Below are 56,222 nucleotides of genomic sequence, written 5' to 3' on the forward strand. Positions count from 1 at the left end.
CATGCCCGCCGGCCTCGACGCCCTGGGCGATGATCGCGACCGCGCCGGCCGCTTCCGCGGCGCGGGCCTGGCTGACTGAGCCTACCTGGTAGATGACCTGCATGCCAAGGTCGTTGCCGTGCGCGACGGCCTCGGGCATGACATCCCAGAAGAAGACCAGAGTTTCGATGCCTTCGTCCTTGCAGGTCTTCAGCTGTTCGGTGAAGAGGTCGGGGGCGGTCGCAGCCGGAATGAGGTTCACCCCGAATGCGCGGTCGGTTCGGTGTCGCACCTCCGCGATTTCCCGCTTTATCAGGTCGCAAGGCTCGCGCACCATGCCGAGGCATCCGAACCCGCCCGCACCGGAGACCGCCGCCGCCAGTTCGGCGCGTGCGACGCCGCCCATGCCCGCCTGAAGGACGGGGTAATCGCAGCCAAGAATGTCGCAGATTGGTTGGTGCAGTATGCCGCGCATCAGGTAACGGATCTTCGTTCGAGATAGTCCTTGAGCGCGACGGCGTTGTTGTGACGCTCGTCCTTTGCGCCATAGATCAGCGTGACCCGGCCTTCGCGCACCTGACCGGCAATCCGTTCGACCGCGTCGCGCCGTTTGTCGAGTTCCGCGAAATACGCGTCGCGGAACTCATCCCATTTGCCGGGGTCGTGGTCGAACCACTGGCGCAGGTCCTTGCTCGGTGCGACGTCCTTTTCGCATGCCGCGATATCCAGGGCCGCCTTGGACACGCCGCGCGGCCAGACCCGGTCGACCAGAATGCGCGTGCCGTCATTCGCATGCGCCTCGGCATAGGCGCGCTTGGTCCAGATCTGCGTCATTGCGCTTGGTCCCGGGCCGGGTCGACGAGGATCATGTCGTCCATCGCGATGTCGTGGGGTTGCGGATAGATCGTGCGGAGTGTCGAGACAACGTGCCCGACACCAATTGCGCGGACCCTCGGTGAGAGACTGGCCAACGTCCGGTCGTAGAAGCCGCCACCGTATCCCAGCCGGAACCCTGCCGCATCGGCGCCGACCACTGGCGAGATCACGATGTCCGGCAGAAGGCACGTGTTATTGTCCGGAACCGGGATTTTCCAGACACCGCGCCGCATGGAACAGCCCGGGATCCATTCCCGGAACACGAGGGGCTTTGCCTTGTCGACGACTTCGGGCAGCCCGATCCGACCGCCGCGCTCGGTCACACTGCGCATCCAGTCGCGCAGGTCGGGTTCGCCGCGAAACGGCCAGTAGATGCCGATGACGGGTTTCGACGCGAGATCCACCGTCGAGTCCAGGGTCGCGGCGATGCGGCGCGATGTTGCCTGTCTGGTGCGGACCGAAAGTTCGAGGCGTTTCTCGATCAGGTCTTCACGCTGAAGCTTGCGCCAGCGTGCGATTTCCGACCAGTTCCCGGGGTCGGGCGGCGACACGGCACGCGCACTGTCGTCGAACTCGTGCATGTAACAAGGGGAGGATGCGTATCCTCTGTCGGTCATTTCGGTCTCCGTCTGATGTGGGGCGTGAAAAAGCCCCTTCGAGCGGGTCGTGTGCCGCACGAGGCGAACCTTGCAGCGTCAACGCCACTATCGGCCACATTGTGAAATCGCGAAAACGAATTTAATCAATATTTCAAATCGCGATTCGCGATACTATGGTTAGGTATGAACATTGAACATGCACGCACGTTCCTTGCGGTGTCCGACAGCGGCAGCTTCGTAGCCGCGGCCGACCTGCTGCACATCACGCAATCGACGGTCAGTGCCCGGATCCACGCGCTGGAGCAGTTGCTGGGCCGGCGGCTGTTCAACCGCAGCAAGGCGGGCGCGGTTCTGACGCATGACGGTGAACGGTTCCTGATCCACGCGGGGCAGATGGTGCGCGCGCTGGAGCAAGCGCAGCGAGAGATCGGCTTGCCCCGGAGATTTTCCGCCCGCATCAACATAGGTGCCCGGATAGGTCTGTGGGAAGCATTCCTGACTCCATGGCTTGCGGACATCAGCGTGGCCCGACCCGATCTGTCATTGCGCGCGGAGATCGGATTCGAGCCGGAACTGATGCAGGGCATCGTGGATGGCCGTTTGGATATCGCGGCTATGTATACACCGCAGCGGCGGCCAAACCTGGACCTGCTGCCATTGTTCACCGAACGCCTTGTCATGGTGACCTCTGACCCCGAGGGCGCGATGACCCCCGACGCCTATATCCATGTCGATTGGGGGCCGGAATTCTCGGATCAGTTTAGTGCGGGGTTCCCGGGTTTTCCCAGCCCGGTTCTGTCCGTCAATATCGGCTGGCTGGGGTTGCAGCATCTGCTGGTGCGCCGTGGCTGCGGCTATTTCCCGGAGAGGCTGGTCGAGCGACACCTCCGGAAAGGCAACTTGCAAACGGTGGCGCGCGCGCCGGTTTTCGACCTTCCCGCCTGGGTGCTGATCCGCGAGGAGCGGGACTTTGACGTGATCGATCCGATCCTCGCGGAGGTTCGAGCCTTCCGATGATGGGACGGCCGGATTTCCGGTTCGGTCATTTGCTCTGTTGAACCTTTCGCCAAGCGATGAAAGTTTGTGCGCAACTTGCCGGGAGGCGGTTCTTTGCACATTTTGAAATCACTTGGCCCTGCGGTTGCGCGTGTTTCCGGCGTCGAGGCCTTGCGGGCAGGGCTTGGTGCCCTGATCGGGCTGGGGCTGACCGGACTGCTCGTGCTGTCGCCGACTGTCGACCTGGAACTGGGGCTGTACCTTGTCGCCCCCTTCAGCGCCACGTCCGTTCTGTTGTTCGCGATCCCGAACAGCCCGCTCGCGCAACCTTGGTCCGCGATTGTCGGCAATACGATAGCAGCACTGGTCGGAGTCGCCGTTTGCCTATGGGTCGACGACCCCGCCTTGAGGGTCGGCCTTGCCGTGGGACTGGCCGTAACCGCGACGATGCTGTGTCGCGCCGTCCACCCGCCGGCGGGTGCGGTGGCCATGACGGCGGCCCTGTCGCCCGATGCCATCGCGCATCTGGGGTTCTGGTTCGCGATTGCGCCGATTGGCGTGGGTACCGTGGCGCTTGTGGTTTTTGCGACGATCTATGCGCGATTGACGGGGCGGCACTACCCGTTTCGGCAGTTCGATGACCCAAGCCAGCACGGGACTGGCGACCGAAATCCGACCGAACGGCTAGGGCTGTCCGAGGAAGAACTGACAAACATCCTGGAGCGCTACAGCCAGTCCTTCAACCTTGGGGTCGAGGACCTGGCGCGCCTGATCGGGGCAGCGGAGATGCAGGCCGCGGCACATCACTCCGTTCCGATGACGGCGCAGGACATCATGTCTCGGGACCTTGTCACGACCCACCCCGAAACGCCGCTGAGCGATGTCGCGGACCTGTTCCGGCAGCATCGTTTCACGTCCCTTCCTGTCGTCGAGCAGGGCGAGAAGTTCCTTGGAGTCATCTTCCAGATCCACTTGATCCGCCAGGCAAGAGAGGATGCCTTGCGTCTTGACCGCGGATACGCAGCCGCCTTGCGACGCCTGCTGGACCGAAGCCGAGAAAATCCGTCAAGGGCCGGAGACATCATGAGTGTCGCCGGTCCCCGTGCGATGGCCGATACGCCCATCGGGGCGTTGCTGCCGATGATGGCCGACGGGGGACGGATGCGGTTCCTGTTCTGGAAAAAGACAAGATCATTGGCATCGTTACACGAACGGACCTTGTCGCGGCGCTGGCGAGAAACGTCGTGCGAACAAACCCGAATTAGGTAGATGTGTGGCTACGGAGTTCGGTTGCGGTAAAAGTACTTGATCAACTCAATGGATCGGGCGATGGCGGAGGCCGCGTCAGTGGAACGCGACTATGGAGAATTGGCCCCAACTTGCAGTCAAATCGGGAGCGAAATGACTAAAACGCACGACGTAACCGAAGCCAAGCGACCGTGGCCGAGTCCTTATGTTCAGGTTGGAGGGCTCGTCGCCGGAATGGCGTTAATTGCGCTTGGTAACGGACTGATGGCAACTTACGTGCCGGTACGCCTCGATCAGGCGGGACTCGGGCAGCGCAATGTTGGGCTCGTTGTGACGGCGTATGCTGCGGGCATGTTGCTTGGATGCCTTCTGTCGGGGCATATGGTGCGTCGCAGCGGTCACGTGCGTGCATTCACATCGCTGGCGGCCATCGGCACGATTTCGGCGCTTTTGCTGGCCCTCGACGTAGGTTTATATTCCTGGGGCGGACTGCGGGTATTGGGCGGGTTCTGCACGACCGGAATGTTCATGGTGGCTCAAAGCTGGCTGAACGCCGTGACCATCTCGAATTGGCGCGGGCGGGTCATGGCACTGTTTTACATAAGCTACACGCTTGGACTCGCCGGCGGCGCACTTCTTATGCGGGCGGTGGATATCGAAGGAACGGCGGCCCTGATGCTGCTTGCGGGTCTTTACGCAGCGGCCGTGATCCCGGTCGGGCTTACGCGGTTGCAGCAGCCAGCGCCGCCCGAGCGCATAGCGGTCCGACCGATTGCAGTTTACCGAATTTCTCCCGTCGGCCTGATAGGGGCGTTCGTTTCGGGCGGGCTTGGCATGACGATGATGGGCGTTGGCCCAATGTATGGCACCGAGGTCGGACTGGAGCCGGGCGACATCGCTCTTCTGATTGCAGCCCTTCAGGGGGGTAACATGGTTATACAATGGCCACTGGGCTGGCTCAGCGACAGTATGGATCGACGGAAAGTCATTCTTGGCGCAGGGCTTGGCGTCTCAGCAGTGTCGATTGTGATTGCGGGTGGCGGCGCAGCACTCAGCGGCGATGGTTTTTGGGCACTTCTCGTGCTGTTCGCAATTTGGGGTGGGCTCGCGGAGTCGCTCTACACGATCTCAACCGCTCACACCAATGACCACACGGATCCGGCCGATCACGTGATGGTTTCATCCACGATTCTAATTATGTGGGCGAGCGGAGCAACAATTGGTCCGGCGGTGGCGACCGCGGCTCTTGAGTTTGCCGGTACGTCAGGGCTTTGGGCGTTCTTCCTGGCGGAAGCAAGCTTCTTCGCCGCTTTCGTTCTCTGGCGCTTGGCCCAGCGAGGGCGTCCGGATGCCGAAAGCCAGGAAAGCTTCCAAAGTTGGCCGGCCTCCGCGCCACCTATTCCCGAGTGGAATCCCAATGCTCCAGAAACGAAGTGAACCGCAGGTTTGCACCACCAAGAGGATAGGGCAGCAGTCAAATAAGGATCGGTCCTGCTAATCGCCTAGGCGTCGCGCAACCACAGAACATTCGATGCGTCCTCTGCCTCGAGCACTGAAACATCGAAACTGAGCATACCCGTGCACGTTGTTTCGTCATCGCGTAGCGCGTCCAGAAGAGTTAAAGCGTACGAAGCCTGAGCTTCCGAATTCAGTACTAGGCTGCTTGAAAATTGAGTAAAGTGGCAGGCCATTTGCGTCTCCATTGTTGTTATGGAAAGCACTTGGGTCCGAAATCTTAAAGAGTTGTAAAATTCTGAGATAAGCCCAGTATATTACCTAAATATCAAGGTCTTACGTGGTTTCGCGTTGACTTTCGGTTTCACACGGCGCCCTTAGAAAAGGCGACACCGGCGATGCCGGTGTCGCTACAGGATCGCCCAACGGGAGACGGAAGGGCGATCAATTCGGTTGTGAGCGATACCTGAACCGCGACTCCTATTGCTTCTGAGGGTAGGGGGATCGTCCCATCTCTTCCATCATCTTTTCCCGGAAGACCTCTGCGGGTGTCTTCCACCCGAGGCACTTTCGAGGTGTCGCGTTGAGGCGGTCGCAGATCATTTTCAATTCATGATCTGAGACCGCCGTGATGTCGCGCTTCCTTGGTAGCCATCTTCGGGCGCGGCGATTGGTGTTTTCCACGGTGCCTTTCTGCCACGGGCTAGATGGATCGCAGAACCAGGTTTGCGTCCCGATCTCGGCCTGAAGGTGGGGCCAGCTGACGAACTCGGTGCCGCGGTCGAAGGTGATGGAACGACGCGCGACGTAGGGCAGATCCCGCACGGCTTTCATGATCTTGCCCATGACTGGTTTCGTGCGCTTGTTCGGGTTCTTCAGCAGAACTGTGAAGCGGCTCATGCGCTCCACGAGGGAGGTCACGTTTGACTGACCGAAGCGTTGTTTGAACAAGACAAGATCGGCCTCCCAGTGCCCGAACTGACGCCGATGCGCCACATCGTCCGGGCGGAACAGGATACCGACATCACGGTCGAACTTGGGTTTCTGGCGCTTTCTGGCACGGCGCGGCCGACGGGCTTTCCGGTGCTCGGGCAGGTACCACCAGAGTTCCTGCGCCATGCCTTCTTTGGAATAGATATAGCGATAGATCGTCTCCTGACAGACGCGCAGTTTTGCGCCTTCATAGATCATACGGTTGCCAATCTGCTCGGGCGTCCAACCTTGTTTGATCCGCTGCACAACCGTCTTGCACAGCTCAGGATGCCGGATCAGCTTGCGCTCCACAGATCGACGCTTGTTCGTCTGCAATTGCGCCGCGTGGCCGAAGTAGCCCGCGTACTTCTTCGGGAAGGCATCATCGGCCCAGAAGTTGCGTTTGATCTCGCGAAAGATCGTCGATTTGTGGCGTTTCAGAACGCGTGCCATCTCTCTGACGGGCACCTTTGCATGCCACCAGCTCTCAATCTTACGGCGTTCTTGTAGTGATAGTTGCGTGTAAACGGCTCCCATGCCATGATCTCCCATTAGATAACTCATTGTTTTCTAATAGGAGTCGCACTTCAGGGTAGCGCGCTCCCGGGTACAACTCCGTGGCGCATAATTTATCTTATGTTAATTTCAGAGATGCAAGTTAGATTATTTTTACCTGCGTGCCGACTTTGGCTAAATCAAACAATTCCACGATATGTTCGTTATAGAGACCAATGCATCCGCTGGAGGACCTCCTGCCAATTTTTCGTGTGTCCTGGGTGCCATGGATTCTATAGTATTGCCAACTAAGACGCAGCGCCCTGATACCTAGCGGGTTCTCTGGCCCTGGCGCCACATATTTTGGTAAGGTTGGGTCGCGCTCAAGCATTGAAGGTGTTGGTCGCCAATCGGGCGCAGGATCCTTGTAGACTACGCGAGTATACCCGCGGCGTGTGAGCTCTTCGCTCATGGGTACGCTCGTTGGATAAAGTTTGTAAATGCTTTCGTCTTCAGACCAGAACTGCAGCGCTCTGGAAACCGTATCGCACAATATCGCTCCGTTCTGAAGATTGTCGAAGTGATCTTGCCACTCGTCTATCGAAAATGAAGAGATATTCCGTTTAACTGTATCCGGCTCTGCATTGTTCTGAGACAAGCCGGGGCCGGCCGAAATTGATAATCCAGCTCCCATGATCGAGCGCAAAGCCATTCTTCTATTGAGGAATTGTACCATTTCTTGAGCGTTCCTTTGCCGCTTCCATAAGACAGTTTTGCATGCTCTAGTTGCTTTAGGTTCAACTCAAGAAAACGTGAGTTTGAGCACGAAAAAAGCCGGATAGGCCGCCTCCAAACCCATATTTTTGGGAGTATGCTTGCTCGCATGGTACGCTTTAGCCATGCCAGATGCCGCCACCGAGATCGCCAGGCTGTACGCCGCGCTTGCCGCTTCGGAGCCCCGCGCCGAGGCTGCCGGGAGCGAGCTGGCGTAGACCTGGGCCGTGGTCTCGACCTCGAAAGCGATGATCAAGCATCTGAAGCTGGACTCGCCAAACTCAGGAGAGAGCAATTTGGCCACAGCTCGGAACGCCGAGCCCGGCTGATCGACCAGTTGGAGCTGCAGCTCGAAGAGCTCGAGGCGGCCACCACCGAAGACGAGATTGAAGCCCTGAATGTGGCGAAAACCTCGACCGTCGACGGCCTCGAACGCCGACGCCCGACGCGCAAGCATTTACTGGACCATCTACCGCGCGAGCGCATGGTCATCGAAGCGCCTACCACCTGCTCCTTCTGCGGGTCGGACCGCATCGTGAAATTGGACGAAGGCATCACCGAGACGCTTGAGGTCATCCCCCGGCAATGGAAGGTGGCCCAGACCGTCCGCGAGAAGATCAATCAGCTACCCGCCCCATTCCATCCGACGCCATGGGTATGGGCTGAGCCGAACTTGCCGACGATGGTTCTGTTCGAGAAGTTCCGACCGGACCAACCGCCCATCCGCTAGGCCGAGCGCTACGCCAGGCAGGGTGTAGATCTCAGTCTATCGACCCTGGATGATAAGGTCGGGGCCTGTGCTGCCGCGCTCGAGCCGATCCACGCCCTGATCCGGACCCATTCTCTGGCGCCCGAGCGCCTGCACGGCGACGCCACCACGATCTCCCTCAGTCCTTTCACCTGCCTGCCCCCGTCGCTTTCTGTTCGGAGCATCAGGCCTGTGTCCCGCGCCAGCGCCAATTCCGAATATATGAGGTTCGGATTTGGCCCTGACCCTTACGTCCGGGGAAAATTCAAACGGCGGTTTGGGCAAATTACGTCCGGCGGTTACAGAGATGCGCCGGTTGAAGGCACTTGAGCACGAAAACACTCGCCTGAAGAAGATCGTGACGGACCTGACACTGGATCGAAAAAGCTTCAGGATGTCATTGTCCGAAAGCTTTGCAGGCTCGCTGTTTACGCGAGGTTGTTACCAGGATGTACGTAGTTTGAAGTGTGTCGATCCTGAAGTCTGAAGGGTCCATCTGCTTTGACACGTGCCCGTCGAACGGATTTGGATGCCGTCGAGAGGCGGATCAAGGGTCTCACAGAGACGCGGGAGAGTCGGGTCTGAAGTCACAAGAACCGGCACAATTCGTTTTTGACCCGCGTGCCAACTTCGGCGGAAACTAAGAAATCCGTCCCAGTTACGTGCGTTTCGGTGACTCTTAATCTACTCTGCTTCTGCGATGTTGCCGTGGCCATAAAGGGCGGCGTTTTTATGTGCGCGATCCACATGCTCGAACTCCAGGCTAGAATGACGAATGCCAAAATCACCTCTCAGAAGGCTTTTGAGTGTGGCCTTGACATTTTCTGTCTTGCTCCATCCATCTGCCGTCAAAACGATGTGACAATCGAGTGCCACTTCGTGCTCTTGCATCTGCCATAAATGAACATGGTGCACGTCCTCGACACCTTCCGCACTCCGCAAAGCCTCGAGGACAGCGTCGTTGTCGATGCTGGGTGGGCTACCGAGCATCAATGTCCGGATAGGTTCGCCTATCTCGATAATAGCCAGATAGAGGATATAAAAAGCGATGCCGATGGTGATCGCCGGATCGACCCATCGCATGTCGTAAATAATGATTAAAGAGCCGCCAATGACTACCGCTACAGAAGCCAAGGCGTCGGACAGGTTGTGCAAAAAGAGCGCACGAATGTTCACGCTGCCCTTTTGCATCGAATAGGTGAGCAGCGCTGTCAAAGTGTCGACCACCAGTGCCACACCACCCAGAACTACCACTGTCCAGCCTTGGACTTCTGTAGGATCAATCAAACGTATGCCACCTTCATAGATGAGATACAATCCAATCAAGATAAGGGTTGTATAGTTGATTAAAGCCGCGACGATCTCGACTCTTCCGTAGCCGAATGTCATGCGATCGTCCGCGGGCCGACGAGCAATCTTTCGCGCGGCGAAGGCAATAACCAACGATGCCATGTCTGAGAAATTGTGCAGCGCATCCGCGATCAACGCGAGGCTTCCGGATAGTATCCCACCGATAATCTGCGCGAATGTCAGAAGGCCATTAGCCCAGATGGCAATAAATACGCGTCGGTCGCCTGTTGCTGGGTCAGTTTGCGCGTGGCCGTGATCATGCGGCACGGTCTGCCTCCTCGTGACTGTGATTTCGTCGACTGGACTGGGAGTCTCTTGGTAGTTTTCCGCTCCGAATCGCACGTACTCGCGCGTTCATCCAGTGCCGTATGAAGCGGCGAAAGAGCCAGTTGCGCAAAAAACCGAAGTCTTGACGATACTCTGAGAAAAACTCGTCTGGCTCATCGAACGTGCCTAGATCACGGACAATACCATTGTCCTGGATGTAAGTGTCGGTACCGTTCCAACCGATAGGCGGTGCACTCAGGCATTCCGTCGCAACACCGAAACCGCATAGCACCTCCTCATCGCCGAATTTCCGTTGAAGCGTTTGCAAAAAAGAAGTGTCTAGAATGAAACCCTCAAGATTCACCCAACCCTCAACTGTTTCGACCTCGACCCAAGAATGTAAAATTTCAGAAGGTGCGAGCGGGTAGACAAGTTCTGGCACGATGCCCCTCTGAAGTGCCTTGTGAATGGTAAACCCATGAAGCCTGCAACGTATGCCGACACTGCGAAGCAAAGCCATGAGGAGTGTACCCTTGGTGTTGCACTGACCGTAGCCATCCTCCAGCACCTCGGAGGCTTGAATGTCGTCAGAACGGTTATAACCAAAGGCAATTTCGTCCCTAACGAAGTTGTAGGCAGCGCCAATGCGATCATGTTCTGCAAGAGCTTTCCAGTGGCGGCCGTTGGTCAACTGCCGAATTGAAGTTGCGTCATAATTCAGCAATCGCGTTTTTTTTAGATAAGGCTCGACCTTCGTCATAGAATCTCTCCAAGACTAGCATGTCCGGAACAATAGTTGCTACAGTGGCTATAGCTTCAACCCCAAACCTATGCGCACCTCGTGGATCGCATCCGCACGCGGCATCCTTTTTCCGACAAGAACGTCAACCTGCCGCAACAGCTGAACTATTTCGTCGGGCTTGTGTCACTTGTTTGCCATTCTCTGTCCTCCGTTTCCTAAACATAACGGTGGACCAATTTAGAGGGGGAGGTTCAGGACCGTTCGACTTTTTCAACTATTGATGCTGGCCTGTGCAGCTGCAAAGTCTTCCACTTCTCGGCCCCACACAAGGGCTGGACAGTATACCCCCCTGCAGGCCTTTTTCGCGTCAGCCGCATGCTAAATAACGGTCAACAAGTCGCGGAGCAGTTCTTCCAGATGCCGTGGGTGTCAGCGGTTCCTGCACCAGCAGATCGAGCGTCAAATAGCTCCTCGCCGAACACCATCTTTGCTAGCTGCCATCCAACTAGCGTGTTGCACGCGCTCAGTAAAATTTTCAAGTATCGAACCCCCAAGTAGCACTCAAGCGCACGTCGTAAAACAACCTTAAATTCAGGCCAAAATCGTTAGCGGATGGGCTTTTGCGGCGGGAATATCAAGCGCCAATTTCTTGGTGATCGGTTAAGCACTCGGAATGGTCTCGAAGCACCTCCAGCACGCGACAATCCGACATTTGCCCGCCGCTGCATTCGCGCACCATTCTTTTTAATTCAGTACGAAGAGCCTCTAGACGGGCTAATCTTTGCTCGACTTGCTTTAGCTGCCGGCGGGCGATTGCATCGGCTTCCGCGCAGGACTTTTCCGGATGATCGCTGAGATCGAGGAGTTCACGGATCGCGTCCAGAGAAAATCCTAGTTGCCGTGCGTGCCGGACGAAAGATAGACGGTCGAGTTCGTCGAGGCCATAGCGCCGTTGGCCGCCTTGGGACCTGCCGGGTTCAGGCATAAGGCCGATCTGCTCGTAGTATCTGATGGTCTGCACTTTCGTTCCAGTCTTCTTCGCGAGCGTCCCTATTGTCAGCATTGCAGGTTCCCCATGTTACCTACAGTCAGTGTAGATTTACGCGGCGCGTATCGCAAGCTCCAACTGGGTCTCGCAGACCGGTGAGTGACCAATCGAGAAGTGCCAATGATGCTTGCACCTACAGCGGCTAGAGGATGTACGCATGTTAGATATCAAGAATCGGAACTCAAGGAGTAGCGCTAGATTTTCAAGTCTTCAGAGTTTATTTTGGGGTCTTGGCGCGTGGTGAGGATCCGGAACAGGATCAATTTTTGCAAGGCACTAGCCAATAACTGCGGCATCATGGGACGCGGGCCAAATCTGTATTCGAAAGAACTGCTGTTTTGCACGAAGCCCGAACAGGCATCGCTGTTGACCAGTCGGTTGGACAATTGGCTATGCTCCCTGCTTGACAGGTTGAAGGCATCGCAAGGCGTCAGGACATTGCACAGTGCGTCATCTTGCCCAGACAGAACGCTTAGATAAAGAGGTCAGAGAATGCGTATAGCCTTGGCTTGGTATCGCGGGTTGCTTGTGAGTTTTGCAATCTTTCTGGTTTTAGTGGCAAGTCCTGTTCGCGCCTTGGAGTCCAATGCATATCGGTCCGAAGCACTGACGGCGCGCTTGATCGTCGCGGAAGCGGGAATCGCCCCGGGATCGCTGTTTCTTTCGGCGGGTTTGAAGATTGAATTGGAGGAAGGATGGAAAGCGTACTGGCGGTCACCCGGCGAGGTTGGCCTGCCGCCGGAGATCGACTGGGAAGGGTCCACAAACCTTGAATCCGTCGACATGCTTTGGCCCGCACCCACGCGTTTTCGCGCCTTCGGAATTGAAAACTTTGGCTACGGCAAGAAAGTTACATTTCCGTTACAATTGCAGCTTATGGATTCTGATAAGTCAGCCGAGCTGAAGGCAATCGTCAATCTGCTGATCTGCTCCAATGTGTGCGTCCCGGAAAGGTTTGAACTGACTCTCCCTGTTCCATTGGGATCCGGCGTCGACGCTAGAGCCGCGACCGAAATCGCGACATGGGCCGCTCGCGTACCTGTCGTAGGAACAGAAAGCGCAATAGCGATCTCGGGCGCAGCGCTGAAGCAGGGTCAATCTTTGGTTATTCACATGACGCGGCCTTCTGGCTGGAACAATCCCGATATTTTTCCGGAGTCTGATGCAGGCTCTGCATTCGGTGCGCCCGATATCCGCATTACAAATGATCGTACCGGTCTTTGGGCAAGTATTCCGATTCTCGCGTTAAGCGAGGAACAATCCTCCCTTCGAATTACTGTCGTGGACGACGATGTCGCGGTTACATTCGATGATGTGAACACCACCGACATTGTACCTGCTCCACCTTACGCATCCGAAACCGGCCAGGATAGCGGTCAGTTTTTCCCGATTCTCTTCCTGTCCTTCCTGGGAGGGTTGATACTGAACGTAATGCCATGCGTCTTGCCGGTTCTATCGATCAAATTCGGATCGGCGCTTCGAATGAAGAATCGCTCCGTTTCACAATTGCGCGCGGGGTTTGTCGCTACGGCTGGGGGAACTGTTGCTTTCATGTGGGTACTGGCCTTAGCGGTCATAGCGCTGCAGATGCTCGGATATGCCGTTGGATGGGGTATGCAATTTCAGAATGCATATTTCTTGACAGCACTCATTCTCGTTGTCGGACTCTTCGCGACTAATTTGTTTGGAGTTTTTGAAATTTCTTTGCCCAGCAGTTGGATGGCGAGGCTATCTGGCCGCTTTGGGCGGGGGTATGCCGAAGACTTCTCCACCGGCGCTCTGGCTGCGATACTTGCAACGCCTTGTTCCGCCCCGTTGCTGGGGACAGCCATTGCCTTCGCGCTTTCCGGCACGACAGGCGATATACTTGCGGTTTTCACAGCGATGGGGATTGGGCTTGCACTGCCATATATTCTGGTTGCCGCTTGGCCTGGTTTTCTGTCCCGACTGCCCAAACCGGGACCTTGGATGATAAGATTGAAAATTGTTCTCGGATTGCTGCTTGCCGGAACCGTTGCATGGCTATGCTGGGTCTTGATCGGTGTGACGTCGCCAACCCTCACAGGCTTGGTGCTGCTGGGTCTTGGGTTCATCGTACTGGCTACGAGAGCCTATCAGGCCCAGCCCAATAACGGTTTGCTGTGGGGAATGACTGCGGTTTTGGGCATGACATTGGCGGCCCCTGCACTGCTGCCAAAAGGCTCCGATGATGTAACAGACTCGATCAATTCTTACTGGGTCGAGTTCGACCGGTCCCGGATCGCGCGTGAAGTGTCGCAAGGCAAAACCGTATTCGTGGACGTCACTGCGGATTGGTGTATCACTTGTAAAGCAAACAAAACCCTGGTCCTAGATCGTGAACCAGTTTTGGGAGCACTTGGCGAGGAAGGGGTGATTGCGATGCGCGCGGATTGGACGCGACCGGACGCGAGAATCCAATCCTATCTCGAGGCACACGGCAGATACGCAATTCCGTTCAACATCGTCTACGGTCCAGATGCGCCTGAAGGTATCATTCTATCTGAATTGCTATCCGTGGATGCGGTTCTCGAAGCGCTGTCGGCTGCCGATCTCAGCGCTGTCCGAAAACGATGAAATAGTGCCGTTGCATCGCTCAAGAGAGGCAGAACCTGCAATGGTTCAGTTTCAGGTGAAGGGAAGCTGTTATGTATCTGAGAATTCGCAGCCTCAATTTATTTTTTGATCCGATCCAATCGGGCCGTGGCGGCGGCACGCGTCGGGTCGGTTTCCGGAAGGCTTTCGGCCAAGCTGCGCGCTTTGTCGGCGGCTTTCTGGGCAGCATCAAAGTCACCCAACACACTGTACGCCTCCGCTAGCCGAAGCCATCCTTCAAGATTGGCTGGGTCATTCAACAATCGCGCCGCCAAGCGGTCAACCATGGAGCGGACAAAAGTGCTGCGCTCCTCGACTGACATATCTTGGGCGGCCTCGATATCGACCGCACGGGGGCCCCGTGCGTCCTGTGGATCCGGAATTAAATCAGCTAGAGTGACAGGGGTCTCTCCGACCTGTTCCCCCAATCGGTTGGCGACAGACAGAAAAAGTTCCATCCACGGATAGGCGCGATCCGCTCTCTTGAGACGCTCGATCAAAAGCGCCCTCGCTTCCTCTGGAACCCCGTCCTGTTCGAGGATCCGGGCCCTATAGAAAATTGGGCCTGGATCATCAGGGTCCATCTCTGATGCACGTTCGATCACGCTTTTCGCTTGCGGCGTCACGATCCCGTTCTCGGCTGCGATCAAGGCCTCGGCAAATAGCAGTAGGGTTGAGATATCTACATTGTCGCGAACTGTGACGCGTTCGAATGCATCGGCGGCATCATCGTAACGAGCTGTACGCATATAGGTCTGACCGAGCAGAACCCAACCATCACTTGGTCCACCCGACTGGTCAGCTTCAAGCCGGGTTTTTAATCTCTGGGTTAACTCTGAGAGGTTTGCGGCTTTCTGGATTTCAGATGCGCGAGACGCCAGAGGCTGGCTGTCGATCTTTGGCGAGCCGATTTGAGAATACAAAGCAAAGGCTACCAATGGCGTAGCAATGGCGGACGCGAAGATGGTGCTTCGCCCACTTGCGCGCGACGACTCAAGTGTCGCAAGCCGACCGGCAGCCAGAATGCGGCGTTTGATTTCAACCCTGGCCGCGTCCCCCTCGGTAACGGATATCAGATTCCGCTCTTGATCAATATCAATTTCGGAAAGCTGATCCTTGAGGATAACCAACGCTCCATCCTTTCTATTCAGGACTTCACCCGTTCGATAGAGACAGGACAAGAACAGGAGGGCGGTGATGGATGCCATTGCGCCTAACACCAACCAAATCATGGGCCTCTCCGTCCTTCATTCTCCTTAAAAATGGCCTCGAACTCACGCTCTTCATCGGGGCTCAGTGGATCAGCAGTGCCATCAAGAACCGCCCTGCTTCGGCGCCTGATTGTGACAAAGACAACGCTAATCCCAACGGCAAGAAGAACCGCAGGTCCGAACCACAACAAATATGTGGCGGGTTTCAGTCGCGGCTTGAAAAGGACGAAGTCACCGTAGCGATCCACGAAAAACGCAATGATCTCGTCATCTGTTTCACCTGCAATCAGACGTTCGCGCAGCAAGGTGCGCATCGTTCGGGCAACACCAGCATTCGAGCTATCGATATCCTGATTTTGGCAGACAACGCAGCGTAACTGCTTTGAAAGCTGCCGGGCGCGCGACTCAAGCACCGGATCATCCAGCAACTCATCTGGCTCCACAGCCCAGGCCGCGGTTGTCGCGGCAAGCACCAGCACCAGTGAATAGAGCCAACCCTTCATGATTGACCACCTGCTGCGGCCAACGCAGCACGAATTTCATCCTGTGCCTCTGGCGTCACAATGGGACCAACATAGCGATAGACTACGATCCCCGTTCCATCGATCACGAAAGTCTCCGGTACGCCGGAGATACCCCACTCAATCCCGACGCGGCCTTCGCTGTCTGATCCGATCCTCTCATAGGGGTTGCCAAGCTCCTCCAGCCAATTGGCTGCATCTGCTGATTTGTCCATGTAGTTGATCCCCATCAGCCGAACACCGTCCTGTTCGACAAACCTTGTGAGCACCACATGCTCAGCACGACAGGGCACGCACCATGAAGCGAATACATTGACCAAAACCGGCTCGCCAACGCTACGAAGGGCTGCGGACGACAGTCCGGGTGTCTGAGTACCCTCTACCGGTGGGAGTTCAAAATCCGGAACTGGTTCGGAGACCAAAGCGGAAGGGATTGCGTTAGGATCACGGTCTGGGTTGAGCCCCCAGAACAAAAATCCACCCAAGACTACTGCGATCAGCGCTGGCAGCGCGAGAATGATTTTCTTCATCGTATCATTCCGCCGGTTGAAGCGCTGACGACCGGCTCTTTGGCGACGGCGCACCCACCCGCAATCTCCGGTCCGATAGCGAGAGGGACCCGCCAAGCACCAGCATCGTCGCTCCGATCCATATCCAATTAACCAGTGGTTCGTAGAGGATGCGCAAATTCCACTGGCCCGACGCCGTTTCGGCCGCAGGTTCACTGATGGTGACGTAGAGATCACCGCTTAGCGTTGATCGGATTGCAGATTCGGTTGTGGACGTCCCCGCAACTGGATAGCTTCTGCGCTCCGGACGAAGAAGCGTAATCTCCCGTCCATCTTTCAAGACGCGAAGCTGGCCTTGTTGTGCGATGTAGTTTGGACCACGGAACCGTTCGACGCCGTCGAATATTACCTCAAAACCTGCGATGTCCACGGTCGACCCCGGTTCTGCGAAAAGAACACGTTCTTCCTTCCAGGCTGTTGAACCTACGAATCCAAGCACAAGCATTGCAACGCCAAGATGCGCGAGCGTCATACCGTGCGCGGAGCGCGGCAGGTTCCGCGCGCGACGCAGCGACTGAGAAAGCGGTAGATCAAAGAGCTTGATACGCAGCGCCCATTCGCGCAAAGTCGCAAAAAAAACCCAGGCTGCAATCCCTATTGAGACCACAGCGAGCAGGGGCCCGTTTGTCTGAAGGTACCAAACGATCCCCGCGACACCAATCGCGATACCAAAAATCAAACGCAGCCGTTGCCAGATACCGGGAAGATCGGCCCGTTTCCAAGACAGGAATGGGCCAACTCCCATTATTATGACGAGCGGCAGCATGAAAGGGATAAAAGTCGCGTTGAAATACGGTGGTCCTACAGAGATCTTTTCTTCAGTCACCGCTTCCACAAACAATGGATAGAGTGTTCCAAAAAGGACGGTCGCCGTTGCGGTCGCGAGCAGAAGATTATTGAGCAAAAGCCCAGCCTCGCGGCTGATTGGCCGAAAGACGCCAACCGATCCAAGCTGAGGCGCGCGCCATGCGTAAAGTGTCAGTGAGCCGACAATTGTCACACCAAGAAGGCCGAGAATGTACACGCCGCGCGCTGGGTCGACCGCGAACGCGTGAACGGATGTCAAAATGCCGGATCTGACGATAAATGTCCCAAGAAGTGACAGAGAAAAGGTCAGGATGGCTAAAAGAATGGTCCAGCTTTTGAACGTATCCCGCTTTTCCGTGACAATAGCCGAGTGCAGGAGTGCCGTGCCGAGAAGCCAAGGCATGAAGGATGCGTTTTCAACCGGGTCCCAAAACCACCAGCCGCCCCAGCCAAGTTCGTAATAGGCCCACCAAGAGCCGAGTGCGATCCCCGCAGTGAGGCTGATCCAGGCCGTCAGAGTCCATGGCCGCACCCAACGCGCCCATGCGGGATCCACCCGGCCCTCTATCAGAGCCGCGACCGCGAAGGAGAAGACGATCGAGAAGCCGACATACCCAAAATACAAGAGCGGGGGGTGCATCGCCAACCCGATGTCCTGCAGAAGCGGGTTAAGATCCGTGCCATCCAGAGGCGGCGGGAAAACCCGCTCGAACGGATTGGATGTAAAGAGCATGAAGCTCAGGAAACCGACACTAATCCAGGCTTGAACCGATAACGTTCGCGCTTTGAGACCAACCGGAATGTTTCTGCCCAGCAGCGCGACCCCAGCCCCGAAAAGTACGAGAATAAGGGTCCAGAGAAGCAGGGACCCTTCGTGGCTGCCCCAAGTGCCCGCAACCTTGAAGATCATCGGCTTTAGCGAGTGGGAATTTTCCACTACGTTTTGAACAGTGAAATCACTGACAACAAATGAGCGCATGAGTGCGCCAAACGCAATTGCAACCAATGTCACCTGAATCGCGGCTGTCGTCTTCGCACTTTCCATCCAGAGCACGCGCCCCGTGTTCGCCCCTACAATTGGCAGGACACTTTGAACAATTGCGACTGCAAGCGCCAAGACTAGCGCAAACTGTCCAATCTCAGGCGTCATGTTGCATGTTCCCGACGAGCGCTCTCGGATCACGGAGAACGACTTCTCCACTATGGCATTGGTCAACGAGATTTCTTATCATTTCGATCTACTTCGGCCAGTCGAGAACGGTTTCGCGAATTATTGACATCGACCCAACCGGAAACTTTCTGTGTCCAAGTCGCGATTGGAGCCACTGTGTTGATTCGACTTCATCGTAGTTCCTGAAGCAGCTGTAGGTTCAAACGTTTTAATTTTTGCTTTGGCTCTCAGATCCGCTGATTGCTATCTTTTAATATTTAAAACGCTTTGCACGGACCTTGGCACCGTGGATGCTTGCAGATCGTCACCAGCGTGACGTCGATCGCGAACCTAACCAATACGACAAATGACAATCTGGGCAGTCATTCAAAACGGATGGCAACTTCCCATTCACAGTCGCGTGACGTCCCGTCTCAGAAGGATAAAAGAGCTTGAACCTACAGCTGCTGCAGGATGTACGAGAAAGAAAAAATCGGAGCAGAAATTGTGCAAAGCTGCGTGGTGCTTTCAGGTCTTCAGAAGATATTGTGGATGCTGGCGGGTGCGGCATCGTTCGCCTTTATCGGGTTTTTGTTATCGGCTGACTACCGTGCCGCCAGCTGGCGAGATGTAAGTGAACCGCCGTTTTTTGCGGAGTTCGAACTAACAGGGCACAATGGAATGGTTTTTACAGAAGAGGACTTCGAAGGCCAGTGGATGCTGGTTTTCTTCGGCTTCACAAATTGTCCTGACATCTGTCCAACGACGCTCTCAGAGGTCGCAGCGGTGATGGAGGGTTTGGGAGATGACGCGTCAAAAGTCCAACCAATCTTCATCACGATAGATCCCCAACGAGACAACCCGACCGCACTGGCGCAGTATGTGCCAAAGTTCGACGCGGGCATCATCGGGCTCACAGGCACACCGGAACAGATCGATGAGACATCCGAAACCTTTCCAATCTTCTACGAGCGGATCGAGGAAGCTGCAGCACCAGACGGCTATACAATGGGGCATACATCACATCTTTTCCTTTTCGACACGCAAGCAGGCTTCGCAAAATCTTGGCCCTATGGCACCCCCGCTCAAGATATCCTCGCCGACCTAAGAGAGAGGCTCTGATTTTATGACCCGACTTTCCGGAGAGACTGCTCTCGGCCTGGCTTGGTTCATCGCGCTAAACGCATCTCTCGCCGTACTCTTCATCGGGGAGGTGCTGGGGCAGACTCCTTGCTTACTCTGCTGGGTTCAACGCACTTTCATGTTCCCCTTGGCCATAATTCTCGGGCTTGGGCTGTGGTGGCAGGACCGGCGCGTCGGTCGCTACGCGATCGCGCTGGCTATCGGTGGCGCCGCCATAGCACTTTGGCACCTCGGCCTCTATTTCGGGCTGATTCCCGAACGCATCCAGCCCTGCACTGCGAGCGGCCCATCCTGTACCGACGACAATCAATTGTTCTTCGGCATTCCTATCCCACTGATGGCGCTCGTCGCCTTCGCGATGATCGGTCTGCTGTCGGCTGTCTCACTGAAGGAAACACAAAAATGAAACGACGCGGCCTCATCCTGTCCGTTCTCGCTCTCGGTGCCGCCGGTTTCGGCGGTGCCGCATGGTACGCAACCCGCCCCGAGGCGATTGCCGAGGCCGCCCCCGTCGACCCGCAATTGGCCGATGGGCTGATCCGGCCCTATTCCCCGATCCTCGGCCCCGAGACGGCGCCTGTCACGATTGTCGAGTTTTTCGATCCAGCTTGCGAGGCGTGCCGCGCATTCTATCCCGTGGTCAAGGATATCATGGCTGGGCACGGTAATGCGGTACGTGTCGTAATTAGATACACTGCCTTTCACGGGGACGCTTCGGTGGAAGCGATCCGTGTTCTTGAAGCTGCGCGGATGCAGGACGTGTTCGAACCGGTGCTCGAAGCGGTCTTGCAAGAGCAGCCCCGATGGGCGTCCCATGGTGCGCCGGAGCCGGGTTTGCTCCTTGAGATTGCCGCAAGCGGAGGTCTGGATGTCGAAGCTGCCCAGACGCAGATGCTGGCCCCCGATGTTGTAGCGGTGCTGAACCAAGACCGTGCCGATGTCAAAACGTTTCGCGTGCGACAAACGCCCACGTTTTACGTAAATGCCAAACCGCTAGACCCGTTCGGTGAGGCGGAACTACGGCGGCTGGTGGCGACGGAAGTTGCGGCCAGCCAAAGTTGATACGCGGTCAGATGCAGGAGAAATTGTCGTGAAAAAACTTCCACACATCAAGGGATTGGCCTTTCTCTTGCTGCTCACGGGCCTGTCGGCCCCGGGATTTGCCGGCTCGGAGGATGTCGTCGTCGAGAGCGCGTGGTCCCGCGCCTCGATCGGCACGAGCCGTCCGGGGGCTGCCTACATGACCGTGCGCAACAGGGGTGACGACGTCGTTACCCTGACCAAAATTGCGACACCGCTGGCAATGATGCCCCAGATCCATGAGACGAAAACCGACTCCGCTGGCCTCAGTTCCATGGCGCCTGCAGGCGAGATCACGATTGAGCCCGGCCAAAGCGTGGCATTGGAGCCGGGCGGGCTGCACGCCATGCTCATGAAGCTGCAAGAGCCGATGGCCGAAGGCGAGACTTTCCCGCTGACACTGACCTTCTCGGATGGCGGCAAGGTGACGGTCGAGGTCCCAATCCTCGGGATCGCCGCGCGTGGACCAGAGGGCTGATGCAACGTCGGCAGCTCCTTCTATACGGCGCAGCCGGTGCCGGCGTCCTTGGCATGACGCTCTTCGTGGGCTGGTGGCGGGTGGACGGGCTTGGTGCGCCTGAACCAAAAGGGCAGCGGCCCCTGCCCCTATCGGCGATGGAGTTTCGGCTGACCGACCACGAGGGAAATGAGGTAGGGCCTGGCACCCTGATCGGTCGTCCGACAATGGTATTCTTCGGGTTCACCTACTGCCCGGACATCTGCCCGACGACCCTATCGGATATTTCCGGCTGGCTTGAGGAACTGGGCGACGAAGCATCAGAGATGAACGTTGTCTTCATCACGGTCGATCCGGAGCGGGACACGGTTGAGGCCATGGCCGAATATGTCGGCTATTTTCATCCGGTCATTCGTGGCTGGACGGGGCCGGAAGACCAGATTGCCCGCGTCACAGAAGGGTTTCGTGCCTCATTTGAGCGCGTCCCGACTGAGGGCGGCGGCTATACGATGAACCATACGGCAAGCGTATTCCTGTTCGATGCCGAGGGTGAGCTCGTCACGATGATCGACTATCACGAACCAAGAGAATTCGCGGTGCCAAAGATCCGGCGCGCACTGACAGAAAACGTAGAGGGGGCAAAATGAAGATAGGAACTGTCTTGGCGGCCGTGGCGGTCGCAGGCGCGATTTCGGTTGCCGGCATCGCCATCTCTGGCGTTCTGTCCAAAGAACCGGTGCCCCCTTCGATTGCTGAAGCGACCCTCTGGACTCCCGATCCGCTCACGCCGCCCCGGATTGCCGAAATCAATTCGGTCCGCCCTACACTCGCCCAGGCGGATATCGCATTCGAGTTCAGACCCGTGCCCCTCCTGACCGTTTCCCCCACAGATACCTCCTTGCCATCTATCGAGCCCTCGCTGGTCACCTGGTCGCGCGAGATTGCGTCGGGCGAGACGCTTGATGCGGTCCTCTCCGATGCGGGGCTGGATGCTTCGGATCGCGCCGAAATCGCCTTGGCGATTGGCGCGGAATACGATTTGCGCCGTCTGCGTCCGGGTCACATCGTTACCGTGGTTTCCACAACGGACGACAACCCGCGTCGTGTAGAACTCGCCGTCGAAGACGGTGTCCGGATAGAGGCGGTCTTCGGCGAACTGCTTGCCGCTCGCGTGTTGGAGCCGGACCCCGAATTGGTGACTTTCGCCGGCAAGGCGGTGATCGAGAGCTCGATTTTCGCTGCCCTGGACACGGCAGACATCCCCGCCCGTTTTGCGGTGGACCTGGCGCAGATGCTGGGCGGCACCGTGGATTTCCGTCGTGATCTCGCGGGTGGCGAGACGATGCGCCTCCTTTGGCGCGAGGCCCGAGACGGGAACAAGAGGATTGGTCAGCCTGAGCTTGCCTTCGCTGAGCTGGATCTTGGTGGATCGGTCTACGAGATCGTCTGGCCGGACGACGGCAGCGGTCAAGCGACGATCTATGTCGACGGAGAAGTGCTGCGCGTGTTTGCGCAACCGGTGGAAGGAGCGCGGCTGAGTTCCGTCTTTGGCCGTCGCACACACCCAGTCTATGGGAATGTGCGCATGCACACCGGCGTCGACTTTGCCGCGGCAAGCGGTACGCCGGTAAAAGCAACGGCGCCCGGACGCGTGAGCTTTATCGGACGTCGTGGTGGATATGGCCGGGTGGTGGAGATAGCGCATGGATCCGACACCTTGACACGATACGCACATCTCAGCGAGGTGCCGGACACACTCGAACAAGGGCAGCGAGTGATGGCCGGAGATTTGATCGGCCGCGTCGGTGCAACTGGCACCGCAACCGGCCCAAATCTGCATTATGAGGTTCTGGTCGACGGTCGCCCGACCGATCCTCTCTCTGACGACCGACTAGCAGAGGCGGCCGAGCGTGAAGCGGACGACACGGCCGCGCTTGAGCGACTGAGTGAGGCGCGTTCACTTCTGGCTGAGAGGCTCGCCAGCGAATTTGCCGAAACGACAACCGAAAGGCTTTGATCCATGAAACGATTGGCTCCCGCCCTTGCAGTCACGCTGGCCTTGTTTCCCGCGGGGCAAGCTGTCGCCGTTGCGATCCAGATTGACGTCCGAAAGACAAACGGCTGCGGCTGTTGTCACTCCTGGATGAAGCATCTGGAGGAAAGCGGATTCGCGCCGACAGGCGAGGACATGTTCGGCGGATCTCTTGTGCGCTTCAAACTCGACAATGGCGTGCCTCAGCGCATGGTGTCCTGCCATACGGCTTTGGTCGACGCCTACGTGATCGAAGGTCATGTGCCGGCATCAGACATTCAGCGTTTTCTGGATGAGCGTCCTGATGCAGTGGGGCTGGCGTTGCCGGGAATGCCCTATGGCTCGCCGGGCATGGGACCGGAAGACGATCGTGAGGCTTATGACGTCTTCCTGATCCGCGGCGATGGATCGACCGAGATCTTTAGCAGCTATTCGGCCGCTGACTGACGTATCGCCGAGACTTCAGCGCTTGGAACCCTTCTCTCCAATTACCCTTGGCTTTCTTGGAAGCCTGGCCGCCGGATCGCTGACTGCGGTCGGGGCGGTCCCAGTTCTTTTTGGGCGCATCCCGTCCCGGGCTACGCGCGATCTGCTGCTTGGCTTCGCAGCGGGTGTCATGCTCGCTGCTTCGTTTTTTTCGCTGATCATTCCGGCTCTCGACGCAGCCGAAGGACAGTTCGACAACGGTGCTCTCCCGGCGGCCATCGTTTGCGTTGCGATTCTGCTTGGCATGGGCGCCGTTGCTCTGATGAACGAACGGCTACCGCATGAGCATTTCAAGTCGGGGCGGGAAGGCCCAGACGCCGCATCGCTGCGCCGCGTCTGGCTTTTCATCATCGCGATCACGATCCACAATTTTCCCGAAGGGCTTGCCGTCGGCGTCGGGTTCGGGGCTGACGGTTTGTCGGGCGGGTTGCCACTTGCTATCGGTATTGGATTACAGAATGCCCCCGAAGGTCTGGCGGTGGCGGTTTCGTTGCTCGGCGAGGGCTATTCCAGGTTTCGCGCCTGGGGCATCGCCGCTCTGACCGGTCTCGTCGAGCCTTTCGGTGGGCTTCTCGGCGCGGGCATTATCAGTCTTTCGCAACCGCTGCTGCCTTGGGGTCTCGCCTTCGCAGCAGGTGCGATGCTCTACGTCATCAGCCACGAGATCATTCCGGAAACCCACCGGTCCGGCCATCAGAACAGGGCGACGCTCGGCCTCGCGGTTGGTCTTGTGATCATGTTGTTCCTCGACGTCTGGCTGGGATAAGCGTATGAGAACTTGCCTCTTCGTCGGTCTGCTTGCTGCTCTAATCGCCTTTCTTGTCGATCAGGCAACGAAGGCAATCGTTGTTTCCAATGCGACTGTACTTAGTTCCGGTGTATCGGTCTTTCCCGGCTTCAATCTCATCTACCTGCGCAATGACGGGGTGACCTTCGGGCTTCTCGGCGGTGCGCCATGGTGGAGCCTTGTCGTATTGGCGCTTGGCATCTGCGTCTGGTTGGCGGCCATGCTGATCCGTTCCAGCAGCCGGGTCGAGGCCATTGCCTATGGTGCGATCATCGGCGGTGCTCTTGGCAATATTCTGGACCGCCTGCGCTTTCGTGCAGTGACGGATTTCTTCGATTTCTACATCGGGACGGCGCATTGGCCTGCCTTCAACATGGCCGATATTTTTGTGGTTGGCGGCGTGGTGCTGCTCAGTGCGCCGTGGGTTGGCGCTCGACTTCAGACCGATTCATGAAGCCAGGTTTGCCGCAGTTCGTTAGTGAGGACCCAAACCTCTTCCCGCGCATAGGTCTTGCCCTTGTTGCCGGCGGATTGACGGTTTTGACCCTTCCGCCGTTTTCTTGGCTCATCGCGGTCCCTGTCTCCTTCTCCGTGCTCTTTATTGTTCTCCGGAACATCTCAACCTCGCGCGCTTTCCTTGTCGGTTGGGCTTTCGGACTGGGCCAATTCGGGATTGGAATTTCCTGGATCGCCGAGAGCTTTTACGTCGATGCCGAACGTTTCGGCGCACTGGCGATCCCAGCAGTAGTGGGACTGTCCGCCGGGCTAGCGATTTTCCCGGCCAGCGCAGCTATGCTTTTTGCCGCCATAATGCAGCATCGAGTTCTCCATGGTATTAAGGCGGGCCTTTTGCTTGCGACCTGCTGGATGGCCACGGAATGGCTGCGGGGTCATGTTCTGACAGGATTTCCGTGGAACCTTGCTGCATATGCTTTGGTCGATCACGCCGCGCTGCGACAGCCAGCGGCCTGGGTTGGAAGCTACGGCATGAGCTTTCTCACGGTCTTCATCGGCACCTTGCCAAGTGTTTTGATTGCGGTAGCGCCAAAGAGACGTCTGTCCGTTTTCGCGCTCTTTTCCGTTGCGATGACGGGTCTCTGGGGTGGCGGTACACTTTGGTCAAGTCAAGACGTTCCGCCGACAGACATTACATTGCGCATTGTTCAAGGCAATGTGCCGCAAGTCGAGAAGTGGGCACCGGGCAGCCGCAAGCGAACCTTGGAAAAATACCTGAGATTGTCTGTGCGACCCGGCCGTTTCGATCTGCTGCTTTGGCCGGAAACGGCTTTCCCCGGTTTTCTGGACGAGGACGCCATTGCGCGCACGCAAATATCTGCGGCTTTGCCAGACGGCAGGGTCCTTTTGACAGGTGCGCCGGACCGCGTAGAGGGAGATGGGGCAACCAGATATTTCAACACTGTACAAGCCTATGACGGCAGCGGTGAGATTCTGGCGGGATATGCAAAACATCATCTCGTTCCGTTCGGGGAATATGTGCCCCTGAAAGGCTTGCTGCCCTTTGAGCGGCTGACAGAAGGGTTAGGCGATTTTACGCCAGGACCAGGGCCACACACACTGGCGATCCCTGGGGCACCTCTGGTCGGGGTGGCGATCTGTTACGAGATCATTTTTCCGGGCCAGGTGGTCGATGAGCTTCTCCGTCCTGACTGGATATTCAACGGTACAAATGATGCATGGTTCGGAACCAGCATTGGACCTGAGCAACACCTCGCTTCCGCGCGCATGCGCGCGGTCGAGGAAGGGCTTCCCGTGGTCCGCGCGGCCAACACTGGGATATCCGCGATTATCGATGCCAGCGGAGAGATCGTCGCCCGTCTCGACATCGGGCAAACTGGTGTCATAGATGCCAGGCTTCCGGCAGCGCATGCGCCCACGCCTTACGCACGTTTCGGTGATTGGACGTCGCTAGCGCTCATCTGTGCGGCCTGGGGCATAGCCTTTGCCGTCGGATTCATATGTCAACGTTTCAATCGCGAAAATACAAGATCGGAGGAATTGTGATGCTGGTGCTCGCGGGATTTGTCGGAGGTACGATTTGGGGTGGCTATCTGGCGCGGCGACGGAAAGGGGACCGCCTGGATATGCTTCAATATGCGACAAGCTCCGGCATTGTCTTCGGCTTGCTCGCCTATTTCGCCTCGTTGATCTTCTTGCGCATCATATCCTGAAACTAGTTTTGTACGGGCGACGAATTGAGACGGCTGATCCTCATTTCACTATATTTGTTCCTGTCGATTTTTGCATCAGGCTTGTTCGTTTGGGGTGCTGGCTACTTTCTGCTCAGTGCCTCCGTTCCTGACTATGAAGAGAACTTTAGCGTTGCGGGTATAGAAGGCCCGGTTAACGTCCTGAGAGATGCTTCAGCTATACCACACATTTCCGCCGGCTCCGCTGCAGACAGCTATTTCGCGCTCGGGTTCGTTCACGCGCAAGACCGGCTGGGGCAATTATTGAGGGCAAGGCGGACAGCGCAAGGTTTATTGCCACTTGAGCAGATAGCTGAACTTGAACCGTCGACATCGGATGCACTCGAAGCATATGCCGCAGGTGTTAACGCCTGGCTTGGGCTGGTGTCCGAAGGCGGGCGCGGCAGAGGCGCACCTGAACTGTTGATCGCGGATGAGAGAACGATCGCGGCGTGGAGGCCCGTTGATAGCATCAATGTCGCAAACGCATTTCTGAACGATCTTCGCCCCGATAAACTTCAGAACGAACTGTCTGGATTCCCAGATAACCAGATTCCGTCAGATCGACCCGCGACACCCGAGTTGTTTGCCGCTTCTCCAAGGGTCAAACTGACTGCGTGGGCGTTGCCCGAAGATCGGACTACTACCGGAGCACCGATGCTTGCGGCGGATATCAGTGGTCCTTTGTCACTGCCGTCCGAATGGTACTTGGCAGACCTTCAAACGCCGGAAGGGGTCGCGATTGGCGCTACGATGCCAGGCGTGCCTTTCATTGTCGTTGGTCACAACGAGCGCGTCGCCTGGGCGTTCAGATCTTTTTCGCCAAATGAAATAGAAGAACCAGAAGTTTCCAAAGCTGCGCAGACAAGTGATTTCTTGATGATGCTCGACCGTCTGGCCAAGTCCGCCGGTGTGAACTATGCTCTGAACGCAACCATGAACAAGGTGCCAGATGGATTGGAGGTCCTAGCGGTCGACCGGACAACTCTGGCGGTTTGGCCTGAAAGCGAGGTCAAGCGTCCTGGATCATTTCAAGACGCCAGACTTGCAGTTCTCGATGATCGCCGGCCCGTATTCACTGTCGAGAGCGCGATTGCGGTTCAACGCGACACGGTCAGCGCTGTCGCGCGTACCCTTCTTCCGCTGATGGCAAAAGAGCTCTGGTTCGTGAGTTCCGCAAGCGACATCAATGAGAACAAAGTCGGAAAGCTTCGCGAAGAAGTTTTGGACGAGCTTTCTCAATGGAATGGCGAGATGGGTCGCTACTCACTGGAACCGCTCGTGTTCTGGACATGGGTACGTGCTTTGCAAAGACGCATACTTCAAGATGAGTTTCCATCTGCAACTGCGGTCTGGACCAGACCGAATCCTGATTTCCTATCCGCGGTCCTTTCAGATCGAAGAGGGAGCGCAATCTGGTGCGACATCCGCCCGTCCGCCCGCATTGAGACCTGCCAGGATCAGGCTCGTGCAGCTCTGGATGATGCCATTGCCAAGCTTGTTGACCGGTACGGAAGCGATCCTTCAGTCTGGTTCTGGGGCGCGGAACACACACTGAATATGCAGTGGTCGCCAATCCAGTCGAACGGGATTATCAGCGATTTGTTGTCTCTCGAAGCGCCATACTCGGGTGACCCTTATACACTGATCGCTTCTGACAATGACCGCCCGGTCGCCTCCAGCGTCGGCACTAATTTTCAGGCAGTCATGTCGTTTTCGGATGAAAGCCTCTCCTATTTCATCACGCCTGCCGGTCAGTCCGGCCATCCGCTGTCACGTTTCTACGACAACCTGTTTCCTAGGTGGATGCAGAGCAAATACCTCGTGATGTCAACCGATCTATCTTTGGCCCGGGGTGGCGCAGTAGGAACTTCGCGACTTTCACCCTTATCCGCCTACAGCCGGGCAGTAAAACAAGGGAGGAGCCGATAATCACATATTTCCTCCTTTTCGACCCGTTTGGATATGCGATTTCGCCAGTGTCCCTTGTTTCCGTCAGCTTGGCCGCATGGTACTACATGCGCGGCCTCGCGCGATCCGCTCGTATTCGCGGGACGGTTTCTCTTTGGCGGCAGGCTATGTTCTTCGCTGGCTTGACCTGCATTTTCGTGGCCACGAATGCGTCTCTGGCTTCATTGGGGCACAGCCTCTTTTCGGTGCACCAGGTGGAACATCTTCTCCTTCGCCTTGCAGGACCACTGCTCATCGCTGTTTCGCAGCCGTGGCGCATCCTGCAAGCCGGTTTGGAAAGTCGGTGGCGTCGATACCTCGGCGCGCTGGCGAACGCCTGGTTCGTGCGGTTCATGGCGCATCCGGCAACCGCCACTGCCTTGCTCATCGCTTCGCTCTTCGTCTGGCAGATACCGGTCCTTTACGGACTTGCGCAGCGCATCGCGGCGGTCGAGCTGCTCGCACATCTGGCGATGGTGCTGGCAGGGATCTGGTATTTCGGCATGCTTTTCGACTGGAGGGATCCCCCTGCCGGTGCGCGACGCGGAGCGAGGCTGATCTCCGGTTTTGTGGTGATTGTTTCAAACATTTTTCTGGGTTCCCTCACGACACTTAAGGAGGTGGCCCTTTATGCCTCCTACCAAACGACAGGCACCGGCTTATCTGCAACTTTATCCGATGAAACGATTGGTGGCTACGTGATCTGGGTCCCATCCTCGATGGTGATGATCGCCGCGATCATTCTGGTCATGAACGGCTGGAACGCTGCGGAAGTGCGTCGCTGGGATGCGCGATACGAACTGACGCGCGCCTCGAACTCCGCCGCGCTCGAATTTCCGGAAACGGCCGAAGAGTTGCGTCTGAAGGTTGCAAAGCCAAATCGTGACATGGGCCGGACGCTCGCCCTGGGCGCGTTGGTCATGTTCTTGATCGTCATGATAACGGTGGTGACGATTGTGTATGCACTGTGATCGTTGCCATCCCGCCAGCACGCAATGCGCAGGCATGACGAGAACTGTTCACGAGGCACCTTGTCGCATCCCGCTTGCGGCTTGGCACGTTGTGATACGCGCCGAAATGATATAGCAAACCGGTATGGATGAGGGGACCGAAGCAACCGAGACGTCGGACCCTACGGCGAGCGATGTCAAGCGAACGACCAGATCGAGCAATCGAATGGTGCTCTGGATTTTGCTGTGCGTTGCCGGTCTCTTTTTCGCAACGGCCTTTGGCGTGGCGATATTGGTAAAATATGGCCCGTACTGACGCGACGATGACCCGCCGAGCGCTGCTCCGGCGCATGGGGTCCGCAGGACTGGTCGTGCCGCTGGCCGCCTGTAACGAGGCTGGATGGTATGGCGAGGATGTAAGCGGGCTTTTACCCGACCTGTCTTTCACCATGACCCGGGCTCAGGACGGGACGCGCGTGACACAGGCCGATTATGAAGGACAGGTCGTCGCGCTGTTCTTTGGCTTTAGCTTCTGCCCCGATATCTGCCCGATGACACTCTCCAACCTGTCCGCTGTGGTCGATCAGCTGGGCGAGGACGCCGCGAAACTGTCGATACTCTTCGTTACAGTGGACCCCGAGCGCGATACGCCCGAGGTGATGACGGAATACGCCGCCGCCTTCACGCCGTGCGTTGACGGGCTGATCGGCACGCCCAACCAACTGGCCCGTCTTGCCCGGCGCCTCAAAGTCACCTACAAGATCGAATCACATCAGCCGGACGACTTGACCTATGATGTATCGCACGGCAAGTCTGTCTATGTTTTCGATGCGCAAGGCGACGCGCGCGTCATATGGCCCGGTTTCGATACGCTACAGGCCGACATCGCTGGGGCCACCGGCGACATCCGTCGCGTGATGAGCGCCTGAAGGCTAAAGGTCTGCGTTGGCGGCGCGCATGTTGCGCACCACCACCAAGAGGCCCAGAACGCTCATCATCGCGGGAGGAATCCAGATGACGATGCCGCCGATCTGCTGGTCGGTCACTGCCGAGATCGAAGGGAAATACCGTCCACAGAAGGCGTAATAGGGAAACAGGTCCACCGTGGCGAAAGAGATCAGTGCGCCCAGAATGATCTGCGGGAACATCACGCCCACGGCCAGCGCCGCGCGCCAGCCGAAGCGCAGCCGCGCGGGCGGCGCGGGACGGGTGTCCAGCACCAGCGCCCAGAACAGGATACCATCCACCGCCATCGACCAGTTCATCATCTGGTACAGAACCGGGTCAAGCATGGCGGCGAAATGCACCGGCGGGATCAGCCAGAACCAGAACAGACCGACGAAGAGTATCACCGCTATGACGGGCTGCTGGATCGTGCGATAGATAACAATCACCAAGCGGCTGGCACAGAGCGCGCGCGACCATTCCGGCGCCCCCGCCAGCAGCACCGGGCCACCCGCGCTGAGCGCCAGCAGGACCGGGCCTACATGATGCATGGCGACGTGCTGCAACCGATTGGTGAAGAACATGCGTTGTGCGAGATATTCGAACCCGGTCTGCGTAGCGCCCCACAGCAACACCAACCCCGTCCAGAAGGCCGCCTGCCGCAATCGGCTCGGGCGGTCTCCCGGCGCGGTCCGCCGGAGCCCGCGCGCGAACCAGAGCCCCGACAGCGTCACCGCGAGATAGATCAGCCAAGAGAATTGATAGGGCAGGATCGCCGGCATCTGCGCCGGAAAGTAGGTGGTTAGCGCCCAGAGAGCCGCGCCAAGCAGCACGATACTGCCATAGGCCAAAGTGTCGCTTGGCAAGGCATTGGCTTCGAGTTTCTGAATGGTCATGGTCGCGATGGTCTTTTGATCGATTGGAAGACGCAACGCAAGAAACAAGTATGTGGCAATTTGTGTGCCCGCCCTGTCAGAGCCTGAGGTGATGATCGGCCAATGATCAGCCGCAGGCCAAGCCTCCGCATAGCTCTGTCGCTATCGCACCGTCCCAGTTGCAGATCACTGTAATATGAGTTGGTCGTAAGTTTTCGCTTGCAGCGATCGTAACTCGATCTTTGGTGTAATATTTTTGAGGCTGTTGTTTCATTTTCGCGCAGAACCTATTGCGGCGTTAAGTATCACTCTGGGAAAGCACGAGCGCTTGTTCGAATGCTTTCAGCGTTATCTCGCTGACGTGGTGTTCAATACCCTCCGCATCGCGTTCCGCGGTCCCTTCGTCGATCCCAAGGCTCAGGAGAAACGCGACTACGATCCTGTGGCGTCGACGGCAGGCCTCGGCCAACTCCCGCCCGGCATCGGTGAGGAAAATCGCGCGGTAAGGTTCCCGCCGCACCAAGCCAGCAGCCTTGAGCCGCGAGATGTTCTTGGTCACGGTTGGCGGCTTCACGCCAAGCCGCTCGGCGATCTCGACCGGTCTGGCCTCCCCGCGCGTCTCGATCAGTTCCGCGATCAGTTCGACGTAATCCTCCGCCATCTCGCTTTCATGTGCCTGACGCACGGTCGCAAAGCCATCGGCCTGCGCCTCGGGAGCCCGGTCGACCGCTTCGAATGGCTCACGCCCTTGTGATTGTAGCTTCGTCATGTCCGGACTTTGCAGCGAAACAGCGGGATTGACAACTTGTTTGCTTCGGGTAGATAAATTAGCCATGTCTAACTTTTGCCTTGGAGACCGTGGTCATGCGAAATATTATGAGAGTGCTGCTGGCCACACTCGCAATTGCGCTCCTCCTGTCTGGACCTGTCGCCGCGACGCCGGCCAAGGAGGCGCCTTGGCTTCCCGAGGCAGCGGCCTACCGTCTGACGCTCTTTCTTTTAAATCTCGAGCCTCGGCCCTGGGACATCACCGATACCGCCTGGACGGAACCCTACCGGGGTTCAGAATTCTCTGTCGGCGCGCTGGCGTGGCTGGACCGCGAAAGCGAAATCGAGCCCGCAGGTCTCTTGAAGGCCATGATGCGCGAAGACCGGCAGGCGGTTTTTGCCGAGGCGACGCGGCTCATCGCGCTCAGGATCGAAGAGGAACTGGACCGGGCTCTCGCGGCCGAAGAATCGGCGACGGCACAGCAGGCCGTACGAACGGCACGCGAACTCTACCGCGCGTTCGAGGACGGCGTTGCGGCCGCCGATTCGGAGGCTGCGAGACGGATCGGCCTGGCTTGGCTGGAGCTCAATAGCAGCACCGGGTTCTCTGGCGTACTTGGCGCAGGCTCGACATCTGCGGATCGCGAGACCATGGAAGCGGCGCGCGCAGTGATCTCCAGCTATCTTGCGGAAAACTATCTTTTGGACAGCTTCGCTCCGCGTAGGGCGTTAAGCGCCCTGCCGGAAACCGCCGTGCTCAGCGGTCGCGCCATCGAGGTGCCACCAAGCCTGCCACCGGGCTCCGACATCTTCGATCAGAACCCGTTGCCACTGCTCGTCCTCAATTTCGAGGAGCAGGGCATCGACGAGACCGACCTGCCGCTCGTCGCTTACGGCGACATGCTGTTCGACAGCGCGCAGATCTTCGGAAGCCCCGCGCGCGATCTCGGGATCACCTGCTCGACGTGTCACAACCGCTCGGACATAAACCAGCGGCTTTTCGTTCCGGGCGCAAGCCACCAGCCAGGCGCGATCGATGTCGACGGCGCCTTTTTCAACCCGATCTTCAACGACCGGCGCGACGACCCGCTCGACATTCCCAGCCTGCGCGGGCTGCGCTTCACCGGACCCTATGGCCGCGATGGCCGCTTCGCCTCCCTTCGCGATTTCACCCGCAACGTGATCGTCAACGAGTTCGGCGGGGATGAACCGACGCCCTTCGTGCTGGACGCTCTCGTCGCCTACATGCTCGAGTTCGACTTCCTGCCGAATTCCATGCTGACGAGTGATGGCCGCCTGACCGACGCGGCCCCAGAGGCCGCCCGGCGCGGCGAGGAGATCTTCAACACGCCCTTTGCCGGGCTCGGCGACCGCTCCTGCGCCAGTTGCCACGAGCCAGACGCGAACTTCCTCGACCGGCAGGCCCACGACATAGGCTCCGTTGCGCCGGCCTATGAAGGTGCCCGTGCCGGTGCGCTGGACACGCCCACGCTGCTCGGCACGGCCTATACCGCGCCCTACTTCCATGACGGATCTCTGCCGACGCTGGCCGCTGTCGTGGACTGGTTCGACGAAACGAAAGCGCTCGGGTTGACCGGGGAAGACCGCGCGTCCCTGACCGCCTATCTCAAGACCGTGGGTGCGGCGGACGAACCCTACGAGACGTTCGACACCGAGAATACCGCTTTCCGGCTGGCATTCGCCGAATTGACGACCTTCGCCTCGACACTCGACACGTTACTGCCGCGGCGGGACGCAGAGCACATCCTGCTGCTAACTGACACCGTGGCCGCGGACCTCTCGGCGGACGCCAGCACCATGTCGAACCTTGCTGCGCGGCCCGAGGTCTACGCGTTGGCTGAGCGGCTGGCCGCGGTCGGCGCCGCCGTCCGTGCCGATGACTGGGCGGCCGCCGAAGCAAGCTGGACCGCGTTCAAGTCCGAAGCCGCCGCAATTGAAGAGAGGGCATTCTGATGCCAGTTCAACTGACCCGTAGAGCGATACTGACCTTGGTCGGCGCGGGCGCGGTGTCGTTGGCGACACCTCTCGCCGCGCAGGACACTGCGTTGCGGCTGGCTTTCATCCCGCAGGAGAACCCGGAGAAGCTGCTTGGCGATATCGAGGCTATCACCGGCTGGCTGGCCAGTGAGATCGGCGTCCCGGTCGAGGGGTTCGTTACCATCGACCACGCAGCGGCGGTCGAGGCGCTGCGAAACGGCGACGCGGATGTCTCCTTCATGGGCGCCCTGCCCTTCGTTCTGGCCGAGGCCGAGATCGGTGCCGTGCCACTCCTGTCCGAGGTCTACCGCGACGCGCCGAATTATACGGGCCGCATTTTCGTGCGGCGCGACAGCGGTATCGGCGCGCTCGCAGACCTGCGCGGACGCGACATCGCATTCGCGGATCCGATCTCGGAATCGGGCTATCTCTATCCGCTCGCCGAATTCGTAGAGGCCGGGCTGGTTAAAGGTCCCGGCGCAGCGGAGGAATTTTTCGGCCGCGTCTTTTTCGCGGGGGGCTACCAACAAGCCATGCAGGCAATCGCCGAAGGCTTGGTCGATGCCGCGGGCGCCAGCCAGTATGCCGACCTGCTTCTGACACCGCAGCAACAGGCGGAGGTAACCTGGATCGCGGAAAGCGCACCGATCCCGAGCCATTTGGTGATCGCTCGCCCTGGGCTCGATGCCGCTCTGCGGGACCGTTTTGTCGGCGCAATGCTGCGGCTCAACGAGCCAGAGCACCGCAACAAGCTGCGCTATCTTTATGGACCGGACGGCTACGTCAGGGCCGACGGCGCCGCCTATAACGGCGTGCGCGACATGGCGCGGCGATACGGGCTGTTGGAATGAGCACTGCTATCCAAATCGACGACCTGAGTTTTGCCCATACGGGCGCGGACGTCCCGGCGCTGGAGCGGGTTTCGCTTAAGATTCCGACGGGCGAAAGCGTGGCTCTGCTCGGCCCGTCCGGGGCGGGCAAGACGACCCTGCTGGCACTGCTTGATGGCAGGCTCTTTGGCTGGCGCGGGCAGGTTTCGATCTTGGGCGCACCGCTCGATCCCGATCATCCGCCAATGCGCTCGCGCCGCCCGGATACCGGTTTCGTTTTTCAAGAGTTCGCGTTGGTCGAACGCTCCACTGTTCTGCGTAACGTCCTGAATGGCCGCCTGGGGCGCATGTCGCCGCTGCGGGCCCTGATGGGATCACCGACCAAGCACGATCTGGAGATTGCGCGCACGGCACTTGCCGATTGCGGCATTTCCGATCTTGCCGATCGCAGGGTCGACAGCCTCAGCGGCGGGCAGCGGCAGCGCGTCGCCATCGCGCGGTGTCTGGCGCAGGAACCACGGCTTATTCTGGCCGATGAACCGGTGAGCAACCTCGACCCTGCGCGTGCAGGTGAGATCTTGGCGCTGCTGACCGGGGCGGCGCAAGCGCGCGGCGCGACGGCGCTGTTTGCGTCTCACCAACCCGACCTGGCGCGGCGTTTTGCGCAGCGTATCATTGGCATTCGTGGCGGGCGGATCGCCTTTGATGTGCCGACCTCCGAGTTGAACGAGGATGCGACAGCGGAGCTCTATCGGGAGGTTGAGCCAATCCCCGGAATCGGCCTCAGGGCGGTGTCCTGATGGCGTTCCGCGGGTTTGGCGGCTTTGCGACGAGTGGTCTGATCGCCGCGGCGATCCTGTGGTCCTTCGCGAATACCGATGTCGAGTTGTCGCGTCTCATGTCGGCCGGCCCGCGCATTGCCGATTTCCTCGGTCGGATGTTTCCGCCTGACCCGACGGTGATGGCCGAGATCAAGAAGGGCAGCGCGGAAACGCTGAGAATAGCGATCCTCGGCTCCCTCGGTGCTGTGATCCTGTCCGTTCCCTTCGGCATTCTCGCGTCCGAGACGATGGTATCGCCTGCGGTGTTCCGGTCGATCCGAACGCTGCTTGCCTTCATACGGGCGATTCCGCTGATCCTCGTGGCCATGCTCATGGTGGGCGCTGTCGGGCTCGGGCCGCTGCCCGGCATCATCGCGGTCGCCTTTCATGCAACGGGGATGCTCGCCAAGTTCTATGCCGAGGCGATCGACGGCGTGTCCCGCGCGCCGATCGCCGCGCTGGAAAGCGCGGGCGCCGGGCCGCTCGTGCGGCTCAGATACGCGATCTGGCCGCAGATGGCGCCGGTCGTCGCCCGCGACACGATTTTCCGGTTCGAGTTGAACCTGCGCGAGTCGCTGATCCTCGGCATTGTCGGCGCGGGCGGGATCGGCTTTTACATCCAGACCTACGTGCGCTCTTTCCAGTATGACAAGGCGGCCAGCGTCACGATTGCCGTCGTCGTCATGGTCATCGCCATCGAAGCTATCAACGTCGCGCTGCGCCGTCGTTTTGCCTGACCTTCAGGCATAGATGTCGATCGGTGTCCCGTCCCTGACCATGGCGTAGATATCCTCGATCTGCCGGTCCGTGACGGAGATGCAGCCCGCGGTCCAGTCGCGTTTGTTCATCGGGTCGATCCCCTTGCGGGGCCCCCCGTGGATGAAGATGTCGCCACCCGGCGATTTTCCTTGCGCCTCTGCAAACGCGATGTCGGCTTCATTGGGATATGAGATGCCGATGGAGAGGTGGAAGAGGCTGTTTGGGTTGCGCCGGTCAATCAGGTAGGAGCCCTCCGGCGTGCGGCCGTCCCCCTCAAACTGCTTGTGGCCTTCGGGCGCGAAGCCCAATCCGATGGGATAGGTCCGCAAGACGTCATCCGCGCCGTCAAGAACTAACAGCCGCTGCGCCTTGTACATGCGTAACCGGGTCACTTGTGGTCCGTTGTACGACCGGAACTTGCTGGCACAGCCTGAAAGGAAGGCGGCCAAACCGCCCAACAGCAAGACCCGCCGTGAAATTCTGGTATTCACCACTGCTCGACGCCCCTTTTGCGAGGTCTGGATGATGTCAGACGTTACCCTACCGAAACCGCCGGATCAATGACCGTGCGCGAGTGCTCCCTTCGCCATCCGCTCGCCAATCGGTTCACCGCCCGAGGGCCCCGCTTCGACCCGGTGGCCGTTCAGGAGCCGAAGCGCGTTGGCCACGACAAGCAGAGACACGCCTACATCCGCAGCAATGGCGCCCCACATTGAGGCCATCCCGAACGCGGTCAGCCCGACGAACAGCGCCTTGGTCGCCAGCGATATGCCGATATTCTGGTGGATGATCGTCATGGCCCGGCGCGAATGGCCAATAAGCCAGGGTACCTTGCCGATGTCGTCGGTCATAAGCGCGATGTCGGCCGTCTCGATAGCGGCATCCGATCCGACAGCGCCCATGGCGATGGCATAATGCGCCCGCGCCATGGCCGGTGCGTCGTTCACACCGTCGCCGATCATCGCTACCATGTCGTGGCTTTCGACGAGTTCCTCAATGGCCGTCACCTTGTCTTCCGGCAAAAGTTCGGCGCGCACCTCGTCGATGCCGACTTCGGCTGCCACCGCGCGCGCGGTGCGTTCGTTGTCGCCCGTCAACATCACGATGGTATCCACACCCTGCGCATGCAGGCGCGCAACGATACCCTTTGCATCTGGGCGGATGCGGTCGCGAAGCTCCAGTACGCCGGTCACGCCGGCCTTGTCACCCACGGCAACGAGGGTGCTCCCTGTCTCCCCGATCTGATCCCGCAGATCCGCCGGAATGGCATTGCCGAACCCTTTCTCTTCGGCGAACCGATCCGAGCCGAGCCAGATAGCGCGCCCGTCGGCGCGTCCTTCCAGACCGCGCCCGGGCACGGTGCGGGTGTCCTCTGCGGCAGACACGGAAACACCATCGGCTTTGGCGCGCGAGAGTATGGCGCGTGCCAGCGGGTGTGAAGACCGCACCTCCAGGCTTGCTGCCAGCGCCATGAGATCGCGTGCGGAAACACCGACCAGTGGGTGAACCGCCGCCACCTCAGGCTCTCCCATGGTGATCGTCCCGGTCTTGTCCATCGCCAGTGCCGTGGTCCGCCCCGGCGCTTCGACATAGGCGCCGCCCTTGATGAGCACCCCCGCCCGTGCCGACGCGGTCAGCGCCGCAACGATGGAAACCGGCGTAGAAATGACCAACGCGCAAGGACATGCGATGACCAGAAGGACCAGGGCATTGTAGAACCAGTAGTCCCAGGCGCCGCCGAGCAGGAGTGGTGGCACCAGCGCGATGGTGATCGCCAGAGCCATCACGATTGGTGTGTAGATGCGCGCGAACTTGGCCACCCACTGTTCGACCGGCGCGCGGCGGGCATGGGCATCGCCTACCATGCGAATGATTTTCGCGAGCACCGTATCCGAGGCGGCCTTCGTCGCCCGCACCGTCAGTGTGCCTTCGCCGTTGATCGTGCCGGCATAGACCTCTTCGCCGGGTTCCTTGGGTACTAGCGCGCTTTCCCCAGTAATTGGGGCCTGATCGACGGCCCCTGCCCCGTCCACGACCTCACCGTCGAGGGGGATCCGGTCGCCGCCGCGCACGATAAACCTTGCATTGACTGCCACAGCCGCAGCCGGAACGTCGGATTCCGATCCGTCTTCGTAAAGGACCCGCGCCGTTGGCGGCGCCAGATCGAGGAGCGCGGAAACCGCGTTACGCGCCCGCCCCACGCTCCAGCTCTCAAGATAGAGAGAGAGCGAAAAAAAGAAGGCGACCGTCGCAGCCTCAAAAAACTCTCCGAGGCTGATGGCGCCGGCGACGGCCAGCACCATGAGCAGGTTCATGTCGGGGCTAAGCCTCCGCGCCGAAGACCAGGCCTTGGGCGCGACAAGCCAAACTCCGAAAAGAATCGCGAGGGCGAAGATCCCTGCTTCCGCCATGGGCATCGGCACATCGCCATGGCCCGCAAAGAGCCCGAGCGCGCCACCCATGCCGGTCTCGACCATGTGAAAAAGGAATCCCGCCCCCCAGAAGCCGCCGCTCAACGAGGTAAAGCGCTTCTGACGTGCCAGATGCGCGGCCTGGTCCTCTGCTGCGTTGTCGGCATCCCAAGGCTTCGCGCTCATGCCGGTCGTTGCGACCAACTGCGTGACCTCGTCGTCTGGTATCCTCTTGGCGCTATCGAGGATGGTCATTCGCCCGTTGATAACGTCGAATGCCAGGTGTTCGGTTCCGCCCACTTTCGGCCCGACAACCCGGTTCAGGATCGCCACCTCTTCGGCGCAATCGAGCCCGGAGACCTGAAAGCTCCTTCCGCCGGACGGCGCTAGCCCAGCCGACGCAACATCACTGTTCGCATCGCAACAGGATTTGCCTGTTGCGTGAGGTTGCTTTTGATCACTCCGGTGGCTGTGATCGTTGCGGTTGCCATCAAAAGACATGGATTGACCTCGGGATTCATTGATTCCACATTGCTATAGCTCCTAAAGCAACTAGAGCATCAAGAGTTAGAATAGGACGTTTCATGCAGAAAATTGCAGCGTCCGAACGTTCACCGCACCACTAAGGCGCGATGAAATCAGAAAGAGCGGGTTAAAAATGCAAAAACGACAAGCGCCTATCATTGCAGCAATTCTGGTACTCGCCGGCTGCGCGGTGCCGCCGACAGATGATGGCGCTCAGAACAAGGTTGGCAATGTTCCCGCGTCTGTAGCGGCACTTGCTGCACCCGGTCAGGATCTCACGTCGGCTCGTCGACTTCCGGAAGATGGGTGCTACTGGTATCAGCACAGTGGACCAGTAGAGACCACTTTGGTACCTCTTCGCGCGGCCGGCGGCGGACCAATCTGCACGTCTCTCCAGTCTTGATTTGCTTGTCCAGAGGGTCGCGGATGCGTCGAGTTCAGTGCACGCCTTCAACTTTGCGCTGTCACACTATCCTCGGCCGAGTAAAGAAACGCTGTCGAACCTATCTTGACGTTGGGATAAAGTTCGTTGATGTGAGCCATGACCATCCGGACGCAGCCAGAACTTGCGCGACCGCCGATGCTTTTTGGATACGGTGTGCCATGGATACGTAGATAGCTATCCCTACTGCCGACAAAAAGATAAAGCGCACGTGACCCAAGTGCGTTGGTCGGGCCAGGTTCCATACCATCTGCGTATTGCTCGTACTCCGGATTGCGTTCAATCATGTTTTTGGTTGGCGTCCAATGAGGCCATTTCACCTTCCGCTTAATCGTATAAGTTCCCGGCTCATAAAGGTCGCCCTTTGCAATGGCCACGCCGTAGCGCATTGCAGTTCCACCTTTTTCGATGTGGTAGAGGTATCGCGCCACTGCGTCCACGTGGATGTCGCCCGGCACGAGATTGCGCTTCGCAACGACGCGCTGCGGCAAAAACCTTGGATGCAGACCCCATGGGTTAGTCGTGGCTGGCTCGTAGCCGAACGGTGTGACTTGCGTGTCCCAAGCCGCCTTTTGTGATTCTGTTGGCCACGTATCGGCAAAGAGCGGCTGAGCGATTGAGGCCGAGAATAGCGCAGTCGTTGTCTGGATGAAGTGGCGTCTCGTCAGCATTTTTCTGTTTCCTTCGCAAGATTTTACTAAAGGATAAAATATATCCTTAACGCGTCTCTACTTGCCCAGGAAGGAATGAGGCATCGTCAGCAACCTTCCCAAGGTCTAGTTCAGTACATTTTCGTTGTAACTCCTAAAGCTCCTAAACGTTCAAGGAAAAAGTTCTGCGAACACGATTCCCACTAACCCAGCCTCGTCGCGTGAAAAGCCAGCTGATCCAATTACTTCTCAAGGGGCAGACGAAGCTTTTTTCAGCCTATTTCCGAGCCACAGCCTCCAGTCAGGGTCAGACAGGCTAACAATTGGTTGATCCTTGCGAAAGTAGGCTTCGACGTAAAACATTGGTCCAAATTCTGCATGCGAACAGGATACGATTGCATCATTCATGTGGGTATCAAAACCTCACGGGGTGAGACATGCGCCGCGTACATTCGTTTCGCTGACCTCAAGTTGCAAACGACTTTTTCAAATGCCGTTCAGTTTGGGGTAAAGATAAACGCGTGCACCTATCGCAACACGATCGTACAGGTCCTTTACGTGCTTATTGGTGAGGCGGGCACATCCGTTCGAAACGGCCGACCCGATGGTTTCTGGTGCGTTGGTTCCATGGATTCGAAGATAGGTGTCTCGGCCGTCATCATCGTATAAATAGATCGCTCGCGCGCCGAGAGGATTATTCGGTCCTCCCTTCAAACCGTTTCTAAATCGTGCATACTTATTCGGCTCTCTTTGGATCATGGCGTTGGTCGGCCGCCACCACGGCCATTTGGCTTTGCGCGCTACTGTGAACACGCCTGATTCGTACAAATCCTTGCGTCCAACTCCTACTCCGTAGCGGATCGCCATACCTTCTTCGAGCATGAAATACAAAAAAAAATCATCCGGTACTAAATGCAGATCTCCGGGCAGCCAATCCGTCCGACGTGCGTTTACCAGTTGAGGAAGAAAACGTTCTGGAAAAGAGGGTTGACTTGCTGCACCAGTCATAGGAACCAACACGCTGGCTGCACTGGTAGATACGAACATTCGCCTGCTAAAGTTTTTCATTTCGATGTACCCCACTAAATTGAGTTACATGAAATTGCGAACACATCGCCTCGATAAGTAGAACTCACGATCGTGTGTTCACAACTGCGAGCAGTTCGATTGTTGCTCCGAGGGTACGATCCGAACTTTCCGAAGGGAGATTTGACCAAAGCATGCCGAGCGCGTATTGGATATCTGCGCGGCAATCCACAACACCGCTCTCCAGCGTGATACAATCTTGCCTCCTCGGTCACGGGCGATAGCGGCGAGACGCTTAAGTACTTCGATAGAAACGTGTTCGTCAACTTGCTCCTGATTTGCATCCAAATCGCGAGTGAGAGCTACTGGAAAGCCCACGACGTGTGAACGATGACTTTTCGAAGGTTGGATATTGCTTCAACCTATCGTGAGTCCAGCGTCAAGATGTGGTTTCACACCTGAGCCGAACGTAGGTTCGACTCAGTAAAAAGCTTGGCGCTTGATGCGCGGTCCCGCCTCGCATATTCCGGCGCCAAATCTGCTGAGAAAGGCACGCCTTATATGACTCTGTCCGCAATCCTGCGTATCGACAAAATCCTGCTCGGCATTGTCGCCGCCGTGCTGTTACTTTCGGTCGGTATTTATTTCTACAGCACCGACTATTTCTCGCTCACCTACGCGCGTGAAGACGGCTTGGTGGAGTACGGCACTGCTCTCTTTCTCTGCGTGGCCAGCGTCGTCCTGGTGATGAACGCGCGGTCGCTAAAGGCGCGCGGCGCGGGCCTCGCCTTCGCCTGCACGCTGTTCTATGCGCTTCTCTTCTTCTTTGCCGCGGGCGAGGAGATTTCCTGGGGCCAACGTATAATCGGCTGGGAAACCGGCGAGACCTTCGAGGAGATGAACAAGCAGCAGGAAACGAACCTGCACAACCTGATTGTGCCCACGCCTTGGGGCGATTTCCACCTCGCCAAGACGCTCTTCGGTCCGATCCTAACGTTAATCGTGCTGGTCTACATTACCGTGCTGCCACTGCTCTACTCGCGCGTCAGCTGGATCAAACGTGCCGCCAATCACATTGCCGCCCCGGTGCCCGGCACACGTCACGCAATGCTCGCCGTTGCAGCAAGCCTGGTGATTGCGGTCATCGACGTTCCTCGCAAATGGGAGGTCTACGAGTTGGTCTTCTCGCTCCTGGCAACCTCGATCTTCCTCCTGCCGCAGAACAGTAAACACACGACTTTCTTGGAGGCGTGATATGAACCGCGCCGGGTTTGCCGGAGGCTGATTGATCTTAGCTACGCGGCCATGTCTGATGTTTCCAGAGTCGCGTAATAGTTTGCTTCGACCTCTCTTGGCGGAATGTATACGATGGGTTCGAGAAGACGGCGGTTGTTGAACCAATTCACCCAATACAGGGTCGCGTATTCGACTGCATCGAAACTGCGCCATGGCCCGCGTCGGTGGATGACCTCAGCATTGAACAGGCCATTGGCCGTCTCGGCCAGGGCATTGTCATAACTGTCGCAAACGCTTCCCACGGAAGGTTCTACCCCCGCCTCTGCGAGTCGCTCGGTATAGCGAATGGACAGCAATTGCGATCCGCGATCCGAGTGAAGCACCAGGCCTGATCCGGGTTGTCTCTGAAGAACGGCCTGTTGGAGGGTGTAAGGTGCGGTTACTCGTGGGACATCCCGTTTGTTGATTATAGCTTCTCTCTGAGCGCTTCGTAAGACGTCTTGACGCCAACGGTAGAAGCTGGATCGATCTATCCCGAAATAGCGGCAAGTCCTGCGACGTGACCGATCTCCTCCGCATGTCGAAGTATCCGCAACTTGCGTTGGATCTCGCGTTGGTCCTTGGTCATGAACATCTCCTTCGTCCCAAACCTCGGAGGTTAAAGAAAATGTCCCGCGAGTAACGGCATATCTACATTGCTCGGCTACCTCCGTAGCGCTTGATTTTATTGCCTCAAATCGTTGGGGCCGGGCGTGTTCGCCTCGGCCCCATTGTCTATCTTCACTTCACCTGCGTGACAGTAAGCTTTCCCTCAACCCGGTCGGCAACGAACTCGATTTCCTGACCCTCCGCCATCTTGGCCATCATTGCTTCGTCAGCGCGGAACACCATGGTCATCGCGGGCATATCAAGGTTGACGAGAGGGCCGTGAATGATTGTGACTTTGCCGGCCTCCGCGTCGATTTTCTTGATGGTCCCGCTCGTGTACTCCACGTCAGCCTGAGCTATCTGGTCACCGACCGCGACCTCACGGTGCATGCCGGCTTCGTAGTGGCCCGGGATCAGGCATGCTGCTTCGAACGTACCGGAATTCGCGAAAGTCCAGACAACCTCACCCGACGCGCCCGCATCGAGACGGATACGGTTCGGATCGTCGTGTTCCATGTCCATCTTGGCCATTTCGATCTTGTGCTCGGCATTGCGCTCGACCGTGTCGAGTACGAACTCATGCTCCAACTCACCCTTGTTGGTGATGTTGAAGCGGATGGTTTCACCCTCCTTGATGGTCATCTCTTCGCTCTCGATCAGCATCTGGCCCTCATCGTTTTCGAGCAAAGTGACGTCGATTGTGCGATCCACCTTGGCGGGGTCACCTGGCATGCCGACCATCATTTCTGTCTGTTCGGTAGGCTGGTTTTCATCATGTCCACCGCCGTGCGTGCCTGTAGCATAGGCCTGTGTGGAAAGCGCGATCGCGAGGCTTGTTGTCAGAAGAAGGTTTTTCATTTCATTTTCCTGTAGGTTGGTTTGGTTAGAGATGACGAAGGGCTGCTCAGCCCTTCGAGGCTGGTTTCTGTGTGAGAATGGTCCTGGGGCTGTTGTTGGAGGCGAATTCAGGCAACTCGCCGGTCCATTCGTAGGCCATCTCGCCCGGGGGGTTCTCGTACCAGCCGGGATCGGAGTAATCGTCCGCGTCGATGCCGTCCCGCACCTTTACGACCGAAAACATGCCGCCCATCTCGATGGGGCCGTAAGGGCCCCAACCCGTCATCATCGGGATGGTATTGTCGGGCAGCGGCATTTCCATTTTCGCCATCTCGCCCATCCCGTTCGTACCCATAGGCATGTATTCCGGCTGGAACTGACGGATCTTCTGCGTCAGCGGCTTCTTGTTGACACCGATGAACGTCGGCACGTCATGGCCCATGGCGTTCATCGTGTGGTGTGACTTGTGACAGTGGATCGCCCAGTCACCCAGATGGTCCGCGACGAACTCATAGGCGCGCATCGCGCCCACGGGGATGTCGATGCTCACCTCTGGCCATTGCGCTTCAGGCGACACCCAGCCGCCGCGTGTGCAGCCCGGTCGATCAGTATGAACGATAAATCTATGCGACGGACTGGTTTCGCCTGCCGCATGTTCTCCACCGGCTGCGCTTGCAAAAACTTGCGGCTCGCCGCGACTGCCTTAGCGGTCGAATGAAACCTGTGTCTTTCAAAAAATAGCATATTCAGCCTTTTGAAACGTGGGTACCTAGCCGAGCAAGCTATGCTCCCGCGCTGGAAGGTCAATAAAAACCAATGCTTTAGAAGCATAATTTTTGTAACGAAATGTATCCTTGATCTTTGTTGGCAATCGCGCTTTTTTAATTGTGAAAGGTACGAGACGTATGCGTTTTTTCAAATTGACACGAATGGCTCATATTCTGTCGCTCATCGCCTTGATGGTAGCGGCCATGCCTTTTATCGGATCTGAAGCTGACTCGCCGCAACAAGATTGGAGCCACGTCGCCGCAATGGACGTTCGTGACTGTGGCGGACATCTTGTGTCGGACGATACTATCCCCGGTTGCCGTGGTATGATGGTGCATTGCGTCACTTTTTCTAACGGCGATCATGCGCTAGCCGAACCAAAGCTCCTTATCGTTCACGTTTATCATGGCTCGCGCGCGGTCTACGCGGAAAGCTTGACGCCGGAAGCGTCTTCGCCCCCTCCGCGAGTGTGAACGGGCTTCGATTCTCATCCCTGCATCATACGGCTAAGGTTTCCGGTCTCGTCCAAAGAAGAAACGGCGTGAACGTGTGACTGGCTCGCCTGTTGGGGTGGTCCTGAAACACCTCGGGTACTCGCGGGGTCACTCCTTGGAAACTACTCGAGGTCTGCCTTAGTCGGGCGAACCTTCGACTCAATCATCACAAAGGAGAAGAGTATGCGACTCTTCAAAGCAAAACAGTGTGCGCTTTCCGAAACAGCACTCAGTTCTTCGGAACATCTGGCAAAAGGTCTGTCCCGGCGTCAGTTCGGTTTGACCGCGGCTGCCGCGCTTGCCATGCCGACGGTATTGCGCGCGCACGGATCACCAAAAATCACATCGAAAGGGACCTATGATGTCACTGTCGACCGGGTTCGGATCAACACTGGAAACTTTCGGAAAATGGGCGTCGGTTACAACAAGAGCCAGATTCCAACGATCCTGCGTTTCAGGGAAGGCGAGGAAGTCACCATTAATGTGACCAATAATCTTCGCGAGAGCACTTCTATACATTGGCACGGGCTTGTCCTGCCATTCCGGCAGGACGGCGTCCCTGGCATCAGCTTCAACGGTATCGCCCCGGGTGAAACCTTCACCTACCGCTTTCCGATTCAGCAGGCGGGCACGTATTGGTTTCACAGCCACTCAGGCTTTCAGGAACCCGATGGTGCTTACGGTGCCATTGTGATCGAGCCGCGCGATGGTGAACGGCTTGGGGCAAATCGCGATTATGTCGTGCAACTGGCCGACAAACACCCGCATCCGGGCAGCCGGATCATGCGGAATCTCAAGAGGATGCCGGATTATTACAACCGCTCGCAACGCACGTTGCAGACCCTGATCAAGGATTCGCGTCAGGACGGCCTAAAGGCAGCCCTCAAGGACCGCGGAATGTGGGGCCGGATGCGAATGATGCCAACCGACATCGAGGATGTGCAGGGATACACGGCGCTCATCAACGGACGAAGCACCTCGCAAAACTGGACAGGACTATTCCGGCCAGGTGAGAAGATCCGCCTACGGATCATCAATTCTTCGGCCATGACCTATTTCGATATGCGTATTCCTGGCCTGAAAATGACCGTGGTCCAGGCTGATGGCAATGACGTCAAGCCAGTCACGGTTGACGAGTTGCGTGTCGCCGTAGCCGAAACGTATGACGTCATCATCCAGCCGCGGGAAAACAAAGTTTATAGCATCATTGCCGAATCAATGGGTCGCACTGCGCTCGTTCGTGGGACTCTATCGCCAAAAAAAGGTTATGCCGGGGCCGTGCCGCGGCTCAGGTCCAAGCCATTGCTCACAATGGCCGACATGAGCGGCATGATGGGGATGGATATGGGTGACCACGTCATGCAGAACGCAAGTGGCATGCAGACCATGAGTGGAATGGAGCACTCAAAAATGCAGGGTATGAATAAGCCCGGCATGAACGGCATGGAGAACTCTGGCATGAATATGTCAGGCAATCACGACCCATTCTATGCGCCAGGGAGCGGGCTGACACCCAAGGCCTATAACGGCGGCAAGTTCCTGTCCTACACGGATCTGCGCGCTGCGCGGCCGCTTTACCGGAACCGCGCTGCCTCGCGCACCATTGAACTGCGTCTGACGGGCAACATGGAGCGTTACATCTGGTCGATCAACGGAGTAAAATACGAGGATGCCGACCCAATCGTGCTGAATTATGGCGAACGGGTGCGCATCCGCTTCATCAATGAGACAATGATGGCGCATCCAATGCACCTGCACGGGATGTGGTCGATCATCGATACCGGTCAGGGCGCGCGTAACCCCATCAAGCACACGGTGAGCGTCCAACCCGGCACGACAACCGACATAGAGGTAGAGGTCGATGCCCCTGGACAGTGGGCTTTCCATTGTCACCTCTCTTACCACGCTGACGGTGGCATGTTCCGCAAAGTCGTAGTCAGAGGGCGCCCAGCCTGAACCAGTCAGTAAAAGGAAAATCAAGATGAAACGTTTCAAACTGGCCGGACTTGCCGGCCTCTTTCTGCCATGGGCTCAGGTCACATACGCCGAGCCGCTTATCTGGGGTTTCCAAGCGGAGCAGTTCGAATATCGCGCGATGGATGGTGAGGATGCCTTCGTATGGGATTTTGATGCTCTGGCGGGATCGGATGAGTTGAAATTCGTCTGGAGAAGCGAAGCCGAGCTTGGCCTCACATCGGATGATTTCGAAAAATTGGAAAACCAGGCGCGACTTCAGTTTCCAGTTTCGCCTTTCTTTGATGCCGTAGTGGGGGCTTATGCGGATACGCCGGGTGGGGCACCTGACCGCTACGCTGGTGTGGTAGGCCTCAAAGGCCTCGCGCCGCAGTGGTTCGAGATCGATGCCGATCTTTTCGTGTCTGATCACCCATTCTTCCGTTTCGAGGCAGAGTATGAGGCACTGTTGACCAACCGCCTGATTTTCACGCCGAGCATCGAAGTTGATATGCCCCTGAAGGATGATCTGGCGCGCGAACGCGGCGCTGGCGGTGCTATAGTGGAGATCGGAGCGCGGCTCAGCTATGACGTCATCGACCGCGCTTTTTCTCCTTATGTCGGCGTTAACTACGAGGCCTCTTATGGCGACACGAAGGACATCGTCAAAGCAAATGGTGAAGATACTGATGCATTTTCGATCGTCTTCGGTACGCGCCTAATGTTCTGAAAATTTTGTCGCCCCGGCTGCAAGCCCGGGCGACTTTCAAACTATGCAATCCCCAAAGGGAGCGTGAGAGATTAACAGCCAAACTTGAAACGAAACCGTGATGAGTGGACGGGGACACGCGGGTCACATGCGGTAGAGCGGACGCAGCATGGCAATTTCAGCTTAACGAGGTCGCTGTCGATGTGCGCGAGATGATGGGCCAGGCCGTCGACGCCGCGTGAAATGGAGATTCTACGATTACGTCTTGAGCTTCCATCAGCTGGAAGCCCTAGGGTCGTAGCGACCCGGACGCAATCCCGCCAGATACGAGGACGCACCGCACCATGTCGAACGATAGAAGCCAAGTCGGCTGGATCACTACAGATACGCTGGGTCCGAGTGCCATCGGTTCGGGGTTGTTCCTCGTATTTGCGCCCGTTCACCTTTGGGTGCCCGAACAGGTCTCGGTCGCAATCGCGGCCCTGACACTGGCCGTGATCGGGGGCGCCTATATCGGTTTCGGCGCCTCCTCTGGCTTGGCCCGGCAGTTCTGGTTGGAATTCGGGGCCGCTGCCTTCTACGCGTTTGTGGCGCTTGTTGGTCTGCTCTGGTCCCCGCTCGCGTTGCCGCTGGGACTGGCGGCGCATGCGGCCTGGGACCTGCTGCACAGTATTAGCGCCTTCGGTGCACCGGTGCCGAAATGGTACATTCCCTACTGCGTGGTCTTCGATCTGCTGGCCGCCGGTTTTCTCCTCATCCTTTATCTACCGTGAGGGCGGTCAGGTGGCACAGGGCATCACGGTTGGAACAGGCGCAAAAATCGTCCTCGCGGTCGCGCTCGTGGCCGCTGCGGCGGCGCTGTTCCTTGGGCCCTTATCAGGCTTCGAGGAAGACCTCAGCGGCGAGCGGATATCGGCCTCTGTGAGCGCCGCCGGCGCATGGGGGCCGATCGTCATCATCGCCCTCATGACGATCGCCATCGTCGCCACGCCGATCCCAAGCGCACCTATCGCCTTGGCGGCAGGTGCCGCATACGGACATACGATCGGCACCATTTACATCGTCATCGGCGCCGAACTCGGCGCCTTGGCGGCCTTCGCTCTGGCACGGTTCCTGGGGCGCGATGTGCTGACCAGAAGGTTGGGCGAGACGGTGGACAAGGGCTGGCTCGGATCGCAGAACGCGCTGGCCCTGACCGTGTTCGCCAGCCGGCTGATGCCGTTTATCTCGTTCGACATCGTCAGCTACGCTGCCGGTCTCAGCTGCCTGCATTTCTGGCGTTTCGCTGTAGCGACGCTTGCCGGCATCATCCCAGCCAGTTTCGTTCTCGCGCATTTCGGTAACGAGGCGGTGAGCGGCGAGCCCGGGCGAGCCGCCTGGGCCGCTGTCGGGCTGGGGGCACTGACGCTGACCCCCCTTATCGTCGGGGCGATCCGCGAGCAGCGCGGAAGGAAGGCTCGCTCATGACCGCGACCCCCAGGCCCGACGCGCGCCCGTCCCCGGGCTGGAGAGCCGTTCGCGCGCTGATCCGCCGCGAGCTGTTGCGGACTTGCCGCTGGCAACTGGGCAATCGGGCATTGCACCTTGCGGATGGCGAAAAGGTGCGCTGGCTGCCTGAAGACATCGAGCGTTTTCTCGTCACGCTCGATCGTGCAGCGGAAGAGATGCGGGAGATTGCCGGATTGCAGACCCTGCCCGATTGCGGCAGCCGGCTGATGGTGGAGCTTGCCATCTACACCGTCGCCGCCGATGCGCGCTCTGCGGCGCCCCGGGGCCGAGACGGGGTGCGCGCACGCGGTCGTCACCGATGTCGGTTGGGAACTCTACCGCCGGATGCTGCGCCTGTCGTCGCTGTCCGCGCGACTCTTCAGCCGCGATCCCGGGCGCAGGCTGCGCTGGACGATCCGGGCGCTGCTGGTGTTTCCCTTCCACCCGGTCGGCGCCCCGGGCCTTGCTGCGCGCGTCTTTCGCGATGGCGACGACCTGCAAACGCATTTCGCACATGCCCGCCGCAAACATTTGCCCGGGCGGCCGCAGCGCATCGCGCGGAGCCCGAACTGCTGGAAGCCTTTCGCGAAAGTTGGAGCCTCAACGACCGGCCCGGCGCTAATCTCATCGCCGGGGATGGCAAGCGGGGGCATTCCCGCAGACCGCAGACGCTCTCGGCCGGGAAGGCACGCGCATCCAAAAAGGGAAATGTCTAGATGAAATCTGAATACAAGGCGAACAGTATAAGCCTCGCGGATGCCATCGCGATGGGGACGGGCGTGATGATCGGTGCCGGTATATTCGCGCTGACCGGACAGATCGCACAGCTTGCCGGACCGCTCTTTCCGCTGTCCTTCATCGCCGGTGCGCTTGTCACTGCGTTCAGCGCATCTACCTACGTCAAGATGTCCAATGTCTACCCTTCGGCCGGAGGCATCGCGATGATTCTGCAGAAGGCCTATGGCCCGACGACCGTCGCCGCGGGGGCCGCGTTGCTCATGGCCCTATCGATGGTCATCAACGAAAGCCTCGTTGCGCGGACTTTCGCCACATATTCTTTGGAGGGATTAGGCGTCGAGCAGACCAACTGGTTGGTTTCTACCCTCGGTGTGGGTCTGATTGTGTTTGCCTATCTCATCAACGCTGCCGGCAACCGGTCGGTTGGGTTGTTCTCGATCGTCATGGCTATCCTAAAGGTGGGAGGTATCACGCTTTTCGGGGCGGCGGCGCTCTGGGCAGGCGGTATTTCGTTCGAGGCGGCGACGGACGGGCAATCGACGCAAATCACCGGCTTCGTGGCCTCCGTTGCGCTTTCGATCCTCGCTTTCAAAGGGTTCACCACGATCACCAATAGCGGTGCCGAAGTGACCAATCCGAACCGTAATATCGGTCGGGCCATCGTTGCGTCCATCGGCATCTGCGTTATCGTTTATCTTCTCGTCGCCTTCGCCGTCGGTTCCAGTCTTAACCTTGAAGAGATCATCGCTGCAAAAGACTATGCCCTTGCTGAAGCCGCAGGGCCGACCTTGGGCCGCAAGGGCTTCTACCTGACTGTCCTACTGGCCATCGTCGCCACGTCCTCAGGACTGATCGCGAGCATTTTCGCGGTCTCTCGAATGCTTGCCATGCTGACCGACATGAAACTGATCCCCCACAGCCACTTCGGCATGCCGGGTGCGATCCGAGACCATACTTTGGTCTACACCGTGGTTATCGCCAGTTTCCTAGCGGTGTTCTTCGATCTCAGCCGGATCGCCTCGCTCGGTGCGTTCTTCTATCTGGTGATGGACATCATCATCCATTGGGGCGTGTTTCGGCACCTGCGACAGGAAATTGGTGCCGTGGGGGCTATTCTGCTCAGCGCGATCGCGCTCGACATCGTCGTGCTAGCGGCGTTTGCCGCTCTGAAATGGCAGAGCGATCCGCTGATCGTGCTGGTGTCCGTCGGGATGATGGCAGCTGTCTTTGCCTTCGTGGGGCTCTTTCTCCGCCGCCGCCCGCCGCAGGAGGCACACTCCCAATCTCACTCGAAAATGTAGGAGAGAATCCGATGCTGACCGCCGCATTGCCCTTTCCCGACATCGGCCACGAAGTCTTTTCGTTCGATATCTTCGGATTCCACCTCGCGCTGCGCTGGTATGCGCTCGCGTATATCGTCGGCATACTCATTGGCTGGCGTATTTGCGTTCGGGCCGCCAGGCGGCCCGCAATCTGGCCGAGCGCGGGGGCGCCGATGAAGCCCGCACAGGTCGACGACCTTCTGACATGGATCATCCTCGGCGTCATCATCGGGGGGCGCCTCGGCTATGTCCTATTCTACCAGCCGCAATACTACCTGCAAAACCCGTCAGAGATCCTGATGGTGTGGCAGGGTGGCATGTCCTTCCACGGCGGGTTTCTCGGGGTGACGGTTGCGGCTCTCGTTTATTGTCTGCGCTGGCGTTTGCCATTACTGAGCACGGCGGATCTCTTGGCGCTGGCGACGCCGCCGGGGCTCTTTCTCGGGCGTCTCGCGAACTTCACGAATAACGAGCTTTGGGGCCGCCCCACCACAATGCCCTGGGGGGTCGTCTTTCCGGGCGAAGCCGCGCAGACCAGCCCCGGCATCGAGGGGCTCTGCGCGAGGCACCCGTCGCAGCTTTACGAAGCGTTGCTCGAAGGAATGGTGCTGTGCATCCTTATGCTGGTTCTGGCATGGCGAAAGGGCTGGCTGAAAAGGCCCGGTGCCCTGACAGGGGTGTTTCTTGCGGGCTATGGCATGTCCAGGGCCTTCGTCGAGTTCTTCAGGCAGCCGGATTTGCAATTCGTAAGTGAGGATAACCCAATCGGACACGCCCTGCATTTCGGAACCTGGGGACTAACGATGGGGCAGGCGTTGTCGCTGCCAATGATCTTTGCCGGACTGGCATTGATCTGTTGGGCTTTTCGCATGCAACAGCGAGATCGCGACCAGAAGACAACCGAGACATTGTAAGTTTCGATCCGCTCGAACCTATGCAATGAAACGCTGCGCGCCGTTTATCCCAAAACGAGAATCAAGTCATCCGACAGCGAAAGGTCCGGAATGTGAAGGTTCTCTGGTGCGGGTCCTTTTCTGATGCGCCCGGCGGTGTCATAATGCGAGCCGTGGCAAGGGCAAAACCAACCTCCAAAATCGCCGGAGCCGTTTCCAAGCGGAACGCATCCCAAGTGAGTGCAAACGCCAATCATGACCAAATACTCTTCGCGGCCGGGAACTGCCCGGTGCTCATCGGTCGCCGGCACGTCCCCGTCGAAGTTGGGGTTTCTTGCGATCGCATCAGGTAGGTCGGCGACACTTTCGGAACGCGCCGCAGAAATTTCCTCTTCAGTTCGATAGCGGATGAACACCGGTTTTCCCCGCCACTTCAAAGTGAGTTGCGTGCCGGGTGTCAGCTTGGAAATATCCACGCGGATACTGAGCAAAGCTCTGACATCAGCGGCAGGGTTCATCTGGTTAACAAGCGGCCAGATGGCCGCGCCCGTGACTACGGCCCCTGCCCCGGCAGTTGCATAATATAGGAAATCGCGTCGCTCTGCATGGTCAATAGACTTTGTCGTAGCTCCTCTTAGGGGATTTCAGCACTGGAAGCTCAAGCAGATTCTTGTAACAGACTGTATCGCTACCGGCCTGAACGGTATTCCGGGGGGCGTGGAAAGGTAGTGCACAGCAATCAACAAGCTCAGATGTCGCGACTGCTTGACTCGGCATTTTCTTCGGCGTTCAAACCTGCAAAACCCCAAACATCCTTACGACTTCCTTCGACGACGAAATTGATGTAAGCGAGTCTGGCTTGTAGATATGCCGTTACTCGCGGGACATTTTCTTTAACCTCCCAGGTTTGGGAAGAAGGAGATGTTCATGACCAAAGATCAACGCGAGATCCAACGCAAGTTGCGGATACTGCGACATGCGGAGGAGATCGGTCACGTCGCGAGGACTTGCCGCTATTTCGGGATAGGTCGATCCAGCTTCTACCGTTGGCGTCAAGCCTATGCGGAGCGTGGCGAAGCTGGCCTGATCAACGCGCCGCCCATTCCCAAGTGGCATGCCAATCGGACGCCGCCTGAGCGCGAGAACAAGGTACTTTATCTTCGGCGCAAGTATCACCTCGGCCCGATGCGGATCGTCTGGTACTTGGAGCGCTATCACGACATCAAACTGTCTGACGCCACGGTTTCGCGCATCCTGCGCCGCCATGGGCTGAACCGCCTCCCTCGCGGCACTCGCATGCGCAAGGTTCACACCAAACGTTATCAGAAGCAGGTACCCGGCCATCACATCCAGATGGATGTTAAGTTCCTGACCTTCATTGACTAGAAAGGTGAGAAGGTACGCCGGTTCCAATACACCGCCATCGATGACGCAACGCGGGTTCGGGCGCTGAAGATTTACGAAAAGCACACCCAAGCCAATGCAATCAACTTTGTTGACCACGTCGTTGAAAAGTTCCCGTTCCGCATCCGCGAAATCAGGACGGATAATGGCCATGAGTTCCAGGCCAAATTCCATTGGCATGTCGAGGATCTTGGCATCCGCCATGCTTACATCAAGCGCGGGACGCCGCAGCTGAACGGTAAGGTGGAACGGTCACACAGGTCGGATGGGCAGGAATTCTACCAGTTGCTGAGCTACAAAGGCGATGTCGATCTTGAAGCAAAGTTGGGCGAATGGGAGCGCTTCTACAACTTCCACAGGCCGCATGGCGCACATAACGGAAAGACGCCTTACGAAGCGCTCAGAGAGAAGCTATAATCAACAAACGGGATGTCCCACGAGTAACCGCACCTTACAATCATCCAGATCTCGCGCCCTTTCATGCGACCCATCGCCGTCTGAATGCCAGTATCGATGGCTTTGGTGGCGTTGACTACGCCAAGAAACCCACCCAGCAGGAGCACAAACAGCGCTACATCAATTGCGTTCGCCGCATAACTGTCCGGGTCATAGAATCCTGCCACGGGAGCTAGCATGACTTCGACAAAGCCCTGCGGATTGGGATCGACGGTCTGGTAGGTTCCCGGCACGGCGACTTCACGCCCGACCTCTTCGTTCATCGCACGATCATATTGTCCTGCGGGGATGATCCAGGTCAGGGCTGCGACAATGATGATTAAGACAAAAAGGATCGAGTACGCGGTCGGAAACCATGACGATACGCCATCACTGTGTGATTCCCTATCGGTTGGATTGTCGCTCATGGGTCCGCTCCCGTCTTGTCATTGAGTTGCGTCATGTGTCTGCGTGAGGTTTGGCAAGAAGGCGGGAACACGCGCGGCATACGCGTCGAACCTGTCTCCGAACGCGGCCCGGGTTTCCCGCTCCTCTGCGCGAGCAAGCCGCACGTACATCCAGATCAACACCGGATACATTGCCAGTGTCAGCAATGTCGGCCACTGGACCAGAAAGCCGTTCAAAACGAGGATGAAGCCCACGTATTGCGGATGTCGGACGCGCGAATAGGGACCACTGGTAGCCAGCGTGCCGTTCCGTTGGGCTTGGTAGAGCACTCGCCAGGCAGCCGAGATCATCCAGAACCCAAGCCCGATCAGAACGAAGCTCAGGATGTGGAAAGGACCAAAATGGGGATTCGCCTGCCAGCCGAAGAGCATTTCCGGAAGGTGGCCGGCATCGTGCGAAAACCAGTCAATGCCCGGATATGAGGTCTGCAACCAACCGGACAGCAGATAAATCGTGAAAGGAAAGCCATACATTTCAGTAAACAGCGCAACGAGAAACGCGCTGAAAGCTCCAAAGCTGCGCCAGTCGCGCGCCGTTTGCGGCTTGAAGAAGCTGAATGCAAAAATGATGAAAATGGCCGCATTCAGCAGGGCAAATATCCACAGCCCATATCCTGAATCATGCATCATGACTTGTCACCTCCGCCATGACCCCCGTGCCCACCATGCATGAAGAGATGCATTACGACGCATCCAAGAAGAAGCAGCGCGAGAAACCCATTGCCGCCGAAAATATGGACACGATGTTCGAATGCGAGGAGGAACGCTCCAATCCCCAGAGCAATCAGAAGAAAGACGCCTGTGCGAGATTTCCAAAAGCCCTTTTCCTGATTGTCGTGGTTATGATTGTGCTCAGTCATTTACTTTGATCCTGTTGCTGTCGAAGGGAGAAATTGTCTGCCGTCATTGGCTCAGAACTTCAGTCGTCTCAGCCTCAAGGAGTTCAGCACAACCGACAGCGATGACGCACTCATCGCGAAAGCGGCGAAGATGGGGCCGATCAGGATGCCGAAGAATGGATAGAGTACGCCCGCGGCGATCGGCACGCCCGAGGCGTTGTAGATAAGCGCGAAGAACAGGTTCTGGCGGATGTTGCGCATCGTGGCCTGGCTCAGCTTTCGGGCGCGCACGATGCCGTCCAGGTTGCCTTTGACCAGAGTGAAGCCCGCGCTCTTGATAGCGACGTCTGCGCCGGTGCCCATGGCAATGCCGACATCGGCCTGTGCCAGCGCCGGGGCATCATTGACCCCGTCGCCCGCCATCGCGAC

General features: G+C 58.0%; 56 protein-coding genes and 6 pseudogenes (2 of these 62 running past the window's edge). 34 read left to right on the forward strand and 28 right to left on the reverse strand.

The window, feature by feature from the left end:
* The 3 genes in view from C2I35_RS18730 to C2I35_RS18740 are tightly spaced (each overlapping or abutting the next) and all read right to left on the reverse strand, a layout consistent with a single transcriptional unit that may run on beyond the window.
* A protein-coding gene (locus C2I35_RS18730; RefSeq protein ID WP_103764567.1) for an NAD(P)H-dependent flavin oxidoreductase crosses the window boundary here: on the reverse strand, positions 1 to 454 show its 5' end (the start). 554 nt of this gene lie to the left of the window's left edge; only the first 454 of its 1,008 coding nucleotides appear in the window; the start codon lies at positions 452 to 454; its stop codon lies off the left edge, out of view.
* Entirely contained in the window at positions 454 to 813 is a 360-nt protein-coding gene (locus C2I35_RS18735; RefSeq protein WP_103764568.1) for a DUF488 domain-containing protein, read from the reverse strand. The genes C2I35_RS18730 and C2I35_RS18735 overlap by 1 nt, the downstream gene beginning before the upstream one ends.
* Positions 810 to 1,472, reverse strand: a complete 663-nt coding sequence (locus C2I35_RS18740) for a 5-formyltetrahydrofolate cyclo-ligase (protein ID WP_211286183.1) — start codon at positions 1,470 to 1,472, stop codon at positions 810 to 812. Before C2I35_RS18740 ends, C2I35_RS18735 begins: the two co-directional genes overlap by 4 nt.
* A gap of 165 nt (positions 1,473 to 1,637) precedes the next feature.
* On the opposite strand from C2I35_RS18740, the gene C2I35_RS18745 reads away from it, so the two are divergent.
* The 3 genes and pseudogenes from C2I35_RS18745 (at position 1,638) to C2I35_RS18755 (ending at position 5,135) form a co-directional block, all read left to right on the forward strand.
* A complete protein-coding gene (locus tag C2I35_RS18745) occupies positions 1,638 to 2,471 on the forward strand; it encodes a LysR family transcriptional regulator (RefSeq protein ID WP_103764570.1) in 834 nt (277 codons plus the stop codon).
* A gap of 93 nt (positions 2,472 to 2,564) precedes the next feature.
* Positions 2,565 to 3,715 (forward strand): annotated as a pseudogene (locus tag C2I35_RS18750) (HPP family protein).
* Between the two features lie 136 nt (positions 3,716 to 3,851).
* On the forward strand, positions 3,852 to 5,135 hold the full coding sequence (locus C2I35_RS18755; RefSeq protein ID WP_170067262.1) for an MFS transporter: 1,284 nt from the start codon (positions 3,852 to 3,854) through the stop codon (positions 5,133 to 5,135).
* A gap of 498 nt (positions 5,136 to 5,633) precedes the next feature.
* Here the strand turns inward: C2I35_RS18755 and C2I35_RS18765 are convergent, their stop codons facing one another.
* Both C2I35_RS18765 and C2I35_RS18770 read right to left on the reverse strand, forming a co-directional pair.
* A complete protein-coding gene (locus tag C2I35_RS18765) occupies positions 5,634 to 6,662 on the reverse strand; it encodes an IS30 family transposase (protein ID WP_103764573.1) in 1,029 nt (342 codons plus the stop codon).
* Between the two features lie 121 nt (positions 6,663 to 6,783).
* Entirely contained in the window at positions 6,784 to 7,356 is a 573-nt protein-coding gene (locus C2I35_RS18770; RefSeq protein ID WP_103764574.1) for a L,D-transpeptidase, read from the reverse strand.
* A gap of 163 nt (positions 7,357 to 7,519) precedes the next feature.
* On the opposite strand from C2I35_RS18770, the pseudogene C2I35_RS18775 reads away from it, so the two are divergent.
* Positions 7,520 to 8,283: pseudogene (locus C2I35_RS18775) on the forward strand (transposase); the annotation flags it as partial.
* A 163-nt stretch (positions 8,284 to 8,446) separates the two neighbouring features.
* A pseudogene (locus C2I35_RS22530) lies at positions 8,447 to 8,592 on the forward strand (IS3 family transposase); the annotation flags it as partial.
* A gap of 234 nt (positions 8,593 to 8,826) precedes the next feature.
* Here C2I35_RS22530 and C2I35_RS18785 read toward each other — a convergent pair.
* The 4 genes from C2I35_RS18785 to C2I35_RS21980 form a co-directional block, all read right to left on the reverse strand.
* Complete coding sequence (locus tag C2I35_RS18785) at positions 8,827 to 9,759, reverse strand: cation diffusion facilitator family transporter (RefSeq protein WP_103764575.1); 933 nt, start codon at positions 9,757 to 9,759, stop codon at positions 8,827 to 8,829.
* Entirely contained in the window at positions 9,749 to 10,519 is a 771-nt protein-coding gene (locus tag C2I35_RS18790; protein WP_103764576.1) for a transglutaminase-like domain-containing protein, read from the reverse strand. The genes C2I35_RS18785 and C2I35_RS18790 overlap by 11 nt, the downstream gene beginning before the upstream one ends.
* A gap of 616 nt (positions 10,520 to 11,135) precedes the next feature.
* Positions 11,136 to 11,564, reverse strand: a complete 429-nt coding sequence (locus tag C2I35_RS18795) for a MerR family transcriptional regulator (protein ID WP_057796592.1) — start codon at positions 11,562 to 11,564, stop codon at positions 11,136 to 11,138.
* Positions 11,565 to 11,743: 179 nt separating this feature from the next.
* Positions 11,744 to 11,935 (reverse strand): hypothetical protein, encoded by a 192-nt coding sequence (locus C2I35_RS21980; RefSeq protein WP_144435627.1) that lies wholly within the window; start codon positions 11,933 to 11,935, stop codon positions 11,744 to 11,746.
* A 106-nt stretch (positions 11,936 to 12,041) separates the two neighbouring features.
* Between C2I35_RS21980 and C2I35_RS18800 the strand changes: the two genes are divergently transcribed.
* Complete coding sequence (locus C2I35_RS18800) at positions 12,042 to 14,144, forward strand: protein-disulfide reductase DsbD family protein (protein WP_103764577.1); 2,103 nt, start codon at positions 12,042 to 12,044, stop codon at positions 14,142 to 14,144.
* A 98-nt stretch (positions 14,145 to 14,242) separates the two neighbouring features.
* Here C2I35_RS18800 and ccmI read toward each other — a convergent pair whose 3' ends face one another.
* From ccmI to C2I35_RS18820, 4 genes are read right to left on the reverse strand one after another with little or no spacing between them, the layout of a single operon-like run.
* Positions 14,243 to 15,394 carry a c-type cytochrome biogenesis protein CcmI gene (gene ccmI / locus C2I35_RS18805; RefSeq protein ID WP_103764578.1) on the reverse strand — a complete coding sequence of 384 codons (1,152 nt, stop codon included), beginning with the start codon at positions 15,392 to 15,394 and terminating at the stop codon, positions 14,243 to 14,245.
* Complete coding sequence (locus C2I35_RS18810) at positions 15,391 to 15,876, reverse strand: cytochrome c-type biogenesis protein (protein WP_103764579.1); 486 nt, start codon at positions 15,874 to 15,876, stop codon at positions 15,391 to 15,393. Before C2I35_RS18810 ends, ccmI begins: the two co-directional genes overlap by 4 nt.
* Positions 15,873 to 16,424 (reverse strand): DsbE family thiol:disulfide interchange protein, encoded by a 552-nt coding sequence (locus C2I35_RS18815; protein WP_103764580.1) that lies wholly within the window; start codon positions 16,422 to 16,424, stop codon positions 15,873 to 15,875. The genes C2I35_RS18810 and C2I35_RS18815 overlap by 4 nt, the downstream gene beginning before the upstream one ends.
* 4 nt (positions 16,425 to 16,428) lie before the next feature.
* On the reverse strand, positions 16,429 to 18,420 hold the full coding sequence (locus C2I35_RS18820; RefSeq protein WP_057796639.1) for a heme lyase CcmF/NrfE family subunit: 1,992 nt from the start codon (positions 18,418 to 18,420) through the stop codon (positions 16,429 to 16,431).
* Between the two features lie 552 nt (positions 18,421 to 18,972).
* Here C2I35_RS18820 and C2I35_RS18825 point away from each other — a divergent pair.
* The 14 genes from C2I35_RS18825 (at position 18,973) to C2I35_RS18885 (ending at position 30,441) form a co-directional block, all read left to right on the forward strand.
* Positions 18,973 to 19,542, forward strand: coding sequence for an SCO family protein (locus C2I35_RS18825; RefSeq protein WP_172978951.1), 570 nt, complete (start codon positions 18,973 to 18,975; stop codon positions 19,540 to 19,542).
* 4 nt (positions 19,543 to 19,546) lie between these two features.
* Positions 19,547 to 19,969, forward strand: a complete 423-nt coding sequence (locus C2I35_RS18830) for a disulfide bond formation protein B (protein WP_057796587.1) — start codon at positions 19,547 to 19,549, stop codon at positions 19,967 to 19,969.
* On the forward strand, positions 19,966 to 20,625 hold the full coding sequence (locus tag C2I35_RS18835; protein ID WP_103764581.1) for a DsbA family protein: 660 nt from the start codon (positions 19,966 to 19,968) through the stop codon (positions 20,623 to 20,625). Before C2I35_RS18830 ends, C2I35_RS18835 begins: the two co-directional genes overlap by 4 nt.
* Positions 20,626 to 20,653: 28 nt before the next feature.
* Positions 20,654 to 21,121 carry a copper chaperone PCu(A)C gene (locus C2I35_RS18840; protein ID WP_245890550.1) on the forward strand — a complete coding sequence of 156 codons (468 nt, stop codon included), beginning with the start codon at positions 20,654 to 20,656 and terminating at the stop codon, positions 21,119 to 21,121.
* On the forward strand, positions 21,121 to 21,747 hold the full coding sequence (locus tag C2I35_RS18845) for an SCO family protein (RefSeq protein ID WP_103764582.1): 627 nt from the start codon (positions 21,121 to 21,123) through the stop codon (positions 21,745 to 21,747). Before C2I35_RS18840 ends, C2I35_RS18845 begins: the two co-directional genes overlap by 1 nt.
* Positions 21,744 to 23,117 carry a M23 family metallopeptidase gene (locus C2I35_RS18850; protein ID WP_057796584.1) on the forward strand — a complete coding sequence of 458 codons (1,374 nt, stop codon included), beginning with the start codon at positions 21,744 to 21,746 and terminating at the stop codon, positions 23,115 to 23,117. Before C2I35_RS18845 ends, C2I35_RS18850 begins: the two co-directional genes overlap by 4 nt.
* 3 nt (positions 23,118 to 23,120) lie before the next feature.
* Positions 23,121 to 23,579 carry a DUF411 domain-containing protein gene (locus tag C2I35_RS18855; protein ID WP_057796583.1) on the forward strand — a complete coding sequence of 153 codons (459 nt, stop codon included), beginning with the start codon at positions 23,121 to 23,123 and terminating at the stop codon, positions 23,577 to 23,579.
* 22 nt (positions 23,580 to 23,601) lie between these two features.
* Positions 23,602 to 24,384: a ZIP family metal transporter gene (locus C2I35_RS18860; RefSeq protein WP_057796582.1), complete on the forward strand. Its 783-nt coding sequence runs from the start codon at positions 23,602 to 23,604 to the stop codon at positions 24,382 to 24,384.
* Positions 24,385 to 24,388: 4 nt separating this feature from the next.
* Positions 24,389 to 24,859, forward strand: coding sequence for a signal peptidase II (gene lspA / locus C2I35_RS18865; RefSeq protein ID WP_057796581.1), 471 nt, complete (start codon positions 24,389 to 24,391; stop codon positions 24,857 to 24,859).
* The gene (gene lnt / locus C2I35_RS18870) at positions 24,856 to 26,427 is read left to right on the forward strand and encodes an apolipoprotein N-acyltransferase (RefSeq protein ID WP_103764583.1); all 1,572 of its coding nucleotides are present in this window, start codon (positions 24,856 to 24,858) and stop codon (positions 26,425 to 26,427) included. Before lspA ends, lnt begins: the two co-directional genes overlap by 4 nt.
* Positions 26,427 to 26,594: a hypothetical protein gene (locus C2I35_RS22230; protein WP_057796579.1), complete on the forward strand. Its 168-nt coding sequence runs from the start codon at positions 26,427 to 26,429 to the stop codon at positions 26,592 to 26,594. Before lnt ends, C2I35_RS22230 begins: the two co-directional genes overlap by 1 nt.
* Positions 26,595 to 26,618: 24 nt before the next feature.
* The gene (locus C2I35_RS18875; protein WP_103764635.1) at positions 26,619 to 28,544 is read left to right on the forward strand and encodes a penicillin acylase family protein; all 1,926 of its coding nucleotides are present in this window, start codon (positions 26,619 to 26,621) and stop codon (positions 28,542 to 28,544) included.
* Between the two features lie 47 nt (positions 28,545 to 28,591).
* Entirely contained in the window at positions 28,592 to 29,533 is a 942-nt protein-coding gene (locus C2I35_RS18880; RefSeq protein WP_236544575.1) for a cytochrome c oxidase assembly protein, read from the forward strand.
* A gap of 302 nt (positions 29,534 to 29,835) precedes the next feature.
* Entirely contained in the window at positions 29,836 to 30,441 is a 606-nt protein-coding gene (locus tag C2I35_RS18885; protein ID WP_170067263.1) for an SCO family protein, read from the forward strand.
* 3 nt (positions 30,442 to 30,444) lie between these two features.
* On the opposite strand, the gene C2I35_RS18890 is transcribed toward C2I35_RS18885, so the two are convergent.
* Positions 30,445 to 31,353, reverse strand: coding sequence for a cytochrome c oxidase assembly protein (locus C2I35_RS18890; protein ID WP_146050081.1), 909 nt, complete (start codon positions 31,351 to 31,353; stop codon positions 30,445 to 30,447).
* Positions 31,354 to 31,630: 277 nt separating this feature from the next.
* Entirely contained in the window at positions 31,631 to 32,101 is a 471-nt protein-coding gene (gene mntR, locus C2I35_RS18895; protein WP_103764586.1) for a manganese-binding transcriptional regulator MntR, read from the reverse strand.
* Between the two features lie 95 nt (positions 32,102 to 32,196).
* On the opposite strand from mntR, the gene C2I35_RS18900 reads away from it, so the two are divergent.
* The 4 genes from C2I35_RS18900 to phnE are packed head-to-tail and all read left to right on the forward strand — an operon-like array spanning position 32,197 to position 36,486.
* A complete protein-coding gene (locus C2I35_RS18900) occupies positions 32,197 to 34,074 on the forward strand; it encodes a cytochrome c peroxidase (RefSeq protein WP_103764636.1) in 1,878 nt (625 codons plus the stop codon).
* Positions 34,074 to 34,949 carry a phosphate/phosphite/phosphonate ABC transporter substrate-binding protein gene (locus tag C2I35_RS18905; protein WP_103764587.1) on the forward strand — a complete coding sequence of 292 codons (876 nt, stop codon included), beginning with the start codon at positions 34,074 to 34,076 and terminating at the stop codon, positions 34,947 to 34,949. Before C2I35_RS18900 ends, C2I35_RS18905 begins: the two co-directional genes overlap by 1 nt.
* Positions 34,946 to 35,728, forward strand: a complete 783-nt coding sequence (locus C2I35_RS18910) for a phosphonate ABC transporter ATP-binding protein (protein WP_103764588.1) — start codon at positions 34,946 to 34,948, stop codon at positions 35,726 to 35,728. The genes C2I35_RS18905 and C2I35_RS18910 overlap by 4 nt, the downstream gene beginning before the upstream one ends.
* Positions 35,728 to 36,486 carry a phosphonate ABC transporter, permease protein PhnE gene (phnE, locus tag C2I35_RS18915; RefSeq protein ID WP_103764589.1) on the forward strand — a complete coding sequence of 253 codons (759 nt, stop codon included), beginning with the start codon at positions 35,728 to 35,730 and terminating at the stop codon, positions 36,484 to 36,486. The genes C2I35_RS18910 and phnE overlap by 1 nt, the downstream gene beginning before the upstream one ends.
* 3 nt (positions 36,487 to 36,489) lie before the next feature.
* On the opposite strand, the gene C2I35_RS18920 is transcribed toward phnE, so the two are convergent.
* From C2I35_RS18920 to C2I35_RS18940, 4 genes are all read right to left on the reverse strand, one after another.
* Complete coding sequence (locus tag C2I35_RS18920; protein ID WP_103764637.1) at positions 36,490 to 36,966, reverse strand: L,D-transpeptidase family protein; 477 nt, start codon at positions 36,964 to 36,966, stop codon at positions 36,490 to 36,492.
* A gap of 99 nt (positions 36,967 to 37,065) precedes the next feature.
* Complete coding sequence (locus tag C2I35_RS18925; RefSeq protein ID WP_443217233.1) at positions 37,066 to 39,420, reverse strand: heavy metal translocating P-type ATPase; 2,355 nt, start codon at positions 39,418 to 39,420, stop codon at positions 37,066 to 37,068.
* A 474-nt stretch (positions 39,421 to 39,894) separates the two neighbouring features.
* Complete coding sequence (locus C2I35_RS18935; protein ID WP_103764591.1) at positions 39,895 to 40,557, reverse strand: L,D-transpeptidase; 663 nt, start codon at positions 40,555 to 40,557, stop codon at positions 39,895 to 39,897.
* Positions 40,558 to 41,022: 465 nt separating this feature from the next.
* Complete coding sequence (locus tag C2I35_RS18940) at positions 41,023 to 41,604, reverse strand: L,D-transpeptidase (RefSeq protein ID WP_103764592.1); 582 nt, start codon at positions 41,602 to 41,604, stop codon at positions 41,023 to 41,025.
* A 450-nt stretch (positions 41,605 to 42,054) separates the two neighbouring features.
* Between C2I35_RS18940 and C2I35_RS18945 the strand changes: the two genes are divergently transcribed.
* Positions 42,055 to 42,816: a hypothetical protein gene (locus C2I35_RS18945; RefSeq protein WP_146050082.1), complete on the forward strand. Its 762-nt coding sequence runs from the start codon at positions 42,055 to 42,057 to the stop codon at positions 42,814 to 42,816.
* 41 nt (positions 42,817 to 42,857) lie between these two features.
* On the opposite strand, the pseudogene C2I35_RS18950 reads toward C2I35_RS18945, so the two are convergent.
* The 4 genes and pseudogenes from C2I35_RS18950 to C2I35_RS18960 all read right to left on the reverse strand — a co-directional run.
* Positions 42,858 to 43,223: pseudogene (locus tag C2I35_RS18950) on the reverse strand (integrase core domain-containing protein); the annotation flags it as partial.
* Between the two features lie 18 nt (positions 43,224 to 43,241).
* Positions 43,242 to 43,426: pseudogene (locus C2I35_RS22540) on the reverse strand (helix-turn-helix domain-containing protein); the annotation flags it as partial.
* Between the two features lie 152 nt (positions 43,427 to 43,578).
* Complete coding sequence (locus C2I35_RS18955; protein ID WP_103764594.1) at positions 43,579 to 44,304, reverse strand: copper-binding protein; 726 nt, start codon at positions 44,302 to 44,304, stop codon at positions 43,579 to 43,581.
* 46 nt (positions 44,305 to 44,350) lie between these two features.
* On the reverse strand, positions 44,351 to 44,833 hold the full coding sequence (locus C2I35_RS18960; RefSeq protein ID WP_245890551.1) for a multicopper oxidase domain-containing protein: 483 nt from the start codon (positions 44,831 to 44,833) through the stop codon (positions 44,351 to 44,353).
* Positions 44,834 to 45,137: 304 nt separating this feature from the next.
* Here C2I35_RS18960 and C2I35_RS21985 point away from each other — a divergent pair, with 304 nt between their 5' ends.
* The 8 genes from C2I35_RS21985 (at position 45,138) to lgt (ending at position 52,669) form a co-directional block, all read left to right on the forward strand.
* Entirely contained in the window at positions 45,138 to 45,524 is a 387-nt protein-coding gene (locus tag C2I35_RS21985; RefSeq protein ID WP_146050083.1) for a hypothetical protein, read from the forward strand.
* A gap of 204 nt (positions 45,525 to 45,728) precedes the next feature.
* A complete protein-coding gene (locus tag C2I35_RS18965; RefSeq protein ID WP_103764595.1) occupies positions 45,729 to 47,501 on the forward strand; it encodes a copper resistance system multicopper oxidase in 1,773 nt (590 codons plus the stop codon).
* A gap of 25 nt (positions 47,502 to 47,526) precedes the next feature.
* Complete coding sequence (locus C2I35_RS18970) at positions 47,527 to 48,228, forward strand: copper resistance protein B (RefSeq protein WP_103764596.1); 702 nt, start codon at positions 47,527 to 47,529, stop codon at positions 48,226 to 48,228.
* Positions 48,229 to 48,551: 323 nt separating this feature from the next.
* Entirely contained in the window at positions 48,552 to 48,980 is a 429-nt protein-coding gene (locus C2I35_RS22335) for a DUF6010 family protein (protein WP_211286184.1), read from the forward strand.
* 10 nt (positions 48,981 to 48,990) lie between these two features.
* Entirely contained in the window at positions 48,991 to 49,674 is a 684-nt protein-coding gene (locus C2I35_RS22340; protein ID WP_425442941.1) for a TVP38/TMEM64 family protein, read from the forward strand.
* On the forward strand, positions 49,671 to 50,411 hold the full coding sequence (locus C2I35_RS21990; protein WP_146050084.1) for a hypothetical protein: 741 nt from the start codon (positions 49,671 to 49,673) through the stop codon (positions 50,409 to 50,411). The genes C2I35_RS22340 and C2I35_RS21990 overlap by 4 nt, the downstream gene beginning before the upstream one ends.
* Positions 50,412 to 51,734: an APC family permease gene (locus tag C2I35_RS18985; RefSeq protein WP_103764599.1), complete on the forward strand. Its 1,323-nt coding sequence runs from the start codon at positions 50,412 to 50,414 to the stop codon at positions 51,732 to 51,734.
* An 11-nt stretch (positions 51,735 to 51,745) separates the two neighbouring features.
* Positions 51,746 to 52,669 (forward strand): prolipoprotein diacylglyceryl transferase, encoded by a 924-nt coding sequence (lgt, locus tag C2I35_RS18990; RefSeq protein WP_103764600.1) that lies wholly within the window; start codon positions 51,746 to 51,748, stop codon positions 52,667 to 52,669.
* A 44-nt stretch (positions 52,670 to 52,713) separates the two neighbouring features.
* Here lgt and petA read toward each other — a convergent pair whose 3' ends face one another.
* Complete coding sequence (gene petA / locus C2I35_RS18995; RefSeq protein ID WP_103764601.1) at positions 52,714 to 53,262, reverse strand: ubiquinol-cytochrome c reductase iron-sulfur subunit; 549 nt, start codon at positions 53,260 to 53,262, stop codon at positions 52,714 to 52,716.
* A 313-nt stretch (positions 53,263 to 53,575) separates the two neighbouring features.
* Here petA and C2I35_RS19000 point away from each other — a divergent pair.
* Positions 53,576 to 54,469: pseudogene (locus C2I35_RS19000) on the forward strand (IS481 family transposase).
* Here the strand turns inward: C2I35_RS19000 and C2I35_RS19005 are convergent.
* The 4 genes in view from C2I35_RS19005 to C2I35_RS19020 are tightly spaced (at most 51 nt apart) and all read right to left on the reverse strand, a layout consistent with a single transcriptional unit that may run on beyond the window.
* The gene (locus tag C2I35_RS19005; RefSeq protein ID WP_245890552.1) at positions 54,442 to 54,915 is read right to left on the reverse strand and encodes a hypothetical protein; all 474 of its coding nucleotides are present in this window, start codon (positions 54,913 to 54,915) and stop codon (positions 54,442 to 54,444) included. The pseudogene C2I35_RS19000 and the gene C2I35_RS19005 overlap by 28 nt on opposite strands.
* An 18-nt stretch (positions 54,916 to 54,933) precedes the next feature.
* Entirely contained in the window at positions 54,934 to 55,584 is a 651-nt protein-coding gene (locus C2I35_RS19010; protein WP_211286185.1) for a methyltransferase family protein, read from the reverse strand.
* Entirely contained in the window at positions 55,581 to 55,814 is a 234-nt protein-coding gene (locus tag C2I35_RS19015) for a DUF2933 domain-containing protein (RefSeq protein ID WP_074940703.1), read from the reverse strand. Before C2I35_RS19015 ends, C2I35_RS19010 begins: the two co-directional genes overlap by 4 nt.
* Positions 55,815 to 55,865: 51 nt before the next feature.
* Positions 55,866 to 56,222, reverse strand: the 3' portion of a protein-coding gene (locus C2I35_RS19020) for a copper-transporting P-type ATPase (protein ID WP_274594366.1). 2,052 nt of this gene lie beyond the right edge of the window; only the last 357 of its 2,409 coding nucleotides appear in the window; its start codon lies beyond the right edge, outside the window; it ends in the stop codon at positions 55,866 to 55,868.

The organism is Roseovarius confluentis (assembly GCF_002917925.1).
GTDB lineage: Bacteria > Pseudomonadota > Alphaproteobacteria > Rhodobacterales > Rhodobacteraceae > Roseovarius > Roseovarius confluentis.

What these genes read in the sequence shown, in the direction of transcription:
- C2I35_RS18745 (WP_103764570.1), top strand. Translation starts at nt 1,638, where the DNA reads ATGAACATTGAACATGCACGCACGTTCCTTGCGGTGTCCGACAGCGGC.
- C2I35_RS18755 (WP_170067262.1), top strand. Translation starts at nt 3,852, where the DNA reads ATGACTAAAACGCACGACGTAACCGAAGCCAAGCGACCGTGGCCGAGT.
- C2I35_RS22230 (WP_057796579.1), top strand. Translation starts at nt 26,427, where the DNA reads ATGCTGGTGCTCGCGGGATTTGTCGGAGGTACGATTTGGGGTGGCTAT.
- C2I35_RS18830 (WP_057796587.1), top strand. Translation starts at nt 19,547, where the DNA reads ATGACCCGACTTTCCGGAGAGACTGCTCTCGGCCTGGCTTGGTTCATC.
- C2I35_RS18850 (WP_057796584.1), top strand. Translation starts at nt 21,744, where the DNA reads ATGAAGATAGGAACTGTCTTGGCGGCCGTGGCGGTCGCAGGCGCGATT.
- C2I35_RS18970 (WP_103764596.1), top strand. Translation starts at nt 47,527, where the DNA reads ATGAAACGTTTCAAACTGGCCGGACTTGCCGGCCTCTTTCTGCCATGG.
- C2I35_RS22335 (WP_211286184.1), top strand. Translation starts at nt 48,552, where the DNA reads ATGTCGAACGATAGAAGCCAAGTCGGCTGGATCACTACAGATACGCTG.
- C2I35_RS19015 (WP_074940703.1), bottom strand. Translation starts at nt 55,814, where the DNA reads ATGACTGAGCACAATCATAACCACGACAATCAGGAAAAGGGCTTTTGG.
- C2I35_RS18845 (WP_103764582.1), top strand. Translation starts at nt 21,121, where the DNA reads ATGCAACGTCGGCAGCTCCTTCTATACGGCGCAGCCGGTGCCGGCGTC.
- C2I35_RS18765 (WP_103764573.1), bottom strand. Translation starts at nt 6,662, where the DNA reads ATGGGAGCCGTTTACACGCAACTATCACTACAAGAACGCCGTAAGATT.
- C2I35_RS18965 (WP_103764595.1), top strand. Translation starts at nt 45,729, where the DNA reads ATGCGACTCTTCAAAGCAAAACAGTGTGCGCTTTCCGAAACAGCACTC.
- C2I35_RS18890 (WP_146050081.1), bottom strand. Translation starts at nt 31,353, where the DNA reads ATGACCATTCAGAAACTCGAAGCCAATGCCTTGCCAAGCGACACTTTG.
- mntR (WP_103764586.1), bottom strand. Translation starts at nt 32,101, where the DNA reads ATGACGAAGCTACAATCACAAGGGCGTGAGCCATTCGAAGCGGTCGAC.
- C2I35_RS18885 (WP_170067263.1), top strand. Translation starts at nt 29,836, where the DNA reads ATGACCCGCCGAGCGCTGCTCCGGCGCATGGGGTCCGCAGGACTGGTC.
- C2I35_RS18740 (WP_211286183.1), bottom strand. Translation starts at nt 1,472, where the DNA reads ATGACCGACAGAGGATACGCATCCTCCCCTTGTTACATGCACGAGTTC.
- C2I35_RS18985 (WP_103764599.1), top strand. Translation starts at nt 50,412, where the DNA reads ATGAAATCTGAATACAAGGCGAACAGTATAAGCCTCGCGGATGCCATC.
- C2I35_RS18910 (WP_103764588.1), top strand. Translation starts at nt 34,946, where the DNA reads ATGAGCACTGCTATCCAAATCGACGACCTGAGTTTTGCCCATACGGGC.
- C2I35_RS18770 (WP_103764574.1), bottom strand. Translation starts at nt 7,356, where the DNA reads ATGGTACAATTCCTCAATAGAAGAATGGCTTTGCGCTCGATCATGGGA.
- lgt (WP_103764600.1), top strand. Translation starts at nt 51,746, where the DNA reads ATGCTGACCGCCGCATTGCCCTTTCCCGACATCGGCCACGAAGTCTTT.
- C2I35_RS19010 (WP_211286185.1), bottom strand. Translation starts at nt 55,584, where the DNA reads ATGATGCATGATTCAGGATATGGGCTGTGGATATTTGCCCTGCTGAAT.
- C2I35_RS18955 (WP_103764594.1), bottom strand. Translation starts at nt 44,304, where the DNA reads ATGAAAAACCTTCTTCTGACAACAAGCCTCGCGATCGCGCTTTCCACA.
- C2I35_RS18855 (WP_057796583.1), top strand. Translation starts at nt 23,121, where the DNA reads ATGAAACGATTGGCTCCCGCCCTTGCAGTCACGCTGGCCTTGTTTCCC.
- lspA (WP_057796581.1), top strand. Translation starts at nt 24,389, where the DNA reads ATGAGAACTTGCCTCTTCGTCGGTCTGCTTGCTGCTCTAATCGCCTTT.
- C2I35_RS18815 (WP_103764580.1), bottom strand. Translation starts at nt 16,424, where the DNA reads ATGAAGAAAATCATTCTCGCGCTGCCAGCGCTGATCGCAGTAGTCTTG.
- C2I35_RS18795 (WP_057796592.1), bottom strand. Translation starts at nt 11,564, where the DNA reads ATGCTGACAATAGGGACGCTCGCGAAGAAGACTGGAACGAAAGTGCAG.
- C2I35_RS18900 (WP_103764636.1), top strand. Translation starts at nt 32,197, where the DNA reads ATGCGAAATATTATGAGAGTGCTGCTGGCCACACTCGCAATTGCGCTC.
- C2I35_RS18940 (WP_103764592.1), bottom strand. Translation starts at nt 41,604, where the DNA reads ATGAAAAACTTTAGCAGGCGAATGTTCGTATCTACCAGTGCAGCCAGC.
- C2I35_RS18825 (WP_172978951.1), top strand. Translation starts at nt 18,973, where the DNA reads ATGCTGGCGGGTGCGGCATCGTTCGCCTTTATCGGGTTTTTGTTATCG.
- C2I35_RS18925 (WP_443217233.1), bottom strand. Translation starts at nt 39,420, where the DNA reads ATGTCTTTTGATGGCAACCGCAACGATCACAGCCACCGGAGTGATCAA.
- C2I35_RS18735 (WP_103764568.1), bottom strand. Translation starts at nt 813, where the DNA reads ATGACGCAGATCTGGACCAAGCGCGCCTATGCCGAGGCGCATGCGAAT.
- C2I35_RS18835 (WP_103764581.1), top strand. Translation starts at nt 19,966, where the DNA reads ATGAAACGACGCGGCCTCATCCTGTCCGTTCTCGCTCTCGGTGCCGCC.
- C2I35_RS18800 (WP_103764577.1), top strand. Translation starts at nt 12,042, where the DNA reads ATGCGTATAGCCTTGGCTTGGTATCGCGGGTTGCTTGTGAGTTTTGCA.
- C2I35_RS18810 (WP_103764579.1), bottom strand. Translation starts at nt 15,876, where the DNA reads ATGAAGGGTTGGCTCTATTCACTGGTGCTGGTGCTTGCCGCGACAACC.
- ccmI (WP_103764578.1), bottom strand. Translation starts at nt 15,394, where the DNA reads ATGATTTGGTTGGTGTTAGGCGCAATGGCATCCATCACCGCCCTCCTG.
- C2I35_RS18820 (WP_057796639.1), bottom strand. Translation starts at nt 18,420, where the DNA reads ATGACGCCTGAGATTGGACAGTTTGCGCTAGTCTTGGCGCTTGCAGTC.
- lnt (WP_103764583.1), top strand. Translation starts at nt 24,856, where the DNA reads ATGAAGCCAGGTTTGCCGCAGTTCGTTAGTGAGGACCCAAACCTCTTC.
- C2I35_RS19005 (WP_245890552.1), bottom strand. Translation starts at nt 54,915, where the DNA reads ATGAGCGACAATCCAACCGATAGGGAATCACACAGTGATGGCGTATCG.
- C2I35_RS18790 (WP_103764576.1), bottom strand. Translation starts at nt 10,519, where the DNA reads ATGACGAAGGTCGAGCCTTATCTAAAAAAAACGCGATTGCTGAATTAT.
- C2I35_RS18905 (WP_103764587.1), top strand. Translation starts at nt 34,074, where the DNA reads ATGCCAGTTCAACTGACCCGTAGAGCGATACTGACCTTGGTCGGCGCG.
- phnE (WP_103764589.1), top strand. Translation starts at nt 35,728, where the DNA reads ATGGCGTTCCGCGGGTTTGGCGGCTTTGCGACGAGTGGTCTGATCGCC.
- C2I35_RS18935 (WP_103764591.1), bottom strand. Translation starts at nt 40,557, where the DNA reads ATGCTGACGAGACGCCACTTCATCCAGACAACGACTGCGCTATTCTCG.
- C2I35_RS21990 (WP_146050084.1), top strand. Translation starts at nt 49,671, where the DNA reads ATGACCGCGACCCCCAGGCCCGACGCGCGCCCGTCCCCGGGCTGGAGA.